Genomic DNA, 57671 nt, shown 5'->3' on the forward strand with positions numbered 1-57671 from the left:
TGCGCCGGGCCAGGCGATAGGCCAGGTCGTCACGCTTGCCATGGGCGTATTGCTGCATGATCTGGCGCAGGTAGGCGCTGGCGCAGCTGAGGGTGTTGGCCAGCACCTTGTTCAAGCGCCGGCCCTGCCAGTCGGGCAGGAACAGGAACACTGCCAGAATGGCGATCAGGCTGCCGACCAGGGTATCGAACAGGCGCGGCAGGAACAGCCCGTAGCCATCGCCGATCTGGTTGAAGCAGAACAGCACCATCAAGGTAATTGCGGCGGTGGCCAAAGTGTAGCGGGTGGTACGGTTGACGAAGAACACTACGCCCGCCACCACCGCGAACATCGATTGGATGATCGGGTTGGGGAACAGATCGAACAGCGCCCAGCCCACCGTCAAGCCGATGGCCGTGCCGAAGATCCGTTGCACCAGCTTGCGCCGGGTCGCGCCGTAGTTGGGCTGGCAGACGAACAGCGTGGTGAGGATGATCCAGTAGCCTTGGGTCGGGTGGATCAAATGCACCATGCCATAGCCGATCGACAACGCCAGCGGCAGGCGCAGGGCGTGGCGGAACAGCAATGAAGTGGGCGTGAGCTGCGTGCGCAGCCGGCTCCAGACATCCTTGAAGGTGCGTGGCGAGCGGTCGAGCAGGCTGCTGTCGCTGGCGTCGGCGAGGCTGTCCGGGTTGCTCGCAGCACCGAGCAGGCGGTCGAGGGTGGCCAGGTTACCGGCCAGCGCGCGCAACGAGCGCAGTAGCCCGCGCCAGGCGGGGTTGCTCTGGATGCGCAGGTGTTCGAGCGAGGCGTGCAGGTCTTCCAGTGCTTCGGCAAAGCCGGTGCCATAGACGAAGGGCTGGCGCAGGCGGATCGATTCGGCCAGCTGCTGGCAGGCCGAGCCTTGCTGGCGTAGCAGGCGTTGGCAACGGAACATCACATCGCTGTGGAAAAACGCTTCGGCCAGCGCATTGTAGGGATAGTGCGAGGCGCTGACCCGCTCATGAATATCCTGGGCCAGGAAGTACAGCTTGAGGTAGCGACTGACCTTGGAGTTCGGCTGGCTGTTGCCGACCCGGTGCAGAATGATTTCCTTGGCTGCGTTGAGCGCTGCCACCACCTTGCCATTTTGCTGGGCCAGTTCCAGGCGCCGGGCCTCGACGTCGAGGTTGCGGATCGGCTCGAACAGGTTGGCCTTGAGCTTGAGGTAGCGGCCCAGCTCATTGAACAGCTTGGCCAGGCTCTGCTGCACCGGCTGGTTGGAGAACAGCGCCTGCCACAGCACCGAGAGCAGGCCATACCAGGCGGCGCCGGCTACCAGCAGCAAAGGCTCGTGCCAGAAATCGGTGACTTCGCCACCGCGCTGGTCCACGCCGATCATGGTGTACACCGACAGAATCAATGTTGCCGAGGCGATTGCCCCGTAGCGTTCGCCCAGGGCGCCGAGCATGGTCAGGCAGAACGCGGCCAAGGCCAGTGAGATGGCGAAAATCCACGGATAGGGGAAGAGCAGCTCGACTGACAGTGCGGCGATGGCAAAACACACCAGGGTCACCAGCAGCGCGCTGAGCCGGCCCTGCCAGCCGTCGTCGGTCTCGGCCAGGGCGCTGGCGATGATCCCCAGGAACAGCGGGATCAACAGTTTCATTTCATCCTGGTACCAGCACAGGGCCATGCTGCCGGTGAGGGCGACGGTTACCCGGATGCTGTAGCTGAACTTGTCTTGGCCCCACAGGCGACGCAGAGAATGGCGAAACGAGCTCGATGACATGATGGCCTGCTGGCAGTGATCGAATGAGAACCTGTTCAGTGAATGCCATTGCAGCTGGGGTCCGCTGCGCGGCCCTTCGCGGGCAAGCCCGCTCCCACAGCGGCCGGCGCAAAACTCTGTGGGAGCGGGCTTGCCCGCGAAGGGCCGCGCAGCGGACCCAGCTTTGATGCATCCTGGCACGGACCAGCAAGAAGCGTTCCGTGCTGAAAGGATTCTACCTTACACGAACTGCGCGGCGGCGTTAGCCGAGGCCCAGGCCCACTGGAAATTAAACCCACCCAGGTGGCCGCTGACGTCCAGTACTTCACCAATGAAGTACAGCCCCGGGCTCTTCAGCGATTCCATGGTCTTGGACGACACCTCGCGGGTATCCACCCCGCCAAGCGTCACCTCAGCAGTGCGATAGCCCTCAGTCCCGGCCGGCACAATCTGCCAGGCCGCCAGCTTCTCGGCGATCTGCACAAGCTCGGCCGGGGTGTACTGCTTCATCGGCTTGGAGACGAACCATTGATCAGCCAACAGGTTGGCCAGCTTGCGCGTGAACACCTCGCCCAGCACGGTCTTCAGTTCGCTGTTGGCGCGCTCGGTCTGTTGCTGTTGCAGCCAGTCGAGGGCATCGCGGTCCGGCAGCAGGTTGATCTCGACCGTGTCGCCTGCCTCCCAGAACGAAGAGATCTGCAAGATCGCCGGGCCACTCAGGCCACGATGGGTGAACAGCAGGTTCTCGCGGAAGCTGGTGCCGTTGCAGCTGGCGGTGCAATCGAGCGAGGTCCCCGAGAGTTCACTGCACAGTGCCTTGAGCTGGGGCTCGGTGATGGTGAACGGCACCAAACCTGCGCGGGTGGGCAGCAGGCTGTGGCCGAACTGGCGTGCGACCTGATAGCCAAAGCCGCTGGCGCCCAGGGTCGGAATCGACAGACCGCCGGTGGCGATCACCAGCGACTGGCAGGCAAACGGCCCGGCGCTGGTGTGCAGGCGATAACCGCTGTCGGTCTTGTCGATGGTCTCGATGCTGGTTTCCATGCGCAGCTCGACCCCGGCATCGTCACATTCGGCGAGCAGCAGGTTGAGGATGTCGCTGGACTTGTTATCGCAAAACAGCTGGCCCAGCTTCTTCTCGTGATATGGCACGCCATGCTTGGCCACCAGCTCGATGAAGTCCCACTGGGTGTAGCGGGCCAGCGCCGACTTGCAGAAATGTGGGTTGTGCGAGAGGAAGTTGCCAGGCTCGGTGTACAGGTTGGTGAAGTTGCAGCGCCCGCCGCCGGACATGAGGATCTTCTTGCCCGGTTTGTTGGCGTGGTCGAGCAGAAGCACCCGGCGCCCGCGTCGGGCACTGAGTTGAGCGCACATCAGGCCGGCGGCGCCAGCGCCGAGGATGATCACGTCGGTGGAGTGCAAGATAGTTTCCCTGCGAACGATGAAATAGGAGGTCGACGCCACCCTGGTAGGAGTGGGCTTGTTCCGCGATAGCGTCAGCCGGGTCAACGACGTGCCTGGTCGACCGCTATCGCGTGGCAAGCCCGCTCCTACAGGGCACGTGGTGCTGCTTAAAGGATACGAACTTTCAGCGAACGGCCCTTGATCTTGCCGCTGTTGAGCCGCTGCATGGCCTGCTTGGCCAAGGCCCGCTCCACCGCCACGAAGGCCTGGAAGTCGAAGATGGCGATCTTGCCTACCTGCTTGCCAGGAATCCCCGCATCACCGGTCAGCGCGCCAAGGATATCGCCTGGGCGCAGCTTGTCCTTGCGTCCGGCGGCAATGCACAAGGTGGCCATGACCGGCAGCAGCGGTTCACCGCCTTTGTTCTTCAGGCTGTCCAGTTGCTCCCAGCGCAGCGGGCGCTTCTGCAACTGCTCGATGGCCTGGGCGCGATGGCCTTCGGCCGGTGCCACCAGGCTCACCGCCACGCCTTTCTCGCCAGCGCGACCGGTACGACCAACGCGGTGTACGTGGATCTCGGCGTCGCGCGCCAGCTCAACGTTGATCACCATGTCCAAGCCATCGATATCCAGGCCACGGGCGGCGACGTCAGTGGCCACCAGTACCGAGCTGCTGCGGTTGGCGAACATGGCCAGCACCTGATCGCGGTCACGCTGCTCCAGATCACCATGCAGGGCCTGGGCAACGATGCCCTTTGCGGTGAGGTGGGCAACCACCTCTTCGCACTGCTGCTTGGTGAAGCAGAACGCCACGCACGATTCAGGGCGATAGTGGCCAAGCACCCGGGTCAGCGCTTCGAGGCGCTGCTGTGGGTCGATCTCGATAAAGCTCTGCTCGATCTGGGTTTCGCTGTGCAACGCTTCGACCTTGACCTGCTGCGGCTTGCGCATGAAGTCTGCGGCCAGTTGCTCGATGCCGCTTGGATAGGTGGCGGAGAACAGCAAGGTCTGGCGGCGCGCCGGGGTCTTGCCGATGATGCTGGCGATGGCGTCGAAGAAGCCCATGTCGAGCATCCGGTCAGCTTCGTCGAGCACCAGGGTGTTGAGCCCATCGAGCACCAGGGTGCCCTTGTCCAGGTGCTGCTGCACCCGGCCTGGGGTGCCGACGATGATGTGCGCGCCATGCTCCAGCGAGGCGATCTGCGGGCCGAGCGAGACGCCGCCGCACAGGGTCAGGATCTTGATGTTGTCCTCGGCCCGGGCCAGCCGGCGCAGTTCTTTGGCGACCTGGTCGGCCAGCTCGCGGGTCGGGCACAGGACCAGCGCCTGGCAGCCGAAGTAGCGCGGGTTGATCGGGTTGAGCAGGCCGATGCCGAAGGCGGCGGTCTTGCCGCTGCCGGTCTTGGCCTGGGCGATCAGGTCCTGGCCCTTGAGGATGACCGGCAGGCTCTGGGCCTGGATCGGGGTCATCGCGGCATAGCCGAGGGCGTCCAGGTTGGCCAGCATGGCGGCGGACAGCGGCAGAGTGGCAAATGCGGTGGATTCGGTGGTCACGAGGCGGGCCTGCGTTGCGAAGCGAAAAATGCCGCACAGTCTACCAGCCTCGTGGCCATTCGCCCTAAGGTTCGATCTCCGGTTCCGGACGACGGGCACGCCTTCCGTCTGTCGGCGCCAGTTGCAGGAAGATCGCCGCCGCCAGCATGGCCATCAGGCCGATGGTGAAGAAGGTCAGCTGGAACGCGCCCAGGGTGGTTTCCACGCCCTCGGCGCTGCCGGCCGCGGTGAAACCGCCAAGCAAGGCACCGGCGCAGGCCACGCCCAGGCTCAGCGACAGCTGCGCGACCACCGACAGCAAGCTGTTGCCACTGCTGGCGCTGGCGTCGTCCAGGTCGATCAGGGTCACTGTATTCATCGCGGTGAACTGCAGCGAGTTGACCGCGCCGAGCAAGGACAACTGCACTAGCAGCAGGGCGTAAGGCGTCTGCTCGTCCACCAGGCCCAGGCTGGCCAGCAGAATGCCCAGCAGCAAGGTATTGCCGGTGAGGATGATCCGGTAGCCCAGGCGTTCGATCAGCGGCCTGGCAATTGACTTGGCGAGCATCGCCGCCGCCGCCAGGGGGATCATGCTCATCCCCGCCTGGGAGGGCGAGTAGCCCAAGGCGATCTGCAGCAACAACGGCACCAAAAATGGCAACGCGCCGCTGCCCAGGCGAGCGAACAGGTTACCCAGGATGCCGATGGCAAAGGTCCGCACGCGGAACAGGCTGGGCGAGAACAGCGGCTCCGGATCGCGCCCGGCGCGCAGCCAGTAGGCCGCCAGGCACGCCATGCCGGCGAACAGCAACAACATCACGCGCAAGTGCGGCAGGTGCAGCTCGCCCAGGCCTTCCATGGCGATGGTGATCAGTACCATCGCCGCGCCGAACAGAATGAAGCCCGGGGCATCGAAGGTGGTCCGTTCCGTGCCGCGCAGGTCGGGGATGAACTTCCATACCGCATAGCAGCCCAGGGCGCCCACCGGCAGGTTGAGCAAAAAGATCCAGTGCCAACTGAGGATCTCCACCAGCCAACCGCCCATCGTCGGCCCGAGCAGCGGGCCGAGCAGGCCGGGAATGGTGATGAAGCTCATGATCCGCACCAGCTCCGAGCGCGGATAGGCGCGCAGGACCACCAGGCGCCCCACCGGCAGCATCAGCGCGCCGCCCAGGCCCTGGATGATCCGGGCGATGATCAGGAAGGTCAGGCTGTTGGCGATGGCACACAGCAGCGAGCCGAAGCTGAATAGCAGAATCGCGCTGAAGAAGATCCGTTTGGTGCCGAAGCGATCGGCGATCCAGCCAGAGGCCGGAATCAGCAGGGCGACGGTGAGCATGTAGGCGATGATCACGCCTTGCATGCGCAGGGGGTCTTCTTCGAGTGAACCGGCCATGGCCGGCAGGGCGGTATTGAGGATGGTGCCGTCCAGCGACTGCATGAAGAAGGCGATGGCCACGACCCAGGGGATCCAGCGGGCGGTGACGGGGTCCAGCGGCGGGCGTTCGGACATAAGCAACCTTCGCGTCGAGAGCAACTGAGCGGGGCTCGTGGGAGCGGGCTTGCCCCGCGATAGCGTCAGCCTGATCGACAGGGCCGACAATGGCTGACGCTATCGCGGGGCAAGCCCGCTCCCACGAAAAGCCGTACAGAGGTGTTTACAGGGTAAGCGTGAGCCCTTTGACCAACGCCCCGGGCAAATGACTCGATCCGGTGTGCCGCTGGCCATAGGTGCTGGTCGACAGGATCAACTCGCGCTCACAGGTCAGGTCCTCCAGCTGGTTACCCAGCAGGTTGTAAAGGGTATCGTCGAAGCGCATGGTGCTGACCGGCCCCTGGATCTGGCCATCCTCCACCCAGAAGGTGGCAAAACGCGTCAGGCCGGTCATGCGCGCCGCTGGCAGGTCCGAGTAGTTCAGGTACCACAGGTTGCTGATGTACAGCCCGGTGCCCAGGCGCTGCAGAATCTGCGCCGAAGGCAGATTGCCCGGCGCCAGGCTCAGGGCGCACGGCGCCTCGTAGCTGTCCGCGCCATTGGCCGTCAGGGCGAATTCAGCGGCGCTGCGCGCGCTGATCAGCCGCTCCAGGCCACGCCCTTCGCCGATCAGCCGAACATCGCGGCGCGGCAGGCCTTCATCGGAAAACGCAGGGCTCAGCGAGCCGCTGACCTGCTCGTCGAAACTGACCAGCGGATTGAGCTGCGCATCGCCGCCGTACAGTCGCTGCAACGGGCTGTTACCCGTGGCCAGGGCCTGGGCTGAGAAGCCGCCCCAGCCGAGCATCCCGGCAATTTCATCCATGGCCGCTGGCGCCAGGTAGGCGCGATAGCTGCCAGGCTTGAGGGTAATCGCCGGCCGGCCAAGAAACGCCAGTTGCTCGCGGCTCAGGCGCAGGCGCTCGACCATCGCTGCAGCATCCCACGACTGCCCGGCGTAGTTGGCTTTGACCGCCTGGCCATTGGCGTGGAACAGGCTCCAGTCGAAGTTGAAACTATTGGCCTGATGCCAGCCAAAGGCGCCATAGGAGCTGGCAAAGCCCCGACAGATCGGCCCGGCTGCGTAGATACCCACCAGGTCCAACTGACCCGCCTCGCGTTCCACCAGCGCCAGCACCTCGGCGATGTCAGGCAGCGCTTGTTGCTGCTGGCTGTGCGACTGCCAGGCGCTGTCGTCCAGGCTCAGGTAAGGATCGAGCGCCAGCAGTGGCAGGGTCTGGCGCAGTTGCTCGAGGGCCTCGTGCAGGCGCTGGCGGTCGAGCTCGGCGTCGCCACACAGGGTGAACTGCTGCTCGGCTTGGCGGCCATCGCGCACCAGCCGCAGTTGCGCGCTGGCCTGGCTGACTTCGCCAGCCTGACGCACCTTGGCATGGTTGAAACGGATGAATTGCGACTGCTCGGCGCTGAAGCCGAGGGTGAACTGCTCGCCATCCTGCAGCGCAGCGCGCAAGGCGCTCAGCAGCTGTTCGAAGCGTTGCTGGGGTGTGGCGCTCATCAGGCGTCTCCTCCGAATACGTCGATCTGGCGGAATACACAAGCCGGCGAAGCATGGCCCACGCGGACTACCTGGTTAGGCTCGCCCTTGCCGCAGTTGGGCGTGCCGAGGACCTGGAAGGTGCTGCGATCGCCAACTGCCGCCAGGTTGCTCCAGAACTGCGCGGAGATACCGCGGTAGTTGGGGTTCTTCACCACGCCCTTGAGCTGACCCTCTTCGATCAACTGGCCCCACTCGCAGCCGAACTGGAACTTGTTGCGCGCATCGTCGATGGACCAGGAACGGTTGGTGCGCATCAGGATGCCGCGCTCGATGCCGCCGATCAGCTGCTCGAGCGACTGATCGCCTGGCTCGATGTTGAGGTTGGCCATGCGGTCGATGGGTGCGCGGTTCCAGCTACAGGCGCGGCTGTTGGCCACCCCGTCAAGCCCCGAGCGGAATTGCGACAGCGCGCCACCCAGCGGACGCAGCAGCTTGCCTTGGCGAATCAGGAACTGTTTGCGGGCCCGGGTCCCGTCATCGTCGTGGCTGTAGCTGGCCAGCTCTTCGTCGATGGTTGGGTCGAAGGTCACGTTGAGTAGTGTCGAGCCGTATTGCAGGTGGCCGAAGTCGCTGGCTTTGACGAAGCTGGTCCCGGCGTAGTTGCGCTCGTCACCGAGGATGCGGTCCATCTCCAGCGGGTGGCCGATCGACTCGTGGATTTGCAGCATCATCTGGTCGGGCATCAACAGCAGGTCGCGCGGGCCGCTAGGGGTGTTGGGCGCCAGCAGCAATTGCAGGGCCTCATCGGCCACGCGGCGGGCGGCGCCGACCAGGCCACAGCGCTGGATGATCTCGAAGCCGCCCTGCTGGCCGAAGTTGTCCCGCCCCAGGCTGCGGCTCTGGCTATCCTGGCCGTCGCTGGCCGTTACCCCAAGGCCCGGGAACAGAAAGCGCTGGGCATGGCGCAGCTCGGCGCCAGCGGAGTTCAGGTAGGTCTGCTCGACGCGGCTGATGCCCAGGCTCGCCTGCCAGTCGACCAGGCGGCTGTCCTTGGGCACGCTGGCCGACTCGGCGGCGAGCAGGTCGAGGCAATCGGCAAGGTTGGGCAAGGACTGCTCGAAGTTTGGCGAAATATGCTCGTGACGCTCGCTGGGCACGGCGTGTTCGCGCAGGTCGAGCAGGCTGTGCGCGGCGATCTGCCGCGCCAATGCCTCGGCCTGTTGCAGTGCCTGTTGCAAACCGGCTTGGGACAGGTCGGCGGTGGCCGCGTAGGCCTCGACACCGTTGATGCGCACCGTGAGCATGGCGCCTTCATCCTGGCTGAAGAATGGCGGCTCGGCGACATTGCGGCGCACCGACAGGCCTTGGTAGGACTGTTTCACATGGCGCAGGGAAAACAACTCGGCCGTACTGCGCAACGCAGCGAAGCGCTGGCGCAGCAGGGCGCTGGAATCGAACATGCGGGAACCTCCGTGTGCGCGGTGGCTCCCCCTAGAACCACCCCTCATGCATGCCCAGGCAAGTATCGTCGCGGGCCTCGAGCAATGCGAGGTCATTATGGCAGCCCGGCACTTCCCAGGTCAGGAAATAACGCGCGGCCTGCAATTTGCCCAGATAAAAGTCACGGTCTGCCTGATGGCCGTTGAGCAGTCCGATCTCGGCGTGGATCGCCTGTTCCAGCCAACGCCAACCGATCACGCAATGGCCGAAGGCCTTGAGGTACAGCGCCGAGTTGGCCAGCGCGGCACTGATCTTGCCTTGCGCCAGGTCACCCAGCAGGGCCAGGGTGACGGCCTGCAGCCGGTTGACCAGTTGCTCGAGCGGCTCGCGCAGAGTGTCAAGGCGTGGGTGGTGGCTGGCGCGCTCGCCGGTGGTGGCGATCAGGCGAATCAACTGCTTGAGCCCGGCACCGCCGTTCTGCGCCAATTTACGCCCCATCAGGTCGAGCGACTGAATGCCATGGGTGCCCTCATGGATCGGGTTCAGGCGGTTGTCGCGGTAGTACTGCTCCACCGGATATTCGCGGGTATAGCCATGGCCGCCGAGGATCTGGATCGCCAGTTCATTGGCTTTGAGACAAAACTCCGACGGCCAGGATTTGACGATCGGCGTCAGCAGGTCGAGCAGCTCCTGGGCCTGGCGTCGGCCCTCTTCGCTGGGCGCGGTGTGGGTGTCGTCGAACAGCCGCGCCGCGTACAGGCCCAGGTCGAAGGCGCCTTCGACATAGGCTTTTTGCGCCAGCAGCATGCGCTTCACATCGCTGTGGGCAATGATCGGCACCGCCGGGCTGTGCGGATCCTTGTTGTCCGGCAGCCGGCCCTGCGGCCGTTGACGGGCGTATTCCAGGGAGTACAGGTAGCCGGCATAGCCGAGCATCACCGCGCCCATGCCGACCCCGATGCGCGCCTCGTTCATCATCTGGAACATGCAGGCCAGACCCTGGTGCGGCTGGCCGATCAGGTAGCCGACACACTCGCCGTTGTCGCCGAAATTCAGCGCGGTGGAGGTGGTGCCGCGCCAGCCCATCTTGTGGAACAGCCCGGCCAACGCCACATCGTTGCGCGGTCCGAGGCTGCCGTCCTGGTTGACCAGGTACTTGGGCACGATGAACAGCGAGATACCCTTCACCCCGGCAGGCGCATCCGGCAGTTTGGCCAGGACCATGTGCACGATGTTCTCTGAAAGCTCATGGTCGCCGCCAGAAATGAAGATCTTGTTGCCCTTGATCCGGTAGCTGCCGTCAGCAGCAGGCTCGGCGCGGGTGCGGATATCGGCCAGTGAAGAACCGGCATGCGGCTCGGTCAGCGCCATGGTGCCGAAGTAGCGGCCATCGATCATCGGCTGCAAGAACAGGCGTTTGTGCTGTTCTGTGCCAAAACTCTCGATCAGGTTGGCCGCACCCATGGTCAGGAATGGGTAGGCCGTGGTGCCAGCGTTGGCCGCCTGGAAATGTGCGAAGCAGGCCTGCGAGACCAGGCTCGGCAGCTGCATGCCGCCCACTTCGAAATCGCGGTTGGCATTGAGAAAGCCCGCTTGGAGGAAGGCATCGACCGCCGGCTTGACCTCCGGGATCAGCTCGGCGCGCCCGTCGACATAACGCGGCTCGTGCTCATCGCCCTTGCGGTTGTGCGGCGCGAAGTACTTTTCGGCGATGGTGCGCGCCGTGGTCAGCGCTGCATCGAAAGTCTCGCGGCTGTGCTCGGCGAAGCGCGGACGCTGGGTCAGGGCTTGGGCGTCGAGCACTTCGTAGAGTTCGAAGGCGAGGTTGCGGGAGCTGAGCAGGGTCTCGGGCATGGGCGTGGTCCTAATCGGGTTGGAACCAGTCTAGGCGGCGCCGGGGGGGAGGGGGTAGCTAAATAGATGAGGGTGATAGGGTGAGAAAAGTGCTCGGGCTGGGGCTGGTTTTGCTGGCGCCGTTAAGATCGAGCACCGCCTGCGCGGTGCATCGCGGGGCAAGCCCGCGCCTACACCATCTGTGCTGGGCGCAGTGCCTGTGAACGGCCGAAAACTGGAGCGGGCTTATCCCGCGATGCGCTGCGGGCGGCGTGTGATCGCAAGAATACTGGAAGCTCAAAGGCGAGCACCTGACAGATCCGATACCCAATGAAAAGGAGAGCCGAAGCTCTCCTTTTCATTTACCTCAGCCCTATCAGCCGATGGTCATCAAGCTAGCGTTACCACCCGCCGCAGCGGTGTTTACGCTCACCGCGCGCTCGATCACCAAGCGCTCCAAGGCAATCTGATGGTCGCCGCTGGACAGCCCGTGCACACCAACGATCGCACCGGCGCGCTTGGCTACTTGCTCGCACACTGCGCGCAGTTGATCCGAGTCGCCATGGTGAATGACTGCATCGAACGCAACTTCGTCCTTGTTCCAATCGGCAACCAGCTTGACCTTGGCTTGCAGTTCCTTCGGCAGGCGAGCACGCAGGCTCTTCGCCGGCTCGCCGTCCTGGAACACCGCCGAGCTACCCACGGCCAATACCGCGGCCAGCTGAGCGAGCAAGTCTGCCTCGTTGTCAGCCAGGCACAGCACGTGCTCGCGCGGCAGGATGGTGTAGCTGTTGCGCTCGCCGGTCGGGCCTGGCAGCAGGCGGCTGATACCACTCTGCGACTGGGCGGCGAACTGCTCGCACAGGCTCGACAGCTCAGCCAGTTGGTTGCTCTCGGCCCAGGCCTTGAGGGCGTGCAGTGGCTTGATCAGTTGATCGCGCAGGACGCTATCGACCTTGGCTTCGCCATCGGCACGCTGGAAGTGACGGACTACGGCGTCGGCCGGGCGGGTCGACAGCAGGCGGTACAGGTACAGCGGGCCGCCCGCTTTCGGACCGGTGCCGGACAGGCCTTCACCACCGAATGGCTGCACGCCGACCACCGCGCCGACGATGTTGCGGTTGACGTACATGTTGCCGGCGTTGACGTTATCCACAACCTTGGCGATGGTCTCGTCGATGCGGGTGTGCACGCCGAGGGTCAGGCCGTAGCCGGAAGCGTTGATCTGCTCGATCAGCTGGTCGAGGTTGCGGCGGTTGTAGCGCACCACGTGCAGCACCGGGCCGAAGATCTCGCGCTTGAGCTCGTCGAAGCTTTCCAGCTCGATCAGGGTCGGCATGACGAAGGTGCCGCGCTTGCACTCGGCGGCATCGGCGATGGCCACCTGGTAAACGGTGCGGCCTTTTTCGCGCATGCCTTGGATGTGCTTCTCGATACCTGCCTTGGCTTCAGCATCGATCACCGGGCCGATGTCCACGGACAGGCGCTCTGGGTTGCCTTGGCGGCTCTGCGCCATGGCGCCCTTGAGCATTTCGATCACGCGGTCGGCGGAGTCTTCCTGCAGGCACAGTACGCGCAGCGCCGAGCAACGCTGGCCGGCACTGTCGAAGGCCGAGGAAACCACGTCGATCACCACCTGCTCGGTCAGCGCCGAGGAGTCGACGATCATCGCGTTCTGGCCACCGGTTTCGGCGATCAGCGGGATCGGCCGACCTTGGGCATCCAGGCGACCGGCGATGTTGCGTTGCAGCAGGCGGGCCACTTCGGTGGAGCCGGTGAACATCACGCCTTTGACCCGCTCATCACCGACCAGGCGGGCACCGACGGTTTCGCCGCGGCCTGGCAGCAGTTGCAGGACGCCTTCCGGGATACCGGCTTCGAGCAGCAGGCGCACGGCCTGGGCGGCGACCAGTGGCGTTTGCTCGGCAGGCTTGGCCAGCACCGGGTTGCCTGCGGCCAGGGCTGCGGCGACTTGGCCGCTGAAGATGGCCAGGGGGAAGTTCCACGGGCTGATGCACACCACAGGGCCCAGTGGGCGGTGGGCGTCGTTGCTGAAATCGTTGCGTGCCTGCACCGCGTAGTAGCGCAGGAAGTCGACGGCTTCGCGCACTTCGGCGATGGCGTTGGCGTAGGTCTTGCCCGCTTCGCGGACCAGCAGGCCCATCAGCGGCTGGATCTCGGCTTCCATCAGGTCGGCGCTGCGCTCAAGGATCGCGGCGCGCTCGGCCGGCGGCGTGGCCTGCCAGATCGGTGCGGCATTCAGTGCGCACTGGATGGCATTGTCGACATCAGCGACGGTCGCTTCCTGCACGTGGCCAACCACGTCACGGTGATCGGACGGATTGAGTACCGGCGCCGCCGCTTCCTGGCTGCTGGCGCAACCCAGCAGAGGGGCCGCTTTCCAGTCGTTGTGAGCGGTCGCCAGCAGGGCGCAGGACAGCGATGCCAGGCGATGTTCGTTAGCCAGGTCGATGCCGGCCGAGTTGGCCCGCTCGCTGCCATACAGCTCACGCGGCAGCGGAATGCGTGGGTGTGGCAGGCCGATGCTGCCTTCCTGGGTGGCCATCTGCTCGATGCTGGCGACCGGGTCGGCGACCAGCTCTTGAATCGAGATCGAGTGATCGGCGATGCGGTTGACGAACGACGTGTTGGCGCCGTTTTCCAGCAGGCGGCGGACCAGGTAGGCCAGCAGCGTCTCGTGGGTGCCGACTGGGGCGTAGACGCGGCACGGACGGTTGAGCTTGCCTTCGGAGACTTTGCCTACTACCTGCTCATACAGCGGCTCGCCCATGCCGTGCAGGCACTGGAACTCGTACTGGCCCGGGTAGTAGTTCTGCCCGGCGATATGGTAGATGGCCGACAGGGTGTGGGCGTTGTGGGTGGCGAACTGCGGGTAGATCGCTTCGGGTACCGACAGCAGCTTGCGGGCGCAGGCGATATAGGAGACGTCGGTGTACACCTTGCGGGTGTACACCGGGTAGCCTTCCAGGCCTTCGACCTGGGCGCGCTTGATCTCGCTGTCCCAGTAGGCACCCTTGACCAGGCGGATCATCAGGCGGTGACGGCTGCGCTTGGCCAGGTCGATGACCGAGTCGATCACATACGGGCAGCGCTTCTGGTAAGCCTGGATGACGAAGCCGATGCCGTTCCAGCCCGCCAGCGAAGGCTCGAAGCACAGGCGTTCGAGCAGGTCCAGCGACAGCTCCAGGCGGTCGGCCTCTTCAGCGTCGATGTTGAGGCCGATGTCGTATTGCTTGGCCAGCAAGGTCAGCGACAGCAGGCGCGGGTACAGCTCATCCATCACGCGCTCGTACTGGGCGCGGCTGTAGCGCGGGTGCAAGGCCGAGAGCTTGATCGAGATGCCCGGGCCTTCATAGATGCCGCGCCCGTGCGAGGCTTTGCCGATCGAGTGGATCGCTTGCTCGTAGGAGGCCAGGTATTTCTGCGCGTCGTGCTCGGTCAGTGCGGCTTCGCCGAGCATGTCGTAGGAATAACGGAAGCCCTTCGATTCGAAGCGGCTGGCGTTGGCCAGGGCTTCGGCGATGGTCTCGCCGGTGACGAACTGCTCGCCCATCAGGCGCATGGCCATATCGACGCCCTTGCGGATCATCGGCTCGCCACTCTTGCCGATGATGCGGGTGAGCGAGGAGGTCAGGCCGGATTCGTTGTGGGTGGAGACCAGCTTGCCGGTCAGCAGCAGGCCCCAGGTCGCGGCGTTGACGAACAGCGATGGGCTGTTGCCCAGGTGCGGTTGCCAGTTGCCGGTGCTGATCTTGTCGCGGATCAGCGCGTCACGGGTGCCCTTGTCGGGGATGCGCAGCAGTGCTTCGGCCAGGCACATCAGTGCCACGCCTTCCTGGGACGACAGCGAGAACTCTTGCAGCAGGCCCTGGACGATACCGGCACGGCCGCTGGCGCTCTTCTGGTTACGCAGTTTTTCGGCGATGCCGGAGGCCAGTTTGTTGGTGGCTTCGGCTTGAGCGCTGGACAGGCGCGCCTGCTCCAGCAGCATTGGCACCATTTCTTGCTCAGGGCGGCGGTAGGCGGCCGTGATCGCCGAACGCAGTACCGACTGCGGCAGAATGCTTTCGGCAAATTCGAGGAAGCACTGGTGGCTGTGCTCGGGCTGAACTTCGCCGGCGTCGTCGGAAAGGTTGCTGGCATGACCGTTGAGTTCGGTCAGGGTGGCACCACCCTCGAGCTTCTCCAGGTAATTGAAGATCGCTTGCTTGATCAACCAATGCGGCGTGCGGTCGATGGACTGCGCAGCTGCTTTGAGTCGCTCACGGGTAGGGTCGTCGAGTTTGACCCCAAGGGTGGTCGTCGCCATTTCTTATCCTCATTATTGCCACGGGCGTGGCCTAAGCTGGCGCCAAGATTAGCTGTAGGACAATCCGGGTGCAACCGGGTGCAACCCGATTTTTTGTAGGATCAGGTGCAACTCGTCTGACGACAAATCCTACACAGCAAGAATGGTCATACGAGGTGCGTTTTCTTCTGAAAAACGCTGTGTTTGCTCCAAAAAGGAGCAAAAAACACGCTTTAGGCGAAATTGCATTACGGGGTGCAACTTGCAAATGAAAAATGGTTGCACCCGCTTCATGTTGTTGCATAGGATGCGCCGCCTGGGTGCAACCGCCTTATCCGGTGGTCGCAAGAGATAAAAACAAACGCCAGGGCACAACCATGGGCAATCCAATCACGATCACTTTCGTGATCTACATCGCGGCAATGGTGCTGATCGGCTTCGCGGCCTATCGCTCCACCAACAACCTCTCCGACTACATCCTCGGTGGACGTAGTCTTGGCAGCGTGGTGACCGCGCTCTCAGCTGGCGCTTCGGACATGAGCGGCTGGCTGCTGATGGGCCTGCCGGGCGCCATCTACATGTCGGGCCTTTCCGAGGCCTGGATCGCCATCGGCCTGACCGTCGGTGCCTACCTGAACTGGCTGTTCGTCGCTGGCCGTCTGCGTGTGCAGACCGAGCACAACGGTGACGCGCTGACCCTGCCGGACTACTTCGCCAGCCGCTTCGAAGACAACAGCGGGCTGCTGCGGATCATCTCGGCGATCGTCATCCTGGTGTTCTTCACCATCTATTGCGCCTCCGGCATCGTGGCCGGCGCACGCCTGTTCGAAAGCACCTTCGGCATGTCGTACGAAACCGCCCTGTGGGCCGGTGCTGCGGCAACCATCGCCTACACCTTCGTCGGTGGCTTCCTGGCGGTGAGCTGGACCGACACCGTGCAGGCCTCGCTGATGATCTTCGCGCTGATCCTTACGCCGATCATCGTGCTGATCTCCACCGGCGGCGTCGACACCACTTTCCTCGCCATCGAGGCGCAGAACCCGGCCAACTTCGACATGTTCAAGGGTGCGACCTTCATCGGCATCATCTCGCTGATGGGCTGGGGCCTGGGCTACTTCGGCCAGCCGCACATCCTGGCGCGCTTCATGGCCGCTGACTCGGTCAAGTCGATCGCCAACGCCCGCCGCATCTCCATGACCTGGATGATCCTGTGCCTGGCCGGTACCTGCGCCGTGGGCTTCTTCGGTATCGCCTACTTCTCGGCCAACCCTGAGCTGGCCGGTCCGGTCACCGAGAACCACGAGCGGGTATTCATCGAGCTGGCGAAGATTCTGTTCAACCCGTGGGTTGCCGGTGTGCTGCTGTCGGCCATCCTGGCGGCGGTGATGAGTACCTTGAGCTGCCAGCTGCTGGTGTGCTCCAGCGCCCTGACCGAAGACTTCTACAAGGCCTTCCTGCGCAAGAATGCTTCGCAGGTCGAGCTGGTCTGGGTCGGTCGCCTGATGGTGCTGGCTGTGGCGCTGATCGCCATTGCCCTGGCTGCCAACCCGGATAACCGCGTACTTGGCCTGGTGGCTTATGCCTGGGCAGGTTTCGGTGCAGCGTTTGGTCCGGTGGTGCTGATCTCGGTGCTGTGGAAGGGCATGACCCGCAACGGCGCCCTGGCCGGTATCGTCATCGGTGCGCTGACCGTGATCTTCTGGAAGCAGCTGGATACCGGTCTGTACGAGATCATCCCAGGCTTCCTGTTCGCGACCATCGCGATCTTCGTGGTGAGCAAGCTGGGTAGCCCATCGAGCAGCATGGTTTCGCGCTTCGAGAAGGCCGACCAGGCTTACCATATCGGTAAGTGATGCGGGTTTGATCGTTGCCTGAAAAACCCGCACCTGTTCCAGGTGCGGGTTTTTTATTGGGTCGGGTTTGGCCTCATCGCGGGGCAAGCCCGCTCCCTGGTAGTTGCTTCATGGCGGCAGCGGGCAGCCGCTGATCACCGTCAGGCCTGACTCCTCAGGCGCGACAAGGTAAACTTGCCGACCTTGCAGGAGTTGCCATGAACTATCGTCACGCCTTCCACGCCGGCAACCACGCCGACGTCCTCAAACACATCGTGCTGACCCGCCTCATCGCCCTGATGTCGCGCAAGGAGCAGCCGTTCGCCTACATCGATACCCACGCCGGTCTCGGCCTGTACGACTTGCAGGGCGATCAGGCGACGCGCACCGGTGAATACCTGGAAGGTGTCGCGCGCTTGTGGAACCGCGATGATCTGCCGGCGAGCACGGCCGACTACCTGCGTGTCATCAAGCGTCTGAACCAGGATGGCGAGCTGCGCTACTACCCAGGCTCGCCAGAACTGGCTCGCCGGCTGATGCGTCAGCAGGATCGCGCGTTGCTCAATGAGAAGCACCCCGAAGACGGTCCGCTGCTCAAAGAGAACATGAAGAAAGACCCACGGGTCACGGTTCACCTGGGCGAAGGCTGGCATGTGCCGCGGGCGCTGCTGCCGGTGCAGGAAAAGCGCGCGATCATGCTGATCGACCCGCCGTTCGAGCAGGCTGACGAGCTCAAGCGCTGCACCGTGGCCATGAAAGAGGCGATTGGCCGCATGCGCCAGACGGTCGCGGCCATTTGGTACCCGATCAAGGATCAGCGTTCGCTGACCCGCTTCTATCAGGACCTGACCAGCACCGGCGCGCCGAAACTGCTGCGGGTCGAGCTCTATGTGCATCACCAGGACAGCCCGCAGGGCTTGAACGGCTCGGGCCTGGCCATCGCCAACCCGCCGTGGGGCCTGGAAGAAGAGCTGCGCGAGTTGCTGCCTTGGTTGGCCAAGGAGTTGGCGCGGACTGCTGGCAGCTGGCGCATGGACTGGCTGATCGCTGAGTAAAGCGCTCTGCATATCCCGTGGGAGCGGGCTTGCCCCGCGATGGTGTCAGCAGATCCACCACCATCGTGGGGCAAGCCCGCTCCCACGCCATCGCGCCGGGCCATCTTTGCGTTATAATCCCGCCCTTTAGCCGCCCTCCGCCCACGAGGCCGTTGGCGCATCTCTACCGAATGAAGAGGCTAGACCCTTGGCATTGACGATTCTTGGCCTGTCCGGCGCCCTTAGCCATGACCCTTCCGCGGCCCTGTACATCGACGGCAAGCTGATTGCCGCCGCCGAAGAAGAGCGCTTCGTGCGTGACAAGCATGCGAAGAACCGCATGCCCTACGAATCGGCGAAGTTCTGCCTGGAGCAGGCCGGCATCAAGCCGTCGGACGTCGATGTGGTAGCCATTCCCTTCGCCCCGATCAGCCTGTTCGGCAAGGCTCGCTGGCACTACGCCAAGCGCTACTGGTACGCCCCGGACCGCGCCCTCGACGCTATCCTGATGGGCAACCGTCGCTACAAGCGCTACCGCAAGAAGATCGTCTGGTGCCTGGAGCAACTGGGCTTCGATCCGAAGAAGATCAAGATCGAGCCGGTCGAGCACCACCTGGCTCACGCCTCCAGTGCCTACCACTGCTCGGGCTTCAAGGAAAAAACCGCGATCCTCGGCATCGACGGCAAGGGTGAGTACGCCACCACCTTCTTTGGCTATGGCGAGAACGGCAAGATCCACAAGATCAAGGAGTTCTTCGATCCAGACTCGCTGGGCGGCCTGTACGGTGCGATCACTGAGTTCCTCGGTTTCGAAATGCTCGATGGCGAGTTCAAGGTCATGGGCATGGCGCCGTACGGCGATGCCAGCAAGTACGACTTCTCGCGCCTGGCCAGCTTCGAAAACGGCGAACTGGTGATCAACACCGAGTACGCCAACGTCATCGGCCTGCGCCGCTATAAAGAGAAGGGCAAAGGCTTTTATTTCTCGCCGAAACTGATCGAGTGGCTGGGGCCCAAGCGCGAAGGCGATATCGCCGACGAGCCGTACATCCACTACGCGGCCAGCATGCAGGCGCTGTTCGAAAAGCTCGCCCTGCAGATGATCGACCATTATCTGGGCGACACCCTCAAGGAAACCGGCAAGCTGGCCTTCGCGGGCGGCTGCGCCCTGAACGTCAAGCTCAACCAGAAGATCATCGCCCGTTCCGACGTCAAGGAGCTGTTCGTCCAGCCGGCCTCCGGTGACGCCGGTACTGCCGTGGGCGCTGCTGCCTACGTGTCGCATGCCCGTGGTGTGCCGGTCGAGAAGATGGAACACGTCTACCTCGGCCCTGCGTACTCCAACGAGGACGTGATCGCTGCCTGTGCCCGTCACCCGAGCCAGCCGAAATGGCGCAAGCTCGACAACATGCCGCAGCAAATCGCCAAGATCATGGTCGACGGCAACCCGGTGGCCTGGTTCCAGGGGCGTATGGAGTTTGGTCCGCGGGCGCTGGGTGGTCGTTCGATCATCGGCTGTCCGAGCGTGGAAGGCGTGGCCGACCGCATCAACCACCAGATCAAGTTCCGCGAGCGCTGGAGGCCTTTCTGCCCGTCGATGCTCGACACCGTCGCGCCGCAGATGATCAAGGTCGATCACCCGGCGCCGTTCATGACCTTCACCTTCGAAGTGGCTGAAGAGTGGAAAACCCGTGTGCCAGAAGTGGTCCACGAAGACGGCACCTCGCGTGCCCAGGTGCTCAAGCGCGAGTACAACCCGCGCTACTACGACATGATGAAGGCGCTTGAAGACCTGACCGGTAACGGCGTGTCGCTCAACACGTCGCTCAATCGTCGTGGCGAGCCGATGATCTGCTCGCCGACCGATGCCCTGAACATGTTCTTCGGCTCGGACCTGCAGTACCTGATCATGGAAGACATTCTGGTCGTCAAGGATGGCGCCGCGCCTTATGACCAGCCGCTCTGAACCGCGCGTCCTGCAGTTCTGCCATGGCTATGACGGGCCTTTCCTGGATTGTGCCCGTCAGTACGCCAGCCTGTTCCAGGGCAGCGGTTATCAGGTGACCACGGTGTTCCTCACCGGCAAGGCCGACCCGCAGGTGGCGGCCGGCTGTGCGTCGGATGAGGTGCTATTTTTGGAGTTCAGCTCCAAGGCCGTTCGCGGCCTGAAGCTGGGCGCCATTGCTGCTTTGCGCAAAATTGCCGCCGAGCGCAACTTTAGTTTCTGCATCGCCCATCGCTTCAAGCCGATCTACGTCGCCTTGCTCGGCACCAAATTGCCGGTTATCGGCGTGCACCACGCGTTCGGCGACTACCAGCGCAAAGGCCGCCGACTGTTCGCCAATCTGTTCAGTAAGCGCCTGAGCCTGCTCGGGGTTTCCGATGCAGTGCGCGATGACATGCGCCGCTGCCTGCCGAACTGGCCGGCCGAGCGAATCCAGACCCTGTACAACCGCATCAATGTCGAAGGTTTGCGGGCCAGCCTGGTCGCTCGGGAGGCAGCGCGCAGTGCGCTTGGGCTGGACCCGCAGGCGTGGATTGTCGCTAACGTCGGTCGCCTGCACCCGGACAAGGACCAAGCGACCCTGCTCAAAGGCTTCGCTCAGGCGCTACCGGAGCTGCCCGCTGGCGCACGCCTGGCGGTGCTCGGCACCGGGCGCCTGGAAGACCAGCTCAAGGCCTTGGCCGCCGAGCTTGGCATTGCCGCTCAGGTCGATTTTCTGGGGCAGGTGCCGGACGCTCGGCGCTACTTCCAGGCATTCGACGTGTTTGCCCTGAGCTCCGACCATGAGCCGTTCGGCATGGTCCTGCTCGAAGCGATGGTCGCTGGTGTGCCGCTGCTGGCCACCGCCTGCGGCGGCGCACGGGAAGTGGTCGAAGGCGTGGGGGTGTTATTCGCGCTCGGCGATGCCGGGCAGTTGGCCCAGGGTCTTAAACACATGGCCGGGCTGGATGCCGAGCAGCGCCAGGCGTGTGCCGCGCACATGCTGCAACGCCTGCACGAGCGCTTCAGCGACCAGGCGGTACGCGACACCTTCTGGCAACTGCCGCAGGTGCGGGCGTTGGCGGTGCAGCCGTGATGCTCAATCATATCCGCGCGCTGCGTGAACGCGGTTGGCAGGCCATCGACGCATCGGCTTATGCCGAGGCCTGGCAACGCTTCGGCGGCAGCGTGGCGACTCACCCCTTGGTGATCGAACAACTGGCGGACCTGGCGCAGATCCCAGTGCGTTATCTGGGCTGGCAGCACAGCGGTGAGCTCAAAGCGGCGATTCCTACCTGGGGGCGGCATCTGGCCTTGTCCAAGGACGTGCTCAAGCGTCATGGCAAGAAAGGCCTATTCGACCTGGGTAACGCCGAGCTGATCCTGCCGGCGGCCGCTGATGCCGGCGCGCCGTTGCGCCATGCGGGGCGCTACCTGTCCGAGCTTAACCAAGGCCGCTTTACCGGCCTCAAGGCTCAGGCCGAGCAGTTGGCGATGGCCCGCGCCCATGAAGACTTGTCGAAAAAGTTTCGCTACAACCAGCGCCGCGAGCTGCGTCTGCTCGAAGAGGCGGGCGGCGTGGTGCGGCCGATCAGCGACTTCAGCGCCACGGAAATCGCCGCCATGTACTGCGACCTGTTCAAGCGTCGCTGGGGTTTTCCGGCCACTGGCGCCGAGCGCATGGCCGAAGTGCTGGAGCGGCTGCGCGAGCTGCTGATCGGTTCGGTGCTGCTGCTCGATGGCGCACCGATTGCCATCCAGCTGGTGTACCGGGTCGAGGCGCCCGAGTGGATCAGCGTCGAATACGTCAACGGTGGGGTAGACCCCGAAACCAAGGCGTTCAGCCCGGGTAGCGTGCTGAGCTTCCTCAACACCCAGGCCGCTTGGGAAGATGCCCGGGCGCGCAACAAGCCGCTGCGGTTCTCTTTCGGTCGTGCTGACCGCGAGTACAAGGATCGTTGGTGCACCTCTGTGCCGGTCTATCAGGTATGAACCGCAAGCAGCAGTTGCTCAAACGCCACCGGCGCCTCAAGCGCCTAGGTCTGCTGGCAGGTTTGCTGCTATTGCTGGTGTTGGGCGTTGTCAGCTGGTGGTGGTTGCCGCTGCTGCTGTTGCCATTGATCTGGGCGGCCCATGAAGCCTGGTTTGCCGATCACCTGTTCTATTCGCCGGGTGAGGACTACCAGTATCGCTTTGGCGAGCAGACCCGCGAGGCCTCGGCGAGCCTGAGCGATGGGCTGCTGACGGCGGATGCGCAGTTGGCCGGCGATGAAACCCTGGTCCTGGAAATCCGGGTCAAGAGCAGCTGGCTCGGTCGCTTCGTCGATCCGCGGGTCGAGCTGCTCGATGGCGAGCAGGTCGATCAGCAAACCTTCGAACGTGGCGCCGATGGCCTGCGTTTTCTCAATCTGACCGGCCTGGGCGGCGCCTTGAGCGCTGGTCGCCTGCGGCTGCGCGGCCGCTACTGCCGCTTGCTAGGCACGCCGCGCCTGTGGATAACCGCGCACAGCGAGTTGCGCCGTCGCCGCATCATGGTCATCGCACCGCATGCCGACGATGCCGAGCTGGCCGCCTATGGGCTCTACAGCCAGGCCGATGAAGCCTGGGTGGTGACCCTGACCGCTGGCGAGATCGAAGCCGAACATTATCAGCAGATGGGCCTGGCCAAGGCCGAGGCCGCGCGCCTGAAAGGGCGCCTGCGTGCTTGGGACAGCATTGCCGTGCCGCGTTGGGCTGGGGTGCCGGAGTCGCGTTGCGTGCAGTTGGGTTACTTCTGCCTGCAGTTGCCGACCATGCAAGCTGCGCCAGATCAGCCTGCCGCCTCGCGTGAAGCCGACATGGCCGACATCCGCCCCTTCCGCTGCTTCAACCCTTTCCCGCTGCCGGCCGACGCCGACGGCGAGCCGACTTGGAACAATCTGTTGGCTGACCTGCGGGCGCTGCTGGAAATGGCCAAGCCAGAAATCCTGGTAATGCCGCATCCAACCCTCGACCCTCACCCCGATCACCTCTGCGCCCAGGCCGCGGTACTCGAGGCGTTGCAGGGCATAGCTTGGCAGCCCAGCACGTTGCTGTGCTACGCCAACCACCTGCATGACAACGACCGCTGGCCGATGGGCGACAGCGGCGATGGCGTGGCCTTGCCGCCGCAGTTGAGCGCTGAACAGGCGTGGGCGCCGTGCAGCCTACTGCTTGATCTGCCTACCCAGCGCGACAAGGCGATGGCCCTGGGCATGATGCATGACCTGCAGCCGTCCGCGCCGTTCAAGCGCCGCCTGCGTCGGTTGCTCCAGCGCTATCTGGCCGGGCGCCAGCCATCGCCCTATGGCGAGAACGAGTTTTTCCGCAAGGCGGTGCGCCGTCATGAGCTGTTCTGGCGCCGAGAACTGTAGACCCTGACCTATGATTGATCGTGATGGCGTAGAGAGCCCAAGGAACGCAATGAAAGTCCTATTTCTGGTGCAGAAGGAACAGCGGGCGATCCTTGACCGCCTCTACGATGGCGTTGCCGCCAACTGCGAGTGCGACCTGCGTTGGCTGAGCAGCGACGATCAACGCAACCTGCGCCGCTACTTCAAGCGCGAAGTGGATGTCGAGCGTTACGACCGCATCGTCTTTTTCCTGCGCTTCAAGCAGGAGATCCGCCAGGCCGCGTTCATTCGCACAGTGCCCAACCTGGTCATTCTTGAGCACGACGCCTACCAGAACTACATCCCCTGCAAGTACACCGGCAAATTCAGCGAGCACTATCGCAAGCTGCCGTGGGCGCGGGTGATCAGTTCGGGCTTCATGGTCAGCGAGCGTCTGCGTCAGGAGGGCTTCGATGCGGTGTTCGTGCCCAAGGGCTATGACGAGCAGTTGCTGGTCGACCAAGGGCGAGCGCGCGATATCGAGTTGGCCTTCGTTGGCAGCACCAAAAGTGTCGCCTACAGTGGCCGCAAGGCGCTGCTCGACCAATTGGGCCAGGTCGAGAACCTGGTGGTCACTCGGACCAATTCGGGCGAGGACTACTGCAACACGCTCAACCGTATTCGTTTCTTCGTCAGTGCCGATGTCGGCATGGGCGAATACATGATCAAGAATTTCGAGGCAATGGCCTGTGGTTGCGTGTTGTTCGCCTTCGATCAAGGCGAAGCCGAGAACCGTGCTCTAGGCTTGCAGGACATGCACAACGTGGCGCTGTACGACAGCATCCCGACGTTGCAGGAAAAGCTCAAGGTGCTGCGTGCCGATCCGGCGCTTGCCGGGCAAATTGCCGTGAACGGACGTGAACTGGCCGTTTCACGCTTCAGTTTCGCCCAAGTTGGACGAGATATCGTCGAGCATATGCGCCCGCCGCTGCGTCTGCGCGCACCTGTGTCGGCCTGGCAGCGACTGCGCTTGAGCCTGGGGTTCTGAGTCGGCAGTGGGTTGTTCACTGGTCGCGCCTCAAGATGTGTTTGAAATGGGAAACACTGTTTTTGTTTATTGATTCCGCTGTAACGGCAGGCTTTCTCGCACGCGCGGAGTCATGCGCATGAATATCGTCAACATGATGTGGGCCGGCGGCTCGCCCTACATGTCGATCCACAAGGTTCACCATCAGGTGCTGAGCCAGGCTGGGGCGCACGCGCATATCAGTAACTGGTTGCTGCTTGGCGGCGAACTGAGCTGCGGTATTGGTAGCACGCGCCAGTGGAACATGCCGCAGCGCGCGCTCAAGGGCCGTCATGCCTGGCGCTTGCTGGTACCTTTTTTGCGCCGGCGGCTGCGCCGAGCATTGCTGGCTGCCCAGGCCGATGTGCTGTTGCTCGATGGGGTCGGGGTCGCCCGACTGGTGCTGCCGCTGCTGCAGCAATTGCCGGGCGTGCGGGCGGCGATCCTGTTTCATGGCGAAACTCGCCTGAGCCGCGCCGATGTTCAGCTGTTGCTGAGCGTCCCGCTCGATCGGCTGGATATTGCGGCGGTATCGCAGACCTTGGCCCAGTCGCTTGAGCAGGATCTTGGCCGCCCGGTGCGGACGTTGCGCATGGCCCTGGATCCAGCGGCATTCTCTGCCAGCTTGCTGACCCAGGATCAGGCCCGCCAGGCCCTGGGCTTGCCACAACACGGGCAGATTTTCGGCGCGGTGGGCCGCCTGGTAGCCAGCAAAGGCTTCGAGGTACTGCTCGAGGCGTTCGCCAAGGCCCATGCCGGCCAGCCCGATCTGCACCTGGCGATACTGGGCGAGGGGCCGCTGCGGGCCAGCCTTCAGGCACAAATCGCGGCGCTGGGGCTGTCAGCCAATGTTTGGCTGTGTGGCCACCGGGAAAGCCTGCATCAGCTGTATCGCGCCTTTGACTGGCTGCTGGTGCCCTCGCGCGCCGAGGGCTTGGGCCTTGTGGTGCAGGAAGCGGTGATGGCCGATGTGCCGGTGGTGTGCAGCGACCTTGCGGTGTTTCGCGAGCAGTTGGCTGAGGGGGGTTGCTACCTGCCGGTCGGGGATACCCAGGCCTGGGCCCAGGCAATCGCCCGCTGTGCACAGCTCGATGCTGCTGAGGTGGCGCTGCGCCAGCGCCAGGCATTGGCGCCGGAGCAGGCCTGGCAGGCTTTCCAGCAAGGCTCGGCCGAGCTGCTGCGTGGCTTGGGCTCAGCCCGGTAGCAGGGCCGCCTCAAGCTCGGCGAGAGGGAAGCGGCTGGCCAGGTTTTCCCGTTCGATGTAACGCGCCATGTGCTGCACATTGCGCCGAATCATGCGTGATGACAGCGGGGCTCGCAGAAAACGCATGTCGGCCACATCGATCAGGCCAAGTTGCTGGTCAGGCGTTTCAACCACATTGCCCAGGTGCAGCGAGCGGAAGTAGATCCCCGAGCGGTGCAACTGGCGAATCAGCTCGACCAGCCTTGGAAGGTAGCTGTCCCAGCTGAAGCCCGCTTCGCGTGACAACTGCAGCAAGGTGCGCCCTGGCAGCGGGCGGTAGAGCACGGCGGTACGCCCTGGCAGCTCGAGCTTGTGCTGGCTGATCACTTCGAGGGTGGGGATGCCCAATTGCGCCAGGCGCGCGGCATTGTCGACGAAGCGTTGCGAGTACGGCCGCAGCAGCGCAGATGAAATCAATCGCTTGCGACGAAAAACCTTGAGGATATTTCCATCCTCAAGCAGGTAGACTTTGGCGCCGTGGCTATCTGCCTCAAGCACCTGAGCGCCAAGTGTCAGCTGATCGAAGTCGACCTGGGAGAGCCGGGAGCATTGCATGGATAGGGCCTTGTCGTCTGGCAAGCAAAAATGACCGGCCATAATGCCGAAAAACAGGCAGCAGTACCATGATGGTGTTGCCCGATACTTTGGCAAGGAAACGCCTGTGTTAAAATTTGCGGTTCAACCTGAACAGTGAGCTCGATGATGGCCGAAACACCGCTACCTGCGGAGCACACCTCCAGCCTGAAAATCTATTTCCGGCTGTTGAGCTACGTGAAACCCTACATTGGCATTTTCATGCTGAGTATCGTGGGTTTCATAATCTTCGCCTCGACTCAGCCGATGCTGGCGGGGATTCTCAAGTATTTCGTCGATGGGTTGAGCAATCCGCAAGCGGTATTGTTCCCCAATGTCCCTTATCTGCGTGACCTGCAGCTGCTGCAGGCAGTGCCGCTGTTGATCATCCTGATCGCCGCGTGGCAGGGCCTGGGCTCGTTCCTGGGTAACTACTTCCTGGCCAAGGTCTCCCTGGGCCTGGTGCACGACTTGCGCGTTGAGTTGTTCAACAAGCTGCTGGTATTGCCCAACCGCTATTTCGACAACCACAACTCCGGTCACCTGATTTCCCGCATCACCTTCAACGTGACCATGGTCACCGGTGCCGCCACCGATGCGATCAAGGTGGTGATCCGCGAAGGCCTGACCGTGGTGTTCCTGTTCGCCTACTTGCTGTGGATGAACTGGAAACTGACCCTGGTAATGCTCGCCATCCTGCCGATCATCGCCGTGATGGTCAGCACCGCCAGCAAGAAATTCCGTAAGCAGAGCAAGAAGATCCAGGTGGCCATGGGCGACGTGACCCACGTTGCCTCCGAAACCATCCAGGGTTATCGCGTGGTGCGCAGCTTCGGCGGCGAGGCTTACGAGCAGCGTCGTTTTGGCGCCGCCAGCCAGAGCAACACCGACAAACAGCTGCGCATGACCAAGACCGGTGCGCTGTACACGCCGATGCTGCAGTTGGTGATCTACAGCGCCATGGCTTCGCTGATGTTCCTGGTGCTGTTCCTGCGTGGCGATGCCTCGGCGGGTGACCTGGTCGCCTACATCACCGCCGCGGGCCTGCTGCCCAAGCCGATTCGCCAGCTGTCGGAAGTCAGTTCGACCATCCAGAAGGGCCTGGCCGGCGCCGAGAGCATCTTCGAGCAGTTGGACGAGAAGCCCGAGCAGGACACCGGCACCGTGGAAAAAGAGCGGGTCGAGGGTCGCCTGGAGGTGCGCAACCTCAGCTTTACCTATCCAGGTACCGAGCGCGAGGTGCTCAGCGACATCAGCTTCACCGCCGAGCCTGGGCAGATGATTGCCTTGGTCGGTCGCTCCGGTAGCGGCAAGTCGACCCTGGCCGGGTTGATTCCGCGCTTCTACCACCACGACAAAGGGCAGATCCTGCTCGATGGCGTCGAGATCGAAGCGTACAAGCTGCGCAACCTGCGCCGGCATGTCGCCCAGGTGACCCAGCACGTCACCCTGTTCAACGACACCGTGGCCAACAACATCGCCTATGGCGACCTGGCTGGCGCACCGCGTGAGGCCATCGAGGCTGCCGCGGCCGATGCCTATGCCAAGGACTTCGTCGATCAGTTGCCCAAGGGCTTCGATACCCAGGTTGGCGAGAACGGCGTGCTGCTGTCCGGTGGCCAGCGCCAGCGCTTGGCGATCGCCAGGGCATTGCTGAAGAACGCTCCGCTGTTGATTCTCGACGAGGCGACTTCGGCGCTGGATACCGAATCCGAGCGGCACATCCAGGCAGCCCTGGATCATGTGATGAAGGGCCGCACCACCCTGGTCATCGCCCACCGCCTGTCGACAATCGAGAAGGCCGACATGATCCTGGTAATGGACCAGGGCAAATTGGTCGAGCGCGGCACCCATGCCCAGTTGCTGCAGGCTAATGGCTATTATGCCCGCCTGCACGCCATGGGCCTGGACGAGCCAGAAAAGGTCGATATCACCTGAAACACTTCGATCGGGGCCATTAGCGGCCCCGATTGTCACTGCGATTGTCTGGCGCAGGTTGGCCGTAAAGCCATCGCCTACCCTGTGCTAATATCCTGCCCCTGTTAATTTTTCCATATGGGTTGCCCATGAAGTTGTCCATGCCGCGTTTCGATCAAGCCCCGGTATTGGTGGTCGGCGATGTCATGCTCGACCGCTACTGGCATGGCGGTACTTCACGTATTTCGCCGGAAGCACCAGTGCCTGTGGTCAAGGTCGAACAGATCGAGGATCGCCCAGGCGGCGCGGCCAACGTCGCGCTGAACATTGCTGCGCTCGGCGCCCCGGCATCGCTGGTCGGCGTGACCGGCCAGGATGAAGCTGCCGATAGCCTGGCCAACAGCCTGCAAGCGGCGGGTGTGCGCTCGATCTTCCAGCGCATTGCCCACCAGCCGACCATCGTCAAGCTGCGGGTCATGAGCCGTCATCAGCAACTGCTGCGCATCGACTTCGAAGAACCGTTCGCCACCGACCCGCTGTCGCTGGGCGAAGAGGTCGATAACCTGCTCGACGGGGTCAAGGTGCTGGTCCTTTCCGACTACGGCAAAGGCGCCCTGAAGAACCACCAGAGCCTGGTCCAGGCCGCTCGTGCCAAGGGCATTCCGGTGTTGGCCGACCCCAAGGGCAAGGATTTCTCGATTTACCGTGGCGCCAGCTTGATCACGCCGAACCTGAGCGAGTTCGAGACCATCGTCGGCCGCTGCGTCGATGAAGCCGACCTGGTCGCCAAGGGCCTGCAACTGATGCAGGACTTGCAGCTGGGCGCGCTGCTGGTGACCCGTGGCGAGCATGGCATGACCCTCATACGCGCCGATCACCCGGCCCTGCACCTGCCTGCGCGAGCGCGTGAAGTGTTCGACGTTACCGGTGCCGGCGATACCGTCATCTCGACCCTGGCTGCTGCCATCGCCGCTGGCGAGGATCTGCCACATGCGGTGGCCCTGGCCAATCTGGCCGCCGGCATCGTGGTCGGCAAGCTGGGTACCGCGGCGATCAGTGCTCCGGAACTGCGTCGGGCGATTCAGCGTGAGGAAGGCTCCGAGCGCGGCGTACTGAGTCTTGACCAGCTGTTGCTGGCGATTGACGACGCACGCGCGCACAACGAGAAGATCGTCTTCACCAACGGTTGCTTCGACATTCTCCATGCCGGTCACGTGACCTACCTGGAGCAGGCGCGGGCCCAGGGCGATCGTTTGATCGTGGCGGTCAACGATGATGCCTCGGTCAGCCGCCTGAAAGGGCCGGGTCGGCCGATCAACAGTGTCGACCGGCGCATGGCGGTACTGGCAGGCCTTGGCGCGGTGGACTGGGTGATCAGCTTCCCTGAGGGGACACCTGAGAACCTGCTGAGCCAGGTCAAGCCGGATGTGCTGGTCAAGGGCGGCGACTATGGTATCGACCAGGTGGTCGGGGCCGATATCGTCAAAGGCTACGGCGGTACGGTGAAGGTGCTTGGCTTGGTGGAGAACAGCTCTACCACGGCCATCGTCGAGAAAATCCGCAAGAACTGAGTTGAGTCCATCGCAGGGCAAGCCCGCTGCCACGCCCACACTCCACTGCCGAGAAAGACGTGGGCCGCAGCGTGGGAGCGGGCGTGCCCCGCGATGCATCTAGCTACTTTTGCAGGGTTGTCCTGGCTCGCTCCAGCAGCGCGCGCGCCTTACCGGTAAAGCGCTGCATCCGCGAATCCGGCTTGGGCTCCAGCAGCCCCTGCTGCCTCACCCAATCCTTCCAACGAATCCGCTCATCGCGCACCACCCAGCCTTCCTGCTGGGCAAAGCTCTCCGCCAGGTACAGGCCACGGGTACTGGCCGGTATCAGCTCATCTTTCTTCAAGGTGTAAAGCTCGGCGGTCGGCAGTCCGTCCTTGAGCGGCATCAGGTACAGATCTGGCCGTTTGCGATTGAGGCGGGCGACCAATTGATCACCTTCGAGCCGTTCATCGACATGAAACAGGCTCAGCGACTTGGCTTCCCTCGGCACCTGCAAACGCAGGTCATAGATCAACTGCAATGACGCCGTCGGCAGGTGCACATAGGCCCGTGGCCGTTCCATCAAAACCAGGTTGGCACAGTGCACCGGTCGCGCTGCACCCGACTGCGGGGTGAGCACAAAGGGCAGCGCTTCGCGGTAGTGCAGGGCCGCGGCATACGGCGCGGGCAGCCAGGTATCGTTGAAGCGCCCGCCGAGCCAGCCTTCGGGCGTCTCCAGCAGGCACTCTTCGGCAACTTCCTGGATCGCGGTGTGCAGCGGCAGGTTGAGCTCCTGCGCCGGCACGTAGCCGGAGATCAGCTTGAGCACCACATCGCCACGGTCCTGGCGGCGCTGGCGTACCAGCACCCAGTAATCGCGATTCTGCCAGTGCAGGGTCAGGCGTACCGAAACACCCAGGTTGGCCAACTCGACCACGAAACGTTCGCTGTCGGCCAACTGCACGGCCTTGCGCCGCTGCAGGGTCTGGGCGAAGTTCAGCGGCATGCCGATGCTCTGGTAAGTCAGGCCGTCCGGGGTAGCTTCGACGTGCAGCGGCAGGGTCTTGAAGTTGCTCGGGTTCTTGCGAATCAGCGTACGCGGCACGAGACTCCTCCTTGCGCAGAACTGCCGACAGGTCGGCTCAATGCTGGCCCAGGATGCGGGCGACGGTGGCCACGTTATGGGCCAGGTGCAGCGGATTGATGGTGCCGACAATAGCACTGCTCACCCCTGGGTGGGCGAACAGCAGCTCAAAGCTGGCCTGCACCGGATCGACCCCGGGCGCCAGGCATACGTGACCGCTGGCCAGGGCTTTCTTCACCAGGATGGCCTTGCCGTGCTCGGCAGCGTAGTCCAGCACCGGGCGTTCGGCTTGTTCGTTGAGGTTGTAGGTGACCATCGCACAGTCGCCTTGCTCCAGCGCCTTGAGCCCGCCTGCTGCGGTCTTGCCGGAGAAGCCGAAGCCGAGGATCTTGCCTTCTTGCTTGAGGGCGGCGAGGGTTTGATAGACCTCTTGCTGCTCAAGGATCGCCAGGTCGTTGCCGTCCGAATGCACCAGCACCAGTTCGATGTGGTCGGTCTCCAGGCGCTTGAGGCTGCGCTCTACGGAAAAGCGCGTGTGCGCTGCGCTGAAATCGAAGTGCGACTGGCCGTCCTCGAACTCTTCGCCAACCTTGCTGACGATCACCCATTGATCACGCTGGCCGCGCAGCAACGGACCGAGGCGTTCTTCACTGCGACCATAGGCCGGGGCGGTGTCGATGAGGTTGATCCCCAGCTCCCGGGCCTGGGCCAGCAGCAGGCGCGCATCGTCGTCGCCAGGGATGGTGAAGCCGTTGGGGTATTTGACGCCCTGGTCGCGGCCGAGCTTGACCGTGCCCAGGCCCAGCGGGGAAACCTTGAGCCCGGTGCTGCCCAAGGCGCGGTGCAGGTCATGCAGGGTAGGCAGGCTCATGGCAGCAGTTGCTCCCAAGCCGCAACGCCGAGCGCGGGGCGCGGCAGGTCGGCCAGATCAGGTTGGGCTGCAGGGCGGATGCCGTCACGCTCAAGGCTTGCCAGCACCCGGTCGGAGAAGTCCGGGGCCAAGGCCAGTTTGGTTGGCCAGCCAACCAGCAGGCGCTGTTGTTCGGCGAGAAAGGCGTTGTCCGGGCGGACCAGGCCCGATTGCGCAGGCTCGGCGCGATCGACGCGCAGGGTGGCCCAACGGATCTGGCTCTGGTCTACCCAAGGCAGCAGGTCGGCGACTTCTTTCTGTGCGGCGGCAATTTGTGCAGCCGGCTCGCGGGCCACGCCATGGGCTTCGGCAAGATCGCCCCCGAGGTACCAGACCCACTGGCCATCTGCGGCCGGGTGGGTGGTCACGGTAATGCGTGGCTTTGGCCCGCCACCCAGGCAGTGGGCGTACAGCGGCTTGAGGTTCGGCCCTTTGGCCAGGACCATGTGCAGTGGTCGGCGCTGCATGGCGGGTTGGCTCAAGCCCAGGGCGTGGAGCAGTTCTTCAGTACCGGCGCCGGCGCTGAGGACGATGCGCTGGGCGCGAATGTCGCGGCCGTCGATGCGCAGGCCGACCAGTTCGCCAGCGTCGTGCAGCGGTTCGATCCGCTCGCCGGCCAGCAGGCTGTCACCGGCCAGCTCGGCCAGGTTGGCCAGCAGGCTGGGCACGTCGATGACCAGTTCAGCCAGGCGATAGACCTTGCCCTTGAAGGCGCGGTCTTGCAGGGCAGGCGGCAGTTGCTCGCCCTTGACCTGATCGACTCGGCCACGCATGGCCTTGCTGGCGAAGAAACTGGTGACATTGCCCAGCAGGCTGCCGGGCGACCACAGGTAGTGGGCGTCGGAGAGCAGGCGGACCTTATCCAGGTTCAGCTCACCGCTGCCGCTAAGCGCCTCGCGCCAGCGTCGCGGCATGTCGGCGATGGCTTCGGAAGCACCGGTCAGGCTGCCGGTTAGGGCATATTTGATGCCGCCGTGAATGATGCCTTGCGATTTGATGGTCTGCTCGCCGCCGAGGCTGGCGCGTTCCACCAGCACGGTTGAGTAGCCCAGGCGCCGCAGTCGGGCATTGAGCCAGAGGCCTGCGACCCCGGCGCCGACGATCAACACGTCAGTGGAAATGGCAGATGGCATGCGGGCACCTCGAATACTGGGACAGTTGAGCAGTATACAGGGTGTTGCGATCGAGGCTGGCGTGAGGGCTTATCAGCGTGCGCTGGATCAATGTCCAGCGGTCTTGCTGAACACCTGGATCACCACCACGCCACCGACGATCATGGCCATTCCGAGCATGGCCGGGACATCCAGTTTCTGCCCGTAGATCACCAGCGCGGCGATGCTGATCAGGACGATCCCCAGGCCCGACCAGATGGCGTAGGCAATGCCCACCGGGATGCTGCGCACCACCAAGGTCAGCATCCAGAACGCGACGGCGTAGCCGCAGACCATCAGCAGCAGCGGCAGGGGTGTACTCAGGCCCTTGACGGCTTTCATCGAAGCGGTGGCGATGACTTCGGCGCAGATGGCGATGGCCAGGTAGGTGTAGGCGTTCATGCGGTGATCCTCGGTTGCTAGGCAGGCATTTTAGGCGTTCCTGGGATGCGGTAAAGTCATTACCTATCGTTTCTGGAGATAGGCTGATGGCCGAGCAGTGGAACCTTGAACAGCTGCGTCTGTTCGTCCGGGTGGCAGAGCTGCGCTCGTTTTCTGCGGTTGCCCGCGAACAGCGTAAGGCGCAGTCCGCGGTGAGCAGCGCCATCGCCCTGCTCGAGGCCGACCTTGGCGTGATGCTGTTCGAGCGCAGCAGTGGGCGTCAGCCGCACTTGACCGAACGCGGCGCGGCCTTGCTCGAAGATGCCCGCGAATTGCTGCGCCAGTGTGAGCGCCTGGAGGGGCGGGCGTTGGCGTTGATGCGCGGTCAGGAGGCATTGCTGCGGGTGGCCCAGGATGAGGCGATGCCTTACCAGCCGGTAATCGACAGCCTCGATGAGCTGGCCAGCCGCTTTCCCTTCCTGGAGGTGCAGCTGGCCAGCGGCGCCCAGGGCGATGTGGCGCGTAAGCTGGTCGAGCGCCACTCCGACCTGGGCTTGTTCTTTCACCACGAGCGCATTCCCGCCTCGCTGGAGCGGCGTGCACTGGGCAGCGTGGAAATGGTCACGGTGTGCGCCGTCGATCATCCGCTGGCCCGCGAGGGGCGGGTCAATCGTCAGCAGTTGGCCCGCCATCGGCAGCTGTTGATCACCCCGCAACAGAGCGGTTATCCCGGCGGCGAGGCGATCAGCCCGCAGATCTGGCGGGCCGACAGTTTCTATGCGATGGCCGAACTGCTCATGCGCGGCCTGGGTTGGGCCTGGTTGCCGCGGCATGTGGTGCAGTACCCGACCTATCAGGCGCAGATGGTCGAGCTCGACAGTGAGTGGCGCCCGCCTGCGTTGGTGGTGGAGCTGGCCTGGCGTCGCGATCAGCCGCTGGGGCCGGCAGCACAATGGCTTGCGGAACGTTTCGCCGTGCACTTGCGGGCAATTGGCTAGGGCTGTAGGAAAAGCGGCCGCGCAAGTTGGTTTGTGGCGTTTTTTTACCGGACAGGCCTAAGCGCAGGCCTTTTCATACAGTTCCTAGTAAACTGCGCCGCCATGAACAGAACCCTCTATACCTTGCTGTTTCACCTGGGCCTGCCGCTGGTTGCGCTGCGCCTGTTCCTGCGGGCGCGCAAGGCGCCCGCTTATGGCCAGCGCATCGGCGAGCGCTTCGCCTTGGCGCTGCCGGCCATGCAGCAGGGCGGCATCTGGGTGCATGCGGTTTCGGTCGGTGAAAGCATCGCTGCCGCGCCAATGGTGCGAGCCTTGCTCAACGCCTATCCGGACCTGCCCATTACCTTGACCTGCATGACCCCGACCGGCTCTGAACGGATTCGCGCGATGTTCGCCGATGAGCCGCGCGTCCAGCATTGCTATCTGCCCTACGATTTGCCGTGGGCCGCAGGGCGCTTTCTTGATCATGTGCGGCCGCGGCTGGGCATCATCATGGAAACCGAGTTGTGGCCGAACCACATTCATCAGTGCGCCAAGCGCGGTATCCCGGTGGCCTTGGCCAACGCCCGGTTGTCTGAGCGTTCGGCCCGTGGTTATGGGCGCTTCGCCGGCCTGACCCGGCCTATGCTGGCCGAAATGAATCTGATTGCGGTGCAGACCGAGGTCGAAGCCGAGCGCTTTCGCCGCCTGGGCGCGCGGCCCGAATGCGTGCAGGTGACCGGCTCGATCAAGTTCGACCTCAAGCTCGACGCGCAGCTGCTGCCGCGCGCCCGGCTATTGCGTGAGCAGTGGCAGGCCGAGCAGCGTCCGGTATGGATCGCCGCCAGTACCCATGAGGGCGAGGATGCCCTGGTGCTCGAGGCCCATCGGCAGTTGCTGGAAGTGCACGGCGATGCGCTGTTGATCCTGGTGCCGCGCCACCCTGAACGGTTCAATGCAGTGCATGAGTTGTGTCGTGAGCAGTTCGCTACGGTGCGGCGTTCGAGCGGCGATGCGGTCGATGGCCAGACGCGGGTGCTACTGGGCGACACCATGGGTGAGTTGCTGTTTTTGTATGCGCTGGCCGATATCGCCTTCGTTGGCGGCAGCCTGGTGGCCACTGGCGGGCATAACCCGCTGGAGCCGGCGGCGCTGGCGCTGCCGGTGATCATGGGGCCGCACGTGTTCAACTTCCTGGAGATCAGCGCGATGCTGCGCGATGCCGGGGCGTTGCAGGCGGTGGACGATGCCGAGGGGCTGGCTGCGGCTGTGCGCCGGCTGGTTGAGTTGCCGCAGGATGCGCGGCGCATGGGCGAGGCGGGGCGGGCGGTGATGCAGGCCAATCAAGGCGCGTTGCAGCGGTTGCTGGATGGGCTGGGCGCGCTGATTCGCTGAACGAGGCGGTCCTCTCGGGCCTCATCGCGGGGCAAGCCCGCTCTCACGTTGTGTTGCACGTTCATGAGGGTGCGTCGACAGCGTGGGAGCGGGCTTGCCCCGCGATGAGGCCGGTCCTGCCTGGCCTTCAGGGCCTGCGTTCGAAATTCTTCGCCGCTGCCGCCGCCAGGTCCGGCGGCAGGAAATCCCGGTCCGGATTGTAGTCGGCCTTCAGGTAGCGCCCCAGATCCTGCAGGTCTTGCGGGCTCAAGGTCCCGGCCGCCTGCTTCAGGCGCAGGTTGTCGAGGATGTAGTCATAGCGGCTGTTGTTGTAGTCGCGCACCGAGGTATACAGCTGACGCTGCGCATCGAGCACATCGACGATGTTGCGCGTACCCACCTGATAGCCAATTTCGGTCGCTTCCAACGCACTCTGGTTGGAAATGATCGACTGCTTGCGCGCTTGCACCTGCTCAACATCGGTATTCACTGCTCGGTGCAGGTTACGGGTGTTCTCCACCACCTGACGGCGCAGGCTTTCGCGCTGTTGCTCGCTCTGGCTCAGGCGCTGATAGGCCTCGCGCACCTGCGAGCTGGTCAAGCCGCCGCTGTAGATCGGGATATTCAACTGCAAGCCAATGCTGGTCTGCTCGACATCGCCGCCATAGCGCACCCCGGCTTGCGGCGCGGGGTTGGTGAAGCCAAGGCTGTCGTTGTCACCTTTCTGGTAGCGGGCCACCGCATCCACGGTTGGCGCGTGGCCGGCCTTGCGCTGGCGCAGGGTTTCTTCGGCGGCGGTGACGGCGTGATTGGTCGCCAGCAGGTTGAGGTTCTGCCGGGCTGCCGTTTCGACCCAGGCCTTGGCGTCGTTCGGTGTCGGCACCTGGATCGGCAGGCTGTGGACCACCCCTTGCAGCGAGCCATATTCGCGGTTGGTCAAGGTCACCAGGGCTTCGAAGGCGTCCTGCACCTGACGCTCGGCGATGATCCGGTTGGCCCTTGCGGTGTCGTAGCTGGCCTGCGATTGCAGCACGTCGGTCTTGTCGGAAAGGCCGACGTCGAAGCGTTCATTGGATTGGTCCAGCTGGCGCTTGAAGGCTGCTTCCTCGGCCTTGGTCGAGGCCAGGTTGTCCTGGGCGCGTAGCACGGCAAAGTAGTTTTCCGCGGTTTGCAGGATCAGGTTCTGCTCGGTGGCCGAGAGTTCCAGCGCGGCCTGCTCGTTGACCGCTTCGGCCGCCTGCAACTGGAACCAGCGGTCGGCGCGGAAGATCGGCTGCGACAGGGTCGCACTCCACGAGTTGCCACTGCGATTGGAGGTGATCGAGGGCTCGTCGAGCTTGGTCCGGGTGTTCATCATCTCGGCGCCGGCCGAGAGATTCGGCAGCAGGCCTGCCCGGGCTTGCGGCACCACCTCGCGGCGGGCGCCGTAGTCGGCACGGGCGGCGGCGAGGTCGGCGTTGTTGCTGGCCGCCTCCTGGTAGACGCTGACCAGGTCGGTCTTGATCGTCATGGGCACATCCGCTGCCCATACCGCTCCGTTGGACGCACAAGACACGGCAATCGCCAGTGAAAGTTTGCGCAGCATAGGGCAATCCTTGTACGAGTTTGAATTACTGAACTGTTGAGTTTCGAGCGATGGGCCAGTGTAGTGCCGCGCGCCGCCGGCAACAATCGGTCAGTTGCGCCTTTCATCATCCGTGTCACAAGCACTCTTGGCTTGAGCTGCCACTCCAGTCTAGACTGCGCATGTTCTTGTCGGGGTGCCTTGAAGCAAAGGCTGAGATCGCATAGGTGCGGATCCCGTTGAACCTGATCAGGTTAACGCCTGCGTAGGGAACAAGATTTCTCGCTTTCCCGGCGAGTCTCTTGTGCCAGGTCCGGGATTTGTCGAGCAGCTCACACGCTCAATGGCACTCCAGGTATCCGGCACTGCACCCCTCTAGGGCTGCGTCCGCGTCATTCAGGTTCTCCCCGACATTCCGCCGCTAGGAAGCCGTCTGGAGCCTGTGATGAGCAAACAAGAAAAAACGATCAACCTCAGCGAATCGGCGCAAGTCGATCAGCAGTCCGTGCAACCCTTCACCCGTTCCCGCAAGGTCTATGTCCAAGGCTCGCGCCCCGACATTCGCGTACCCATGCGTGAAATCAGCCTGGATGACACCCCCACCGATTTCGGCGGCGAAAGCAACGCGCCGGTGCTGGTGTATGACACCTCTGGCCCGTACACCGACCCTGAGGTCATCATCGATGTGCGCAAGGGCCTGGGCGATGTGCGCTCGGCCTGGATCGACGACCGCGGTGACACCGAGCGCCTCGAAGGCCTGAGCTCGAACTTCGGCCAGCAGCGCCTGAACGACGCCGAGCTGACCAAACTGCGCTTTGCCCACGTGCGTAACCCGCGCCGGGCCAAGGCCGGCGCCAACGTCACGCAGATGCACTACGCGCGCCAGGGCATCATCACCGCCGAGATGGAATACGTCGCCATCCGCGAGAACATGAAGCTGCAAGAGGCCCGCGCCGCCGGCCTGCTCAGCCAGCAGCATGCCGGCCACAGCTTCGGTGCCAGCATCCCGAAAGAAATCACCCCTGAGTTCGTCCGTGAAGAAATCGCCCGCGGCCGCGCGATCATTCCGGCCAACATCAACCACACCGAACTCGAGCCGATGATCATCGGCCGTAACTTCCTGGTGAAGATCAACGGCAACATCGGCAACAGCGCCCTGGGTTCTTCGATCGAGGAAGAAGTCGCCAAGCTGACCTGGGGCATCCGTTGGGGTTCGGACACGGTGATGGACCTGTCCACCGGCAAGCACATTCACGAAACCCGCGAGTGGATCATCCGCAACTCGCCGGTGCCGATCGGTACCGTGCCGATCTACCAGGCCCTGGAAAAAGTCGGCGGGGTGGCCGAGGACCTGACTTGGGAGCTGTTCCGCGACACCCTGATCGAACAGGCCGAGCAGGGCGTGGACTACTTCACCATTCACGCCGGCGTGCTGCTGCGCTACGTGCCGCTGACTGCCAAGCGGGTGACCGGCATCGTCAGCCGCGGCGGCTCGATCATGGCCAAGTGGTGCCTGGCGCATCACCAGGAAAACTTCCTCTATACCCATTTCGATGAAATCTGCCAGATCATGAAGGCCTACGACGTCAGCTTCTCGCTAGGTGATGGCCTGCGTCCGGGTTCGATTGCCGATGCCAACGACGAGGCTCAATTCGGTGAGCTGGAGACGCTCGGCGAGTTGACCAAGATCGCCTGGAAGCACGACGTGCAGTGCATGATCGAAGGCCCAGGGCATGTGCCGATGCAACTGATCAAGGAAAACATGGACAAGCAGCTGGAGTGCTGCGACGAGGCGCCGTTCTACACCCTCGGCCCACTGACCACCGACATTGCGCCGGGCTACGACCACATCACCTCCGGTATCGGTGCGGCGATGATCGGCTGGTTCGGTTGCGCCATGCTCTGCTACGTGACGCCCAAGGAACACCTGGGCTTGCCGAACAAGGATGACGTCAAGACCGGCATCATCACCTACAAGATCGCCGCGCATGCCGCCGACCTTGCCAAGGGCCATCCGGGCGCACAGATTCGCGACAACGCCTTGTCCAAGGCGCGGTTCGAGTTCCGCTGGGAAGACCAGTTCAACCTTGGTCTGGACCCTGACACCGCGCGTGCGTTCCACGACGAGACCCTGCCCAAGGAATCGGCCAAGGTCGCGCACTTCTGCTCGATGTGCGGGCCGAAGTTCTGCTCCATGAAGATCACCCAGGAAGTTCGCGAGTACGCTGCCAACCAGCGGATCGATGCCGTGGATGTGTCGGTTGAGCAGGGCATGCGCGAGCAGTCCGAGCGGTTCCGCCAGGCAGGTAGCCAGCTGTACCAGAAAGTCTAGTGGCTTTCAGGGCTTGATCAATCGTGGGAACGGGCTTGCCCCGCGATAGCGTCAGTGCAGGCAACCAAGCTGCACCTGCTGACGCTATCGCGGGGCAAGCCTGCTCCCGCGTTCCCCCACTCCAACCTTTGCGGCGAGTCAACGCATGAGCACCCCCAGCCACTTTTCCCCCGATCACCCGATTCCCGCCGGCCAACGCCTGTTCGGCGCTCGCGACCTGTTCGTCCTGTGGTTCTCCCTCGGCACCGGCTTGATGGTGCTACAAGTCGGCGCCATGCTCGCCCCAGGCCTGGGCCTGGCTGGCGCGGTCCTGGCCATCGTCCTTGGCACGGCGGCAGGCGTGTTGCTGCTGGCGGCCGCCGGGGTGATCGGCAGCGACACCGGCCTGTCGGCCATGGGCACGCTGCGCCTGACCTTGGGTGGACATGGCGCGCGCTTGCCGGCAGTGCTCAACCTGCTGCAACTGATCGGCTGGGGCTCGTTCGAGATCATCGTCATGCGCGACGCCGCCAGCCTGCTCTCGGCACGCGCCTTCGGTGAAGGCAGTGCCTGGACCAGCCCGTTGCTATGGACCCTGTGCTTCGGCGCCCTGGCCACATTGTTGGCGATCTGCGGACCGCTGACGTTCGTGCGCAAGATCCTGCGCAAGTGGGGCATCTGGCTGTTGCTCGGCGCCTGCCTGTGGCTGACCTGGAACCTGTTCGCCAAGGCCGATCTGGCCCAGATCTGGAACCGTGCCGGCGATGGCTCGATGTCGCTGGCAGTGGGTTTTGACATCGTGATTGCCATGCCGCTGTCGTGGTTGCCGCTGATTGCCGACTACTCGCGCTTCGCCCAGCGCGCCAGCCGGGTGTTCGCCGGTACCGCGCTGGGTTATTTGCTGGGTAACGCTTGGTTGATGAGCCTGGGCGTGGCCTACACCCTGGCGTTCGCCCCAAGTGGCGAAGCCAATGCGTTGTTGCTGGCGCTGGCCGGTGCCGGTCTTGGTATCCCGCTGCTGCTGATTCTGCTCGATGAAACCGAAAACGCCTTCGCCGATATCCATTCCGGCGCGGTCTCGAGCGGGTTGCTGGTGCGCCTGAAGGTCGAGCACCTGGCGTTGGCCATTGGTGTGCTGTGCACGCTGATCGCCTACCTGGCGCCACTGGCCCAGTACGAGAACTTCCTGCTGCTGATCGGTTCGGTGTTCGCGCCGCTGTTCGGCGTGGTGCTGATGGATCACTTCGTGATTCGCCGTCGACAGATGCCGCTGCGGGTCGAAGGTCTGCACTGGCAGGCGCTGCTGGCCTGGGTGGTGGGAGTGGCGGCCTATCACGTAATGGCCAGCCAGGCGCCAGAGGTGGGCGCGACCCTGCCAGCAGTGCTGCTGGCAGGGGTGCTATACGGGCTGCTAAACCTTAGCCGCGTCCGGGAAACAGCTCAGGCTTGAGCACGCCGTTCAGGCGTGGGTAAGGGATTTTAAGCTCGATGTGGCCCATGGAATAGGGCGCGATGGCATAGACCTCGTACTTCACCACGACCGCACCGTAGGTCAGGGCGATGTGCGGGGACTTCTTGAAGGGCCAGGTCTTGACGAATTCCGGGTCCTTGTCCATGCCGGTACTGATCATCCAGGCACGGTGCGACTCTTCGACGGTTTTCCAGAACGTCTCTTCCTGGCCCGGCACCAGCATGTCTTGCAGGGTCAGGACCTTGTCCTGCTTGCGCGAGTAGTTGATGAAACCGCGCCCAGGCATGCCATGGGCACCACCGCTGTCCAGATAACTGGACAGCTCGATGATCACCAGCCCGTCATGCTGCTCGCGTACCTTGGCTTGCAAATAGCTGCTGTTGCGCTTGTCGGCGCTGGCCAGGTACTGATCTTCATAGGCCTTGAGCGAGGTCGGCGCGCTGCTGCGCTGGTTGTCCTCGGTCAGTTGCAGCAGGCGGCGTTCGACGATGGCGTCGAGCTTGGGCAGGTCGGGGAAGTGAATGGTGTCGATGTTCACCAGCGGGCAGTCGCTTTCGCTGCAGCCCGGCTTGACGTGCTCCCAGGCGTCGCGCTTGACCTCGAGCGGGGCCCGATAGTTGGGCGTGAACAGGCTCTGGCAGGCGCTCAGCGCCACGGCCAGCACAGCCACGGAAGTCAGTTTGACAAGCGTCATGATGATCCTTGTAGAACAGCAATAGTCGGCCTTGGACCGTCGGCAAAGCCTTCGGTTCGCCACTAAGCTATCAGAGAGATTACTGCCTGTCCCGAACGCATGAACGGTCGCTTGAAAGGGATGAAACCCAGCCGGACGCAGAGTAGGATGGCGCGATGCGGTACACGAGGTCATGAGGATTCCAATGACAGATACGTCAAATTCGCTGCCCCAGGCGGTCCAGATCGTCAAGCGCGAGAACTGCTTCCAAGGCTTTTACCGGCTCGACAAGGTGCACCTGCGCCACGAGCTGTTCGCCGGTGGCATGGGACGCGAGATCAGCCGCGAGCTGTTCGTGCGCCATGATGCGGTCTGCGTGCTGCCCTACGATCCGCAGCGCGATGAAGTGGTGCTGATCGAGCAGTTTCGTGCGGGCGCCATGGGCAAAGTCGCCAATCCTTGGCTGATCGAAATGGTCGCCGGGCTGATCGACAAGGATGAACAGCCGGAGGAAGTCGCCCACCGCGAGGCCGAAGAAGAAGCCGGGTTGACCTTCTCTGCCCTGTGGCCAATGACCAAGTACTTCCCCTCGCCCGGTGGCAGCGATGAGTACGTTCACCTGTACCTGGGGCGCTGCGTCAGCGAGGGCGCGGGTGGCTTGCATGGGTTGGAGGAAGAGGGCGAGGATATCCGGGTAACGGTCTGGTCGTTCGAAGATGCCTTGCAGGCGGTGCGCGATGGCCGCATCTGTAACGCCGCAGCGATCATCGGCCTGCAATGGCTGGCGCTCAACCGTGACGAAGTACGAGGTATGTGGAAGTGAACCTGTTGCGCGAGCGTTATCGGGTCGACCTGGTCGGGCTGCAATCAGCCTGCGAGGCCAACTATGCCCGGCTGATGCGCTTGCTGCCCGATATGCGCAGCACACAGAGCTCGCGCCGCATTGGCATGACCCAGGGCGACCAGATGCTTGGCGTGCTGGTGCTCGAAGTGGTGCTGACCTGTCCCTATACCACTACCCTGCGCGTGCGCCAGGAGCACAGCCTGCCGTGGCTGCCGGTGCCGCAGCTGGAAGTGCAGGTCTACCACGATGCGCGCATGGCCGAGGTGGTCAGCGCCGAGCACGCGCGGCGTTTGCGCAGCATTTATCCGTACCCCAATACCGGCATGCACCAGCCGGACGAAAAGGCCCAGCTCAACCTATTCCTCGGTGAATGGCTGAGTCACTGCCTGGCCTGCGGCCATGAGCTGGCAGCCGTACGCTGAAAATGTGAGCTGGGTCGGTTTCGAGTGTTTGCTCGAAACCCTGCACAGGCGATAATCGCGCTGAATCCGCTTGAGGAGACGGCCGTTGCCGCAGCCCAACCATCCCCCCGCGCCCATCCATGTGGTGCAACTGACCGACGCTCACCTGTTCGCTGACCCGGCGGGTACCTTGCTGGGCCTCAATACGCGCGACAGCCTGAGTCATGTGATCGCCCAAGTGCGCCGGGAGCAGCCGCGTATCGACCTGTTGTTGTGCACGGGCGATCTGTCCCAGGATGGCAGCGTGGCGTCCTACGAGGCGTTCCGCGAACTGACCGCGGTGCTCGACGTGCCGACCCGTTGGTTGCCGGGTAACCACGACGAGGCGCGGGTAATGGCCGAAGTGGCGCCGGCACTGGTGCGGGTGGTGACCGACATCGGCGCCTGGCGCATCGTCATGCTCGACTCGGCGGTGGCCGGGGCGACCCATGGCTTGCTCGAGCCTGCGCAACTGGCAGCGCTCGATGCTGCATTGGCGGGTGCGGGCGAGCGGCATTGCCTGGTGTGCTGCCACCACCAGCCGGTGGACATCGGCTGCGCCTGGATCGCGCCGATCGGCCTGCGCAACGCCGATGAGTTGCTCGCACGCCTGCGCCAGCCTCGGGTGAAGGCCTTGCTCTGGGGGCATATCCACCAGCCATGGGATGAGCAGCGCGACGGGTTGCGCCTGCTGGCCACGCCGTCCACCTGCATCCAGTTCGCGCCGGGTAGTGAGGAGTTCAAGGTCAGCGAAGAGCAGCCGGGGTATCGCTGGTTGCGCCTGCACGCCGATGGGCGGCTGGAGACGGGCGTGGAGCGGGCGCGGGATTTCCTCGTGACCCTGGATTTCGACAGCCCCGGCTACTGAACACCGCCCCCAACATTTGTAGGAGCGGGTGGCGCTTGATTTGAAGAATTTGTTGCGAAAATCCCGATGCTGCGCCAACGCCCGGCGAACGCGCTACACTGCGCGTCCTGCTCCCACACTGACGGGTGCATCGCAATCGCCACGGGGGCAGCATGTCGGGTTCGATCCTTTATATCCACGGTTTCAACAGCTCGCCGCTGTCGACCAAGGCGCGCCAGCTTGAGGCAGTGATGCAGCAGTTGGGCCTGGCCGAGCAGCTGCGAGTGCCGGCGCTGCACCATCACCCGCGCCAGGCGATCGCTCAGCTGCAAGCCGCTATCGCCGAGCTCGGCGCGCCCTTGCTGGTCGGCAGTTCGCTCGGCGGCTACTATGCCACCCATCTGGCCGAGCAGCATGGCCTCAAGGCCCTGCTGATCAACCCGGCGGTCGCCCCGCACCGGCTGTTCGACGGCTACCTGGGCACCCAGCGCAACCTGTACACCGATGAGTCCTGGGAACTGACCCTGGACCACGTGCAGGCGCTGGCCGAGCTGGAAGTGCCGGCGCCAACCGACGCCGAGCGCTATCAAGTGTGGTTGCAGACGGCCGATGAAACCCTGGACTATCGTCAGGCCGAGCGTTATTACCGGGCCTGCGCCTTGCGTATCGAAGCCGGCGGCGATCACAGCTTCCAGGGCTTCAGCCAGCGCCTGCCGGCCTTGCTGGCCTTCGCCGGAATTGCCCGCGGGCAGTACGCGGCGTTCGATTTTTCTGTATTTTGATTTTTTCGCATTCACCAGACTGACGACGAGAACCCATGGCCAATCCCAGCGCTAGCGCCTATAACGCAGACGCCATCGAAGTCCTCTCCGGCCTCGACCCGGTTCGCAAGCGGCCGGGCATGTACACCGACACCAGCCGGCCGAACCACTTGGCCCAGGAAGTCATCGACAACAGTGTCGACGAAGCCCTGGCCGGGCACGCCCGCTCGATCCAGGTGATCCTGCACGCCGACCACTCGCTGGAAGTCAGCGACGACGGTCGCGGCATGCCGGTGGACATTCACCCCGAAGAGGGCGTCTCTGGCGTCGAATTGATTCTCACCAAACTGCACGCCGGCGGTAAGTTCTCCAACAAGAACTACCAGTTCTCCGGCGGCCTGCACGGGGTCGGTATTTCGGTGGTCAACGCCTTGTCGACCGAGGTCCGCGTGCGGGTCAAGCGCGACGGCAACGAGTACCAGATGACCTTCGCCGATGGCTTCAAGGCCACGGAACTGGAAGTGGTTGGCAGCGTCGGCAAACGTAACACCGGCACCAGCGTCTATTTCAGCCCTGACCCCAAGTACTTCGACTCGCCGAAGTTCTCCATCAGCCGCCTCAAGCATGTGCTCAAGGCCAAGGCCGTGCTTTGCCCAGGTTTGTCGATCAGCTTCGAGGACAAGGCCAGCGGCGAGAAAGTCGAATGGCACTATGAAGACGGCCTGCGCTCCTACCTGGTCGACTCGGTCAGCGAGTTCCAGCGCCTGCCCGATGAGCCGTTCTGCGGCAGCCTGGCCGGCAACAAGGAAGCCGTCGACTGGGCCTTGCTGTGGCTGCCGGAAGGCGGCGACAGCGTTCAGGAAAGCTACGTCAACCTGATCCCCACTGCCCAAGGCGGCACCCATGTCAACGGCCTGCGCCAAGGCCTGCTCGATGCCATGCGCGAGTTCTGCGAATTCCGCAACCTGCTGCCGCGTGGGGTCAAGCTGGCTCCGGAAGATGTTTGGGAGCGCATCAGCTTCGTGCTGTCGATGAAGATGCAGGAGGCGCAGTTCTCCGGCCAGACCAAAGAACGTCTATCCTCGCGCGAGGCCGCTGCGTTCGTCTCCGGCGTGGTCAAGGACGCCTTCAGCCTGTGGCTCAATGCCCACCCAGAGCTGGGCATGCAATTGGCCGAACTGGCCATCAGCAACGCCGGCCGGCGCCTCAAGGCGAGCAAGAAGGTCGAGCGCAAGCGCGTCACTCAAGGCCCGGCTCTGCCTGGCAAGCTGGCCGACTGCGCCGGGCAAGACCCGATGCGCTCCGAGCTGTTCCTGGTCGAGGGTGACTCGGCCGGTGGCTCGGCCAAGCAGGCGCGGGATAAAGAGTTCCAGGCGATCCTGCCGCTGCGCGGCAAGATCCTCAACACCTGGGAAGTCGATGGCGGTGAAGTCCTGGCCAGCCAGGAAGTGCACAACATTGCCGTGGCCATTGGCGTCGATCCAGGTGCCACCGACCTGACCCAGCTGCGCTACGGCAAGATCTGCATTCTTGCCGACGCCGACTCCGACGGCCTGCACATCGCGACCCTGCTGTGCGCGCTGTTCGTCCAGCACTTCCGCCCGCTGGTCGAGGCCGGGCATGTCTACGTGGCGATGCCGCCGCTGTATCGCATCGACCTGGGCAAAGAGATCTACTACGCCCTCGACGAACCTGAGCGTGACGGCATCCTCGACCGCCTGGTGGCCGAGAAGAAGCGCGGCAAGCCACAGGTCACCCGCTTCAAAGGCCTGGGTGAGATGAACCCGCCGCAGCTGCGCGAGACCACCATGGACCCGAACACCCGCCGCCTGGTCCAGTTGACCCTGGATGACGTCCAAGCCACGTGCGAGCTGATGGATAAGCTACTGGCGAAAAAACGTGCGGGCGATCGCAAGAGCTGGCTGGAAACCAAAGGTAACCTGGCTGAGGTCATGGTTTGATCCGTCTGCTCCTGACAGCGGTGCTGGCGCTGGTTGCGCTTCCAAGCTTCGCGGGCAACTGGCCAGAGCTGAAATTGACTGCCGAGCATCCGATCGACGGCATGCGCGGCGGCAATTTGTCTGGCCTGGCCTGGTGCCGCGGCGCGCTGTGGGGCGTCTCGGACCGTGACGACGACCGCATTTACCGCATGGACCAGCACAACGGCGTCTGGCGCGCCCAGGCGCTGACCTTCACGCCGCCGCCAGTGCCGGAAAGTGGCTTGCCCTGGGGCTTGAAGTCGCGCAACTGGGCGGTTTCCTACATTCGTGGTGGCGAGCTCGATTACGAGGGCATCACTTGTGATCAGGCGGGCAACTTCTATCTGGTCAGCGAAGCCCACGCGGCGGTGCTGCAAGTGCCGGTCGAGGGAGAACCTGACTGGTTGAAGATCGACCCGGCCATGGTCCGCCAGGCGCGGGCCAGCGGCATGCTGCTGCACTTCAATGCGCTGTTCGAGGGCCTGGCGATCAATCCGGCGGGCGACCGCCTGTGGTTGGCTGCCGAGCGCGAGCGGCGTGGCCTGGTGGCGATCCATCGCCAGCAGTCGGTGTGGACGTGCGGGCGCAGTTGCGTGCTGCTCAGCGAGGCCGGGGTCGAAATGCAGCCGCCGCAGATGCCCAATCCCCGGGCGCTGTCACGCGACTTCGCCGATCTCGCCTGGTACGACGGCAAGCTGTTTACCCTGGAGCGTAACGCCTTCCGCGTCTGTCGCCGGGATGCCGATACGGGCAAGGTCGAGCGTTGCTGGTCGTTCGCAGTCGAGGCACTGGAAGATTCACGCCGCTACGATCAACCGTTCGGTCTCGCCGAAGCCCTGGTGATCGATGCCAAGGGCGCCTGGATCGGTTTGGACAATAACAACGGCGACCGCGCCGATGGTGAAACCCGTCCGATCGTCTGGCGCTTCGCGGCGCCTGAAGGCGGCTGGAGCGCCAAGCCATGAGCCAACCGGCCGGCAAGCGCGCGGGCAAGGTGCTGATGGTGGTCGCCTGGGCGGCGGCCATGTTCCTGGCTACGCGCTTTTTCGGCCAGTGGGAAGACCGCCAGCAAAACCCCAATGCCCAGCCGCAGTCCGAGCACGGCGAAGGTTTTATCGAAGTACGGCTGTTAAGCAACGGCCAGGGCCATTTCGTCGCCGATGGCGCGATCAACGGCAAAGGCGTGCGATTCATGCTCGATACCGGCGCCACCGATGTGGCGATTCCCGAGTCGTTGGCCAAGGACTTGCAACTACAGCGCGGCGCGCCGGTGATCCTCAGTACCGCCAACGGTCGTACCGAAGGCTATCGGACCCGTCTGGACAGCCTGCAACTGGGCGATATCCGCCTGCAGGGCGTGCGCGCCCTGGTGGTCCCAGGCCTGGACGGCGAGACCGTGCTGCTGGGCATGAGCGCCCTCAAACAACTTGAATTTACCCAGCGCGGCGGCAGCATGCTGTTGCGCCAGAACCTGAAATGACGAGGCCCGCATGAGCGACTCACTGGAACTCAGTCTCGACGGCGTCGAACGCCGCTCCCTGGCTGACTTCACCGAACAGGCCTACCTCAACTACTCCATGTACGTGATCATGGACCGCGCCCTGCCGCACATCGGCGACGGCCTCAAGCCGGTCCAGCGGCGCATCGTCTATGCCATGAGCGAGTTGGGGCTGGATGCCGATTCCAAGCACAAGAAATCGGCGCGTACCGTCGGTGACGTGCTCGGTAAGTTCCACCCGCACGGCGATTCGGCCTGCTATGAAGCCATGGTGCTGATGGCCCAGCCGTTCAGCTACCGCTATACCCTGGTCGATGGCCAGGGCAACTGGGGTGCGCCGGACGATCCGAAGTCGTTCGCCGCCATGCGTTACACCGAGGCACGGCTGTCACGTTACTCCGAAGTCCTGCTCAGTGAAGTAGGCCAAGGCACCGTCGATTGGGTGCCGAACTTCGACGGCACCTTGCAGGAGCCGTCCGTGCTGCCTGCGCGCCTGCCGAACATTCTGCTCAACGGCACCACCGGCATCGCCGTGGGCATGGCCACCGACGTGCCGCCGCATAACCTGCGCGAAGTGGCCAGCGCCTGCGTGCGTTTGCTCGATGAGCCCAAGGCCACTGTCGAGCAGCTGTGCGAGCACATCCAGGGTCCGGACTATCCGACTGAAGCCGAGATCATCACGCCGCGCGCCGATCTTCTCAAGATCTACGAGAGCGGCCGTGGTTCGATCCGCATGCGCGCCGTCTACCGCGTCGAGGATGGCGACATCGTCGTTACCGCGCTGCCACACCAGGTCTCCGGGGCCAAGGTGCTGGAGCAGATCGCTGCGCAGATGCAGGCCAAGAAGCTGCCGATGGTCGCTGACCTGCGTGACGAGTCGGACCACGAGAACCCGTGCCGCATCGTCATCATCCCGCGTTCCAACCGGGTGGATGCCGACGAGCTGATGCAGCATCTGTTCGCCACCACAGACCTTGAGAGCAGCTACCGGGTCAACGTCAATATCATTGGCCTGGACGGCCGCCCGCAGTTGAAGAACCTGCGCGTGCTGCTGCAAGAATGGCTGCAATTCCGTATTGGCACCGTGCGTCGCCGGCTGCAGCACCGCTTGGACAAGGTCGAGAAACGTCTGCACCTGTTGGACGGTTTGCTCACAGCGTTCCTCAACCTCGATGAAGTGATCCACATCATCCGCACCGAGGAGCACCCCAAGCAGGCGCTGATTGCCCGCTTCGACCTGACCGAAATCCAGGCCGACTACATCCTCGAGACCCGCCTGCGTCAGTTGGCACGTCTGGAAGAGATGAAGATCCGTGGCGAGCAGGACGAACTGCTCAAGGAGCAAGCCAAGTTGCAGGCCCTGCTGGGCAGCGACGCCAAACTGCGCAAACTGGTGCGCAGCGAGCTGATCAAGGACGCCGAAACCTATGGCGACGAGCGCCGTTCTCCGATAGTCGAGCGCGCCGAAGCCAAGGCGCTTTCGGAAAACGAGCTGATGCCGACCGAGCCGGTCACTGTGGTGCTGTCGGAAAAAGGCTGGGTGCGTTGCGCCAAGGGCCACGATATCGACGCCACCGGTCTCTCCTACAAGGCGGGCGATGGCTTCAAGGCCGCTGCCGCTGGCCGTTCCAACCAGTTTGCCGTGCTCATCGATTCGACCGGGCGCAGCTATTCGGTGGCGGCACATACCCTGCCATCGGCGCGGGGGCAGGGCGAGCCGCTTACTGGCCGGTTGACGCCACCGCCTGGGGCTACGTTCGAATGCGTATTGCTGCCCGAGGATGATGCGCTGTACGTGGTTGCCTCCGACGCCGGTTACGGCTTCGTGGTCAAGGGCGAGGATTTGCAGGCCAAGAACAAGGCCGGCAAGGGCCTGCTCAGCCTACCCAACGGCGCCAAGGTGATGACCCCGCGTCCGGTGGCCGACCGCGAGCAGGACTGGCTGGCAGCGGTGACCACCGAAGGCCGGCTGTTGGTGTTCAAGGTTGCCGACCTGCCGCAACTGGGCAAGGGCAAGGGCAACAAGATTATCGGCGTGCCAGGCGATCGGGTGGCCAGCCGAGAGGAATACGTTACCGATCTGGCCGTGATTGCCGAGGGGGCGACCCTTGTATTGCAGGCTGGCAAGCGTACCCTGTCTCTGAAACCTGACGATCTGGAGCACTATAAAGGTGAGCGCGGTCGACGCGGCAGCAAGCTGCCACGCGGCTTCCAGCGGGTCGACGGGTTGCTGGTGGAAACTTCCAGCTAGCCGTGCGAATTGTCTGAAGTGGCAATTTCGGCGTTGTTACCGGCGGAAACACTGGAGTCGGACGGCTATTTCGCGGATGATAGTGCCCCTGTGGCGCCGGCGTGGCTGTGCGCCCAAAAGAATCTACATGTGTATCACTGCGGTGTGCCGAGGGCGGCCGCTTGGATGGGATGATGAAATTTCTGCGCCTTCCATTTGCGCTGTTGATGACTGGCCTGTTGGGCCTGAGCGGGTGCAGCATGCACCAGCCGGTTGCCCTGTATCAGCTCGACAGCGGTGATCCTGGCCAGCCTTCGCAAAGCGCGGGCATGGCTGTGGTGCTCGGTCCTGTGTCGGTTGCCGACTATCTGCAACGCGAAACCTTCTTGCAGCGCCAGGCTGATGGCAGCCTGACTTCTGCGACGGATGGTCGTTGGGCGGGCAGCCTTTCGTCGGATATCGACCAGTTACTGGTCCGTCAGCTGGCCTGGCGTCTGGACAGTCAGCGGGTCGTGCTGGCCCCAGCGAGCACTGGCTTTGCGCCGGACGTGCAGGTATTGCTGTCGATTACCCGGCTCGATTCGGGCAAGAACCAGCCGGCGATCCTCGATGCCCAGTGGCGTCTGCTTGATCGTCGCGGCAACGTACGTGACAACCGTATCGTCCACCTTGAGCAGCAGCATGAGGGCACGGAGTCTTCCCAGGTGCAGGCCCAGGGCCAGTTGCTGCAGAAGCTCGCCGAGCAGCTGAGCAGCGCCGTCAAGCCGTTGGCCAACCAGCCGGCGATTGCTGAAGAGGCGCCGAAGAAGCCTGCCGCGCCGGTTCAAGTGAAGAAAGAGCGGGAGAAGTCGAAGATTCCAATGGCTTCGCCAATTCGCACCGATATGGAAGTCTATCGGTTCTGATCTTCCAGCCACAAAAAAGCCCGCATCTGCGCGCAATGCTATTCACTTAAAATTTTGGGGCCGCTTTGCGCCCCTTCGCGGGCAAGCCCGCTCCCACAGGTACGGCGCCTACCGTCACAGCGGCGCTGTATCTGTGGGAGCGGGCTTGCCCGCGAAGGGGCGCAAAGCGGCCCCAATGCATACGAGACGAGTCTTAAGTGAATAGCATTGCGCGCAGATGCGGGCTTTTTTGTGGCCGGCCGATTGGGATGTCTAGCTGACCTCAGACGCGCCGCTCGTGCATCCGCGCCAACTGCCGCTCCAGCATCGACGGATAGGGTTCCATCAAGCGCTCCACGCAGCAAGCCCCTTCAGGGCTGGCGATTGGGCGGATACGCGCGCGCTGACGAACCAGGGTGTCGTCACTGATCTGGCGCTCTACCAGCAGCAGGTTGCGGCTGTGCTGCGACAGCGCCAAGGCGTCCTGGGCTTTCTCCGCCATCAGCAAATCGACCTGCTCCAGGCCTTGCAGGTCATCGGCCAACACCAGGCCCAATTGCAGCTGCAGGGTAATCCCGCTGTCCGCCACTTCAATTTGCAGGGCATGGCCCAGGGCGCGCAGCAGCTCGCCGCAGCAGATAGCGTTGGTCAGGTAGTCCTCGCCGCTGTCGCGGCTGTGGAACAGCAGCAGTGTGCTGCCATCGTTGAGGGTGTGAGTTTCTCCCTCATACAGCGACGCCGCCTGTTCCAGGCAATCGGTGTAGCGTTCGAGCAGCTCGGTCAGGCGGGTGCGTGGCAGGCGCCGCAGTTGCTCCTGCGAGCCCAACTGCACGGCGAGCACGGCGGTGTATTGCGGCTCGTCAGATTCGACCGGCGCAGGTTTGGCGCGCGGCTCTTCGATGTCGATCAGGCCCGCAAAGGCTTCATCGTCTTCGTCGTCATCATGCGCTGCCACTTTTGCCCGTGGCGCAGCTTTGGCGACGACGGGGGTATCGTGCAAATCGTCGAACGCTTCTTCGTCGTCGTCCTCTTCCTCCGGTTCTGGCGGTGGAGGAGGGGCAAGGCGGGCATGCAATTGACGGGCGATATCGCCGATTTCGTCCTGGCGATCGATCGCCGGGGTATAGGGGTGCGGATCACGTAGCCAGACCCGCAGTTGCAACAGCGGTGTGGAGATGAAGCGGCCCAGGCGCAGGCTCAAGGTCAGCGCCAGCGCCAGCAGGATTGCCGCCAGAATGCCCATGCTTTGCAGGCTGATCAGCATGGGCTGCTGGAATTGGCTCATGTCCAGGCTGATACGCAGCTGCCCGGCAGTGACATCCTGGAAGGTGATCTTGGTCTGATAAAGGCCTTCCGCCTCACCCAGCAGGCTGTTTTTCGGCCGTTGGCCAGCCTCGGCAAGGATGCGGTTGTCGACGCTGTAGATCGCCGCGTGAGCCACCAGCGGGTTCTTCACCAGGTTGCCCAGCAGCACATTGAGGCTGAGGATGTCGTTGGACACCAGCAGCTCGGTAGCCGAGGTAGCGGTCTGGATGGTCAGGCTCTGCCCTAGCGCATCGGCCTGCTCGTGCATGGCCTGCTTGAACTGCAGGCCCATCACGCAGGCATAGATCACCAGCGCCAGCGCCACCAAAAAAATGTTGGTGCTGGCGATACGCAGTGCCAGGGGAACGCGACGCTGGCGCAGGGCACGGAAGATCATCAGGAAGAAGTTATCGGGTTTAACGGGCGTGGGCCGGTTCACAGAGCGCGGCTCTTTATGGCGAGAAAGTGCTGCGCAGTATAGCGAGCCGGGATTTGTCGGCAAAGTATCAGCGGCGCCCGATAGTCATGGAAAATCGGTAGAATGCGCATTTTTCATCGAAGTCGGAGCCAGGTTGTGCGCGAAATCGTCCTGATCAACATCACCGGTGAGGACCGTCCCGGTCTCACTGCCGCCATCACCGGCGTCCTGCTCCAGGGCGGTGTGAACATCCTCGACATCGGCCTGGCGGTCATGCACGGCACCTTGTCGTTCGGCATCCTGGTCGACATCCCTGACAACGAAGTGGCCACCCAGCTGCTGCAAAGCGTGCAAGCCAAGGCCCACGAGCTCAACCTGCAAGCGCGTTACACGCCGATTTCCGAGGCCGATTACCAGCATTGGGCCGATAGCCAGGGCGAGGCGCGGCAGATCGTTACCTTGCTCAGCCGCAAGGTCACCCCGGAGCAGTTGCAACGGGTCAGTGCGGTGATCAGCCAATATGGCCTGACTATCGAGCGGATCGAGCGTCTCTCCGCCCGGGTGGTGCTGGATGCGCCAACAGAGAAGGGCAAGGCCTGCCTGGAAATTTCCGTACGCGGCGAGCCGAGCGATGCCCAAGCCCTGCGTGCCGAGTTCTTCGCCCTGTCGCAAGAGCTGGCGGTTGATATCGCCTTCCAGAAGGACGACCTGTTCCGCCGCAACCGCCGCCTGGCAGTGTTCGACATGGACTCGACCCTGATCGAGGCCGAAGTGATCGACGAGTTGGCCAAGGCTGCCGGCGTCGGCGAACAAGTGGCCGCGATCACTGAGCGGGCGATGCGCGGCGAGTTGGATTTCCGCGCCAGCTTCAAGGAGCGGATGGCGCTGCTCAAGGGGCTCGACGTGGGCGTGCTGGATGAGATCGGCGCCTCGCTGCGGCTGACTGAAGGTGCTGAGAACCTGTTCACCGAGCTCAAGCGTCTGGGCTATAAAACGGCAATTCTGTCGGGCGGCTTCACCTATTTTGCCAAGCAGGTGCAAGCGCGTCTGGGCATCGACTATGTGTTTGCCAACGAGCTGGAAGTGGTCGACGGCAAAGTGACTGGCGTGGCCATCGAGCCGATCGTCGACGCGCAGCGCAAAGCTGATCTGCTCCAGGAGCTGGCGAGCAAGGAAGGCCTGCAACTGGCGCAGACTATCGCCGTGGGCGACGGCGCCAATGATTTGCCGATGCTGTCGCTGGCGGGGCTGGGGGTTGCCTTCCGCGCCAAGCCGCTGGTGCGTCAGTCGGCCAAACAGGCGATTTCTACCCTTGGCTTGGATGGCGTGCTGTATCTGCTTGGCTTGCGCGATCGCGACGCTCGCGGCTGATCCGATACTGTAATGGGGCCGCTTTGCGGCGGTTCGACGCCTCGACAAGCCCCTCCCACAGGTTTTTGCAGCGCCGCTGAACCTTGTGGGAGCGGGCTCGCCCGCGAAGGGGCGCAAAGCGGCCCAAAAATGAAAAAGGCCCCGCACGACTGATGTCATGCGGGGCCTTTTCTTTGCGCTACGGTCAGGCTTGGCTAGGCACAGCCAATTGCTGGCCCATGCGCACCGCCGATCCAGCACCCAGGCTCTCGGCCCACTTCACCTGCTCTGGCCCGAACAGCACGATCGCCGTCGAACCCAGCTTGAAACGGCCCAATTCGGCACCTTTCTCCAAATGAATCGGCGCCCGGCTGGCTTCGTCATAACGGAAGGTCTTCAGCTCACGCTTCGGTGGCGTGACCAGGCCCGCCCAGACGGTTTCGATCGAGGCCACGATCATCGCCCCTACCAGCACCACGGCCATTGGCCCGCGCTCGGTGTCGAACAGGCAGACCACGCGCTCATTACGAGCGAACAGCTCTGGAACGTTTTCCGCAGTGGTCTGGTTGACCGAGAACAGGCGACCCGGCACATAGACCATCTCGCGCAAGGTACCGGCCAGCGGCATATGCACGCGGTGGTAGTCTTTGGGCGACAGGTAGATGGTGGCGAACTCACCGCCCATGAACGGCGCGGCCAGGGCCGGGTCACCGCCCAGCAGCTCCAGCGCGCTGTAGCCGTGGCCCTTGGCCTGGAAGATGCGGCCATGCTCGATCGGGCCGAGCTGGCTCACTGCACCGTCTGCCGGACACAGGATGGCGCCTGGCGTTTCATCCAACGGGCGGGCACCGGGCTTGAGGGCGCGAGTGAAGAAGGCGTTGAAGTGCTCGTAGGCGCTGAGGTCTTCGACCAGCGCTTCGGACATGTCGACCTGATAGCGCTTGGCGAACCAGGCGGTGAAGGCATTCTTGAACCAGCGCGCACGGCACTCGGCAATGCAACCGGCCAGCCGCGACAGCAAATGGTGCGGCAGCAGGTACTGGCTGATGATGAACAAGCGGGATTTCATTGAATTTCCTTAAACGTCTACAGGCGTGTCCGGATGGTTACCCCATTCGCCCCAGGAGCCGGCGTAGGCCTTGACCCGTGGGTAGCCGAGGGATTTAGCCACCAGGTAGGTAAAACCGGAGCGGTGATGGGTCTGGCAGTGGGTGATCACTTCCTTGTCCGGGGTGATGCCCAGGTTCTGGAGGATCTCGGCCATGTCCTTGCGGATGCGCAGATGGTCATTCATGTCCATGCCGGCGGTCCACTCGAAGTTGACCGCGCCAGGGATATGCCCGCCTTTGGCCGCCAAGACCTTCTCGCCACGGTATTCGCTGGGCGCGCGGGCGTCCCAGATGGCCAGGTCGGCAGCGCCTAGCCGGCTTTGCAGGTATTCGCGGGTGGCGGTGGGTTCGGCATGCAAGGTCAGGCTCAACGGGCCGCCAGCGCTGACCGGCACGTCGGTGGACAACTTGTCAGCCGGCCATGCCTGGATACCACCATTGAGGTAGTGATACTTGCTATGGCCAATGACATCCAGCAGCCAGATGAAGCGCCCAGCCCAGCCGCCGCCCTCGTCGTCGTACACCACGTAAACGGCGTCATCGCGGTGGCCGAGTTCGCCGAACAGTTTTTCCAGGTCGGCACGTGCCGGCAGCAGGCCGGGGGCCGGCGGCTGGCCAAGCTGAGTGCGCTTGGGGTCGACGAAGCGCGCGCCGGGAATGTGCCCGCTGCCATAACGGTTGGCACTGGTCAGATCGACCAGGATCAGCTGTGGCGAATCCAGGCGCGACAGCAAGTCAGCCGGTTCGATCACCAGCGGCAAGCCGGAAAAGTCAGTCATCCACAGTCTCCAGGGTGGAACGTGAGGGGGCGATTGTAGCGTAAGGCTTAACGATTGGGCTTGCTGAAGGTGGCCAGGGCACGCTCTACGCACTGCGCGGTTTTGCCAAAGGCTTGCACACCGACATCAGCTAGCGGCTTACCGCCCTGGTCGGCAATCATCAGCATCAGCACCTGGCCATCGACGGCCAACGAGCGCAGCAGCAGGTGCTCGCTGCGGAACAGCGCGCGTAGTGCTGCGGGCAGCAGGGCAGAAAACTGCGCATGGTTGTCCGGGGTCAGGCGCAGTTGCCCGGCCTGACTGGTCAAGCGCTGCAACAGTTTGTTTTGCGCAACCGGCAAGTTCAGGGCTGCGGCTTCAGTGGGCAAACCAGCCGCTCGTTGCACGAGCAAAGCGTCATTGGGCTTATCGTGCATCAGTAGCATGATCCGCTGCATGCCGCAGGCCAGCAGCGCTTCGCAGGCCTGGCTAGCCAGATGCACGGCGTTGCTGAACGGGCTTGGCTGGGCCAACAGTTCACCGCACAGCTTGCGCCAGCGGACCAGGTCTTCACTGGGTGGCGGCGGCGGGGTGAGCATATCGGGGTGCGGCCGGCGTTGCTGCCACGGCCAGATCAGCGCTTCGGCTGGGTGGAACAGGGCGTGGCGCGCATGGTGGCGGGCGCTGGCCGCCGCTTGTTGGTGGACCTGCTGCTGGACGTCATCGAGGCTGGTTTGCAAATACAGCGCAGTCAGCAATTGCCAGCGCAGCAGGTGCGGGTTGTCCCAGCCAACCTGGGCGGCCAGGGCCAGGCCGTTGGCCAGCAGCACGGTGTTGGCCGGCTGGTTGAACCAGCGACGCAGGCCGGGCTCTTCATCCAGCCGGTGTTGCTGGGTGAGGCTGTCGGGTTCGCGGGCGATGTTCAGTACTTGGGCGAGCAATTCGCGTTCGCTGGTCAGCAAGCGATAGCCCTGGGTCACCCACTCGGGCAGGCGCCAGTGACTGGCAACGGCTTGGCACAACTCCATGATGCGCACCCCGAACAGCTCCTGTTCGACTTCGGTGGCATCTTCACCCTTGTGGATCACCCGCAGCTCCCAGGCGTCCAGCAGCTTGGGGTGGCTCAGGGCCAATGGCCACAGCGGCGACAGGAACAACAGGCTACCCCAGTGGATTTCTTGCCACAGCCGAGCCAGGCGGCTGGCGAACAGGCCGCTGGCCTGCTGCGAGGCGTGTTGGCTGATCAGTAGAAATTGGCGCAGCACTGGTGGGATATCGTCGCCCGGCAGCGCGGGCAGGCGCGTCAGCAACTGGGCGGTACGCTCCAGGCCCAGGCGGTTGACGGCAACCTCAAGGCTTTCGGCGGGCTCGGCCTGGCTGGCATTGGCCGGATGATTGGCCTCACGCATCACGCAAAGCACCAGGGCCGGGCTGTCCTGCATCAGTTCGGCGATTTCGCGCAGGGACCTACGGCTGTCATTGATTGCGGCTAAAACACGGTCGTGGCTTTCTTTCGGCACCGGCAGGCGGACGCTATCGAGCAGCTTTATCCAGCCATCGAGGGTGCGCGGAATCTGACCTGGTACCTTGGTTTCAATTGGC

Annotated in this window: 43 protein-coding genes and 1 riboswitch (2 of these 44 cut by a window edge); of the genes, 24 read left to right on the top strand and 19 right to left on the bottom strand. The window is 63.6% G+C overall.

Annotation, left to right across the window (positions count from 1 at the left end; translation table 11 throughout):
* The 8 genes from yccS to putA form a co-directional block, all read right to left on the bottom strand.
* Positions 1 to 1750 carry the 5' portion of a YccS family putative transporter gene (yccS, locus tag OIU19_RS21585; protein WP_264236713.1) on the bottom strand. Its footprint begins 434 nt before the window's first position, so 1750 of the gene's 2184 nt are visible here — the first part of the coding sequence; the start codon lies at positions 1748 to 1750; its stop codon lies beyond the left edge, outside the window.
* A gap of 219 nt (positions 1751 to 1969) precedes the next feature.
* Complete coding sequence (locus OIU19_RS21590; RefSeq protein WP_264236715.1) at positions 1970 to 3151, bottom strand: NAD(P)/FAD-dependent oxidoreductase; 1182 nt, start codon at positions 3149 to 3151, stop codon at positions 1970 to 1972.
* A 149-nt stretch (positions 3152 to 3300) separates the two neighbouring features.
* The gene (gene dbpA / locus OIU19_RS21595) at positions 3301 to 4638 is read right to left on the bottom strand and encodes an ATP-dependent RNA helicase DbpA (protein WP_264082888.1); all 1338 of its coding nucleotides are present in this window, start codon (positions 4636 to 4638) and stop codon (positions 3301 to 3303) included.
* A 112-nt stretch (positions 4639 to 4750) separates the two neighbouring features.
* Complete coding sequence (mdtD, locus tag OIU19_RS21600) at positions 4751 to 6178, bottom strand: multidrug transporter subunit MdtD (protein ID WP_264236716.1); 1428 nt, start codon at positions 6176 to 6178, stop codon at positions 4751 to 4753.
* A gap of 145 nt (positions 6179 to 6323) precedes the next feature.
* Positions 6324 to 7655 (bottom strand): TldD/PmbA family protein, encoded by a 1332-nt coding sequence (locus OIU19_RS21605; protein WP_264236717.1) that lies wholly within the window; start codon positions 7653 to 7655, stop codon positions 6324 to 6326.
* On the bottom strand, positions 7655 to 9097 hold the full coding sequence (locus tag OIU19_RS21610; RefSeq protein WP_264236718.1) for a TldD/PmbA family protein: 1443 nt from the start codon (positions 9095 to 9097) through the stop codon (positions 7655 to 7657). Before OIU19_RS21610 ends, OIU19_RS21605 begins: the two co-directional genes overlap by 1 nt.
* Before the next feature lie 31 nt (positions 9098 to 9128).
* Entirely contained in the window at positions 9129 to 10931 is a 1803-nt protein-coding gene (locus OIU19_RS21615) for an acyl-CoA dehydrogenase (RefSeq protein ID WP_264236719.1), read from the bottom strand.
* 355 nt (positions 10932 to 11286) lie between these two features.
* A complete protein-coding gene (gene putA / locus OIU19_RS21620) occupies positions 11287 to 15240 on the bottom strand; it encodes a trifunctional transcriptional regulator/proline dehydrogenase/L-glutamate gamma-semialdehyde dehydrogenase (protein WP_264236720.1) in 3954 nt (1317 codons plus the stop codon).
* A 356-nt stretch (positions 15241 to 15596) separates the two neighbouring features.
* Between putA and putP the strand changes: the two genes are divergently transcribed.
* From putP to OIU19_RS21660, 8 genes are all read left to right on the top strand, one after another.
* Positions 15597 to 17072, top strand: a complete 1476-nt coding sequence (gene putP / locus OIU19_RS21625) for a sodium/proline symporter PutP (protein WP_264236721.1) — start codon at positions 15597 to 15599, stop codon at positions 17070 to 17072.
* Positions 17073 to 17269: 197 nt separating this feature from the next.
* The gene (locus OIU19_RS21630) at positions 17270 to 18106 is read left to right on the top strand and encodes a 23S rRNA (adenine(2030)-N(6))-methyltransferase RlmJ (RefSeq protein WP_264236722.1); all 837 of its coding nucleotides are present in this window, start codon (positions 17270 to 17272) and stop codon (positions 18104 to 18106) included.
* Between the two features lie 187 nt (positions 18107 to 18293).
* Positions 18294 to 20051, top strand: a complete 1758-nt coding sequence (locus OIU19_RS21635; protein ID WP_186555644.1) for a carbamoyltransferase — start codon at positions 18294 to 18296, stop codon at positions 20049 to 20051.
* Positions 20035 to 21165: a glycosyltransferase gene (locus tag OIU19_RS21640; protein ID WP_264236724.1), complete on the top strand. Its 1131-nt coding sequence runs from the start codon at positions 20035 to 20037 to the stop codon at positions 21163 to 21165. The genes OIU19_RS21635 and OIU19_RS21640 overlap by 17 nt, the downstream gene beginning before the upstream one ends.
* Complete coding sequence (locus OIU19_RS21645; RefSeq protein WP_264236725.1) at positions 21165 to 22061, top strand: antimicrobial resistance protein Mig-14; 897 nt, start codon at positions 21165 to 21167, stop codon at positions 22059 to 22061. Before OIU19_RS21640 ends, OIU19_RS21645 begins: the two co-directional genes overlap by 1 nt.
* Positions 22058 to 23461, top strand: a complete 1404-nt coding sequence (locus OIU19_RS21650) for a PIG-L deacetylase family protein (protein WP_264236726.1) — start codon at positions 22058 to 22060, stop codon at positions 23459 to 23461. The genes OIU19_RS21645 and OIU19_RS21650 overlap by 4 nt, the downstream gene beginning before the upstream one ends.
* Before the next feature lie 49 nt (positions 23462 to 23510).
* A complete protein-coding gene (locus tag OIU19_RS21655) occupies positions 23511 to 24467 on the top strand; it encodes a glycosyltransferase (protein ID WP_264236727.1) in 957 nt (318 codons plus the stop codon).
* Positions 24468 to 24585: 118 nt separating this feature from the next.
* Positions 24586 to 25689 carry a glycosyltransferase gene (locus tag OIU19_RS21660; RefSeq protein ID WP_264236728.1) on the top strand — a complete coding sequence of 368 codons (1104 nt, stop codon included), beginning with the start codon at positions 24586 to 24588 and terminating at the stop codon, positions 25687 to 25689.
* Here the strand turns inward: OIU19_RS21660 and OIU19_RS21665 are convergent.
* Complete coding sequence (locus tag OIU19_RS21665; protein ID WP_264236729.1) at positions 25678 to 26283, bottom strand: toluene tolerance protein; 606 nt, start codon at positions 26281 to 26283, stop codon at positions 25678 to 25680. The genes OIU19_RS21660 and OIU19_RS21665 overlap by 12 nt on opposite strands.
* Positions 26284 to 26430: 147 nt before the next feature.
* On the opposite strand from OIU19_RS21665, the gene msbA reads away from it, so the two are divergent.
* A complete protein-coding gene (gene msbA / locus OIU19_RS21670; protein WP_264236730.1) occupies positions 26431 to 28239 on the top strand; it encodes a lipid A export permease/ATP-binding protein MsbA in 1809 nt (602 codons plus the stop codon).
* A 128-nt stretch (positions 28240 to 28367) separates the two neighbouring features.
* Positions 28368 to 29789 (top strand): bifunctional D-glycero-beta-D-manno-heptose-7-phosphate kinase/D-glycero-beta-D-manno-heptose 1-phosphate adenylyltransferase HldE, encoded by a 1422-nt coding sequence (hldE, locus tag OIU19_RS21675; protein ID WP_264236731.1) that lies wholly within the window; start codon positions 28368 to 28370, stop codon positions 29787 to 29789.
* A 103-nt stretch (positions 29790 to 29892) separates the two neighbouring features.
* Here hldE and OIU19_RS21680 read toward each other — a convergent pair whose 3' ends face one another.
* From OIU19_RS21680 to OIU19_RS21695, 4 genes are all read right to left on the bottom strand, one after another.
* Entirely contained in the window at positions 29893 to 30855 is a 963-nt protein-coding gene (locus tag OIU19_RS21680; protein ID WP_264236732.1) for a metal ABC transporter ATPase, read from the bottom strand.
* Between the two features lie 37 nt (positions 30856 to 30892).
* Complete coding sequence (locus tag OIU19_RS21685; RefSeq protein ID WP_264236734.1) at positions 30893 to 31705, bottom strand: aldo/keto reductase; 813 nt, start codon at positions 31703 to 31705, stop codon at positions 30893 to 30895.
* The gene (locus OIU19_RS21690; RefSeq protein WP_264236735.1) at positions 31702 to 32877 is read right to left on the bottom strand and encodes an FAD-binding oxidoreductase; all 1176 of its coding nucleotides are present in this window, start codon (positions 32875 to 32877) and stop codon (positions 31702 to 31704) included. The genes OIU19_RS21685 and OIU19_RS21690 overlap by 4 nt, the downstream gene beginning before the upstream one ends.
* 87 nt (positions 32878 to 32964) lie before the next feature.
* A complete protein-coding gene (locus OIU19_RS21695) occupies positions 32965 to 33297 on the bottom strand; it encodes a multidrug efflux SMR transporter (protein WP_010221561.1) in 333 nt (110 codons plus the stop codon).
* A gap of 86 nt (positions 33298 to 33383) precedes the next feature.
* Here OIU19_RS21695 and OIU19_RS21700 point away from each other — a divergent pair, with 86 nt between their 5' ends.
* Together OIU19_RS21700 and waaA are read left to right on the top strand one after the other, a co-directional pair.
* Entirely contained in the window at positions 33384 to 34274 is an 891-nt protein-coding gene (locus OIU19_RS21700) for a LysR family transcriptional regulator (RefSeq protein WP_264236736.1), read from the top strand.
* Between the two features lie 102 nt (positions 34275 to 34376).
* Positions 34377 to 35648 (top strand): lipid IV(A) 3-deoxy-D-manno-octulosonic acid transferase, encoded by a 1272-nt coding sequence (gene waaA, locus OIU19_RS21705; protein ID WP_264236737.1) that lies wholly within the window; start codon positions 34377 to 34379, stop codon positions 35646 to 35648.
* A gap of 127 nt (positions 35649 to 35775) precedes the next feature.
* Here waaA and OIU19_RS21710 read toward each other — a convergent pair whose 3' ends face one another.
* Positions 35776 to 37212 (bottom strand): TolC family outer membrane protein, encoded by a 1437-nt coding sequence (locus tag OIU19_RS21710; protein ID WP_186555631.1) that lies wholly within the window; start codon positions 37210 to 37212, stop codon positions 35776 to 35778.
* Positions 37213 to 37373: 161 nt separating this feature from the next.
* Positions 37374 to 37480, top strand: a riboswitch (TPP riboswitch).
* Between the two features lie 156 nt (positions 37481 to 37636).
* Here OIU19_RS21710 and thiC point away from each other — a divergent pair.
* Entirely contained in the window at positions 37637 to 39523 is a 1887-nt protein-coding gene (gene thiC, locus OIU19_RS21715) for a phosphomethylpyrimidine synthase ThiC (RefSeq protein ID WP_264236738.1), read from the top strand.
* 145 nt (positions 39524 to 39668) lie between these two features.
* Positions 39669 to 40952, top strand: a complete 1284-nt coding sequence (gene cytX, locus OIU19_RS21720) for a putative hydroxymethylpyrimidine transporter CytX (protein ID WP_264236739.1) — start codon at positions 39669 to 39671, stop codon at positions 40950 to 40952.
* On the opposite strand, the gene OIU19_RS21725 is transcribed toward cytX, so the two are convergent.
* The gene (locus OIU19_RS21725) at positions 40921 to 41667 is read right to left on the bottom strand and encodes an RsiV family protein (protein WP_186555628.1); all 747 of its coding nucleotides are present in this window, start codon (positions 41665 to 41667) and stop codon (positions 40921 to 40923) included. The two genes, cytX and OIU19_RS21725, sit on opposite strands and share 32 nt — an antisense overlap.
* A 184-nt stretch (positions 41668 to 41851) precedes the next feature.
* Here OIU19_RS21725 and OIU19_RS21730 point away from each other — a divergent pair, with 184 nt between their 5' ends.
* The 9 genes from OIU19_RS21730 to OIU19_RS21770 all read left to right on the top strand — a co-directional run bounded on the left by OIU19_RS21730 (position 41852) and on the right by OIU19_RS21770 (position 51150).
* The gene (locus OIU19_RS21730) at positions 41852 to 42469 is read left to right on the top strand and encodes an NUDIX domain-containing protein (protein ID WP_264236740.1); all 618 of its coding nucleotides are present in this window, start codon (positions 41852 to 41854) and stop codon (positions 42467 to 42469) included.
* Positions 42460 to 42912: a DUF1249 domain-containing protein gene (locus OIU19_RS21735; RefSeq protein WP_264236741.1), complete on the top strand. Its 453-nt coding sequence runs from the start codon at positions 42460 to 42462 to the stop codon at positions 42910 to 42912. The genes OIU19_RS21730 and OIU19_RS21735 overlap by 10 nt, the downstream gene beginning before the upstream one ends.
* 85 nt (positions 42913 to 42997) lie before the next feature.
* Positions 42998 to 43798: a 3',5'-cyclic-AMP phosphodiesterase gene (gene cpdA / locus OIU19_RS21740; protein ID WP_264236742.1), complete on the top strand. Its 801-nt coding sequence runs from the start codon at positions 42998 to 43000 to the stop codon at positions 43796 to 43798.
* Between the two features lie 152 nt (positions 43799 to 43950).
* The gene (locus OIU19_RS21745) at positions 43951 to 44559 is read left to right on the top strand and encodes a YqiA/YcfP family alpha/beta fold hydrolase (protein ID WP_264236743.1); all 609 of its coding nucleotides are present in this window, start codon (positions 43951 to 43953) and stop codon (positions 44557 to 44559) included.
* A gap of 35 nt (positions 44560 to 44594) precedes the next feature.
* Entirely contained in the window at positions 44595 to 46499 is a 1905-nt protein-coding gene (parE, locus tag OIU19_RS21750) for a DNA topoisomerase IV subunit B (protein ID WP_264236744.1), read from the top strand.
* The gene (locus OIU19_RS21755) at positions 46496 to 47482 is read left to right on the top strand and encodes an esterase-like activity of phytase family protein (protein ID WP_264236745.1); all 987 of its coding nucleotides are present in this window, start codon (positions 46496 to 46498) and stop codon (positions 47480 to 47482) included. Before parE ends, OIU19_RS21755 begins: the two co-directional genes overlap by 4 nt.
* The gene (locus OIU19_RS21760; protein WP_264236746.1) at positions 47479 to 47997 is read left to right on the top strand and encodes a TIGR02281 family clan AA aspartic protease; all 519 of its coding nucleotides are present in this window, start codon (positions 47479 to 47481) and stop codon (positions 47995 to 47997) included. The genes OIU19_RS21755 and OIU19_RS21760 overlap by 4 nt, the downstream gene beginning before the upstream one ends.
* A 10-nt stretch (positions 47998 to 48007) precedes the next feature.
* Positions 48008 to 50266 carry a DNA topoisomerase IV subunit A gene (gene parC / locus OIU19_RS21765; RefSeq protein ID WP_264236747.1) on the top strand — a complete coding sequence of 753 codons (2259 nt, stop codon included), beginning with the start codon at positions 48008 to 48010 and terminating at the stop codon, positions 50264 to 50266.
* 173 nt (positions 50267 to 50439) lie between these two features.
* The gene (locus OIU19_RS21770; RefSeq protein ID WP_264236748.1) at positions 50440 to 51150 is read left to right on the top strand and encodes a membrane integrity-associated transporter subunit PqiC; all 711 of its coding nucleotides are present in this window, start codon (positions 50440 to 50442) and stop codon (positions 51148 to 51150) included.
* Between the two features lie 262 nt (positions 51151 to 51412).
* Here OIU19_RS21770 and OIU19_RS21775 read toward each other — a convergent pair whose 3' ends face one another.
* Complete coding sequence (locus OIU19_RS21775) at positions 51413 to 52873, bottom strand: histidine kinase (protein ID WP_264236749.1); 1461 nt, start codon at positions 52871 to 52873, stop codon at positions 51413 to 51415.
* 135 nt (positions 52874 to 53008) lie between these two features.
* Between OIU19_RS21775 and serB the strand changes: the two genes are divergently transcribed.
* Positions 53009 to 54223 (top strand): phosphoserine phosphatase SerB, encoded by a 1215-nt coding sequence (serB, locus tag OIU19_RS21780; RefSeq protein WP_264236750.1) that lies wholly within the window; start codon positions 53009 to 53011, stop codon positions 54221 to 54223.
* A gap of 184 nt (positions 54224 to 54407) precedes the next feature.
* On the opposite strand, the gene asd is transcribed toward serB, so the two are convergent.
* The 3 genes in view from asd to OIU19_RS21795 are tightly spaced (at most 47 nt apart) and all read right to left on the bottom strand, a layout consistent with a single transcriptional unit that may run on beyond the window.
* On the bottom strand, positions 54408 to 55271 hold the full coding sequence (asd, locus tag OIU19_RS21785) for an archaetidylserine decarboxylase (protein ID WP_186555616.1): 864 nt from the start codon (positions 55269 to 55271) through the stop codon (positions 54408 to 54410).
* Positions 55272 to 55280: 9 nt separating this feature from the next.
* Positions 55281 to 56090, bottom strand: coding sequence for a rhodanese-like domain-containing protein (locus tag OIU19_RS21790; RefSeq protein ID WP_264236751.1), 810 nt, complete (start codon positions 56088 to 56090; stop codon positions 55281 to 55283).
* A 47-nt stretch (positions 56091 to 56137) separates the two neighbouring features.
* Positions 56138 to 57671: the 3' portion of an HDOD domain-containing protein gene (locus tag OIU19_RS21795; RefSeq protein WP_264236752.1), read on the bottom strand. The gene runs 2 nt beyond the window's last position; only the last 1534 of its 1536 coding nucleotides appear in the window; its start codon straddles the right edge of the window (only 1 of its three bases is visible, at position 57671); its stop codon occupies positions 56138 to 56140.

Origin of the sequence: Pseudomonas sp. BT-42-2 (genome assembly GCF_025847435.2) — a bacterium.
Lineage (GTDB): Bacteria > Pseudomonadota > Gammaproteobacteria > Pseudomonadales > Pseudomonadaceae > Aquipseudomonas > Aquipseudomonas urmiensis.

Excerpts from the sequence above, each read along its gene's own strand:
- putP (WP_264236721.1), top strand. The coding sequence starts at position 15,597 with ATGGGCAATCCAATCACGATCACTTTCGTGATCTACATCGCGGCAATG.
- OIU19_RS21700 (WP_264236736.1), top strand. The coding sequence starts at position 33,384 with ATGGCCGAGCAGTGGAACCTTGAACAGCTGCGTCTGTTCGTCCGGGTG.
- OIU19_RS21615 (WP_264236719.1), bottom strand. The coding sequence starts at position 10,931 with ATGCCCGAGACCCTGCTCAGCTCCCGCAACCTCGCCTTCGAACTCTAC.
- OIU19_RS21660 (WP_264236728.1), top strand. The coding sequence starts at position 24,586 with ATGAATATCGTCAACATGATGTGGGCCGGCGGCTCGCCCTACATGTCG.
- OIU19_RS21640 (WP_264236724.1), top strand. The coding sequence starts at position 20,035 with ATGACCAGCCGCTCTGAACCGCGCGTCCTGCAGTTCTGCCATGGCTAT.
- OIU19_RS21610 (WP_264236718.1), bottom strand. The coding sequence starts at position 9,097 with ATGTTCGATTCCAGCGCCCTGCTGCGCCAGCGCTTCGCTGCGTTGCGC.
- OIU19_RS21685 (WP_264236734.1), bottom strand. The coding sequence starts at position 31,705 with ATGAGCCTGCCTACCCTGCATGACCTGCACCGCGCCTTGGGCAGCACC.
- parC (WP_264236747.1), top strand. The coding sequence starts at position 48,008 with ATGAGCGACTCACTGGAACTCAGTCTCGACGGCGTCGAACGCCGCTCC.
- OIU19_RS21745 (WP_264236743.1), top strand. The coding sequence starts at position 43,951 with ATGTCGGGTTCGATCCTTTATATCCACGGTTTCAACAGCTCGCCGCTG.
- OIU19_RS21730 (WP_264236740.1), top strand. The coding sequence starts at position 41,852 with ATGACAGATACGTCAAATTCGCTGCCCCAGGCGGTCCAGATCGTCAAG.
- OIU19_RS21605 (WP_264236717.1), bottom strand. The coding sequence starts at position 7,655 with ATGAGCGCCACACCCCAGCAACGCTTCGAACAGCTGCTGAGCGCCTTG.
- OIU19_RS21710 (WP_186555631.1), bottom strand. The coding sequence starts at position 37,212 with ATGCTGCGCAAACTTTCACTGGCGATTGCCGTGTCTTGTGCGTCCAAC.
- OIU19_RS21655 (WP_264236727.1), top strand. The coding sequence starts at position 23,511 with ATGAAAGTCCTATTTCTGGTGCAGAAGGAACAGCGGGCGATCCTTGAC.
- msbA (WP_264236730.1), top strand. The coding sequence starts at position 26,431 with ATGGCCGAAACACCGCTACCTGCGGAGCACACCTCCAGCCTGAAAATC.
- OIU19_RS21725 (WP_186555628.1), bottom strand. The coding sequence starts at position 41,667 with ATGACGCTTGTCAAACTGACTTCCGTGGCTGTGCTGGCCGTGGCGCTG.
- OIU19_RS21645 (WP_264236725.1), top strand. The coding sequence starts at position 21,165 with ATGCTCAATCATATCCGCGCGCTGCGTGAACGCGGTTGGCAGGCCATC.
- OIU19_RS21650 (WP_264236726.1), top strand. The coding sequence starts at position 22,058 with ATGAACCGCAAGCAGCAGTTGCTCAAACGCCACCGGCGCCTCAAGCGC.
- thiC (WP_264236738.1), top strand. The coding sequence starts at position 37,637 with ATGAGCAAACAAGAAAAAACGATCAACCTCAGCGAATCGGCGCAAGTC.
- waaA (WP_264236737.1), top strand. The coding sequence starts at position 34,377 with ATGAACAGAACCCTCTATACCTTGCTGTTTCACCTGGGCCTGCCGCTG.
- hldE (WP_264236731.1), top strand. The coding sequence starts at position 28,368 with ATGAAGTTGTCCATGCCGCGTTTCGATCAAGCCCCGGTATTGGTGGTC.
- OIU19_RS21695 (WP_010221561.1), bottom strand. The coding sequence starts at position 33,297 with ATGAACGCCTACACCTACCTGGCCATCGCCATCTGCGCCGAAGTCATC.
- parE (WP_264236744.1), top strand. The coding sequence starts at position 44,595 with ATGGCCAATCCCAGCGCTAGCGCCTATAACGCAGACGCCATCGAAGTC.
- dbpA (WP_264082888.1), bottom strand. The coding sequence starts at position 4,638 with ATGCTGGCCAACCTGGACGCCCTCGGCTATGCCGCGATGACCCCGATC.
- cytX (WP_264236739.1), top strand. The coding sequence starts at position 39,669 with ATGAGCACCCCCAGCCACTTTTCCCCCGATCACCCGATTCCCGCCGGC.
- OIU19_RS21770 (WP_264236748.1), top strand. The coding sequence starts at position 50,440 with ATGAAATTTCTGCGCCTTCCATTTGCGCTGTTGATGACTGGCCTGTTG.
- OIU19_RS21630 (WP_264236722.1), top strand. The coding sequence starts at position 17,270 with ATGAACTATCGTCACGCCTTCCACGCCGGCAACCACGCCGACGTCCTC.
- asd (WP_186555616.1), bottom strand. The coding sequence starts at position 55,271 with ATGAAATCCCGCTTGTTCATCATCAGCCAGTACCTGCTGCCGCACCAT.
- OIU19_RS21665 (WP_264236729.1), bottom strand. The coding sequence starts at position 26,283 with ATGCAATGCTCCCGGCTCTCCCAGGTCGACTTCGATCAGCTGACACTT.
- OIU19_RS21790 (WP_264236751.1), bottom strand. The coding sequence starts at position 56,090 with ATGACTGACTTTTCCGGCTTGCCGCTGGTGATCGAACCGGCTGACTTG.
- mdtD (WP_264236716.1), bottom strand. The coding sequence starts at position 6,178 with ATGTCCGAACGCCCGCCGCTGGACCCCGTCACCGCCCGCTGGATCCCC.
- OIU19_RS21760 (WP_264236746.1), top strand. The coding sequence starts at position 47,479 with ATGAGCCAACCGGCCGGCAAGCGCGCGGGCAAGGTGCTGATGGTGGTC.
- putA (WP_264236720.1), bottom strand. The coding sequence starts at position 15,240 with ATGGCGACGACCACCCTTGGGGTCAAACTCGACGACCCTACCCGTGAG.
- OIU19_RS21690 (WP_264236735.1), bottom strand. The coding sequence starts at position 32,877 with ATGCCATCTGCCATTTCCACTGACGTGTTGATCGTCGGCGCCGGGGTC.